General features: G+C 62.2%; 40 protein-coding genes (2 of these 40 cut by a window edge). 15 read left to right on the top strand and 25 right to left on the bottom strand.

Annotated elements, in window-relative coordinates:
* Positions 1 to 1683, bottom strand: the 5' portion of a protein-coding gene (locus tag JXQ94_RS00440; protein WP_421921863.1) for an alkyl/aryl-sulfatase. Its footprint begins 297 nt before the window's first position; 1683 of the gene's 1980 nt are visible here — the first part of the coding sequence; it begins with the start codon at positions 1681 to 1683; its stop codon lies beyond the left edge, outside the window.
* A gap of 136 nt (positions 1684 to 1819) precedes the next feature.
* Between JXQ94_RS00440 and JXQ94_RS00435 the strand changes: the two genes are divergently transcribed.
* Entirely contained in the window at positions 1820 to 2551 is a 732-nt protein-coding gene (locus JXQ94_RS00435) for a Crp/Fnr family transcriptional regulator (protein ID WP_421921862.1), read from the top strand.
* Here the strand turns inward: JXQ94_RS00435 and JXQ94_RS00430 are convergent.
* The 7 genes from JXQ94_RS00430 to zwf all read right to left on the bottom strand — a co-directional run bounded on the left by JXQ94_RS00430 (position 2525) and on the right by zwf (position 12442).
* Positions 2525 to 4360 (bottom strand): adenylate/guanylate cyclase domain-containing protein, encoded by a 1836-nt coding sequence (locus JXQ94_RS00430; RefSeq protein WP_421921861.1) that lies wholly within the window; start codon positions 4358 to 4360, stop codon positions 2525 to 2527. The two genes, JXQ94_RS00435 and JXQ94_RS00430, sit on opposite strands and share 27 nt — an antisense overlap.
* Before the next feature lie 47 nt (positions 4361 to 4407).
* A complete protein-coding gene (locus tag JXQ94_RS00425) occupies positions 4408 to 5016 on the bottom strand; it encodes a hypothetical protein (protein WP_421921860.1) in 609 nt (202 codons plus the stop codon).
* Between the two features lie 56 nt (positions 5017 to 5072).
* Positions 5073 to 7118 (bottom strand): toll/interleukin-1 receptor domain-containing protein, encoded by a 2046-nt coding sequence (locus JXQ94_RS00420; RefSeq protein ID WP_421921859.1) that lies wholly within the window; start codon positions 7116 to 7118, stop codon positions 5073 to 5075.
* Between the two features lie 357 nt (positions 7119 to 7475).
* Positions 7476 to 8306 carry a DUF3108 domain-containing protein gene (locus JXQ94_RS00415; RefSeq protein ID WP_421921858.1) on the bottom strand — a complete coding sequence of 277 codons (831 nt, stop codon included), beginning with the start codon at positions 8304 to 8306 and terminating at the stop codon, positions 7476 to 7478.
* A gap of 63 nt (positions 8307 to 8369) precedes the next feature.
* Positions 8370 to 10226 carry a phosphogluconate dehydratase gene (gene edd, locus JXQ94_RS00410; RefSeq protein ID WP_421922664.1) on the bottom strand — a complete coding sequence of 619 codons (1857 nt, stop codon included), beginning with the start codon at positions 10224 to 10226 and terminating at the stop codon, positions 8370 to 8372.
* 28 nt (positions 10227 to 10254) lie between these two features.
* Positions 10255 to 10983 (bottom strand): 6-phosphogluconolactonase, encoded by a 729-nt coding sequence (pgl, locus tag JXQ94_RS00405; protein WP_421921857.1) that lies wholly within the window; start codon positions 10981 to 10983, stop codon positions 10255 to 10257.
* A complete protein-coding gene (zwf, locus tag JXQ94_RS00400; RefSeq protein WP_421921856.1) occupies positions 10967 to 12442 on the bottom strand; it encodes a glucose-6-phosphate dehydrogenase in 1476 nt (491 codons plus the stop codon). The genes pgl and zwf overlap by 17 nt, the downstream gene beginning before the upstream one ends.
* A 203-nt stretch (positions 12443 to 12645) precedes the next feature.
* Between zwf and hemN the strand changes: the two genes are divergently transcribed.
* The 5 genes from hemN to JXQ94_RS00375 all read left to right on the top strand — a co-directional run bounded on the left by hemN (position 12646) and on the right by JXQ94_RS00375 (position 21892).
* Complete coding sequence (gene hemN / locus JXQ94_RS00395; RefSeq protein ID WP_421921855.1) at positions 12646 to 13971, top strand: oxygen-independent coproporphyrinogen III oxidase; 1326 nt, start codon at positions 12646 to 12648, stop codon at positions 13969 to 13971.
* 70 nt (positions 13972 to 14041) lie between these two features.
* Positions 14042 to 15760, top strand: coding sequence for an autotransporter assembly complex protein TamA (locus JXQ94_RS00390; protein WP_421921854.1), 1719 nt, complete (start codon positions 14042 to 14044; stop codon positions 15758 to 15760).
* 47 nt (positions 15761 to 15807) lie between these two features.
* A complete protein-coding gene (locus JXQ94_RS00385; RefSeq protein WP_421921853.1) occupies positions 15808 to 19848 on the top strand; it encodes a translocation/assembly module TamB domain-containing protein in 4041 nt (1346 codons plus the stop codon).
* A gap of 96 nt (positions 19849 to 19944) precedes the next feature.
* On the top strand, positions 19945 to 20913 hold the full coding sequence (locus JXQ94_RS00380; protein ID WP_421921852.1) for a mechanosensitive ion channel family protein: 969 nt from the start codon (positions 19945 to 19947) through the stop codon (positions 20911 to 20913).
* A 1-nt stretch (position 20914) separates the two neighbouring features.
* Positions 20915 to 21892, top strand: coding sequence for a zinc transporter ZntB (locus JXQ94_RS00375; protein ID WP_421921851.1), 978 nt, complete (start codon positions 20915 to 20917; stop codon positions 21890 to 21892).
* A 168-nt stretch (positions 21893 to 22060) separates the two neighbouring features.
* Here the strand turns inward: JXQ94_RS00375 and JXQ94_RS00370 are convergent, their stop codons facing one another.
* From JXQ94_RS00370 to JXQ94_RS00360, 3 genes are all read right to left on the bottom strand, one after another.
* Positions 22061 to 23674, bottom strand: coding sequence for a BCCT family transporter (locus JXQ94_RS00370; protein WP_421921850.1), 1614 nt, complete (start codon positions 23672 to 23674; stop codon positions 22061 to 22063).
* A gap of 8 nt (positions 23675 to 23682) precedes the next feature.
* Positions 23683 to 25641 (bottom strand): tetratricopeptide repeat-containing sulfotransferase family protein, encoded by a 1959-nt coding sequence (locus JXQ94_RS00365; protein ID WP_421922662.1) that lies wholly within the window; start codon positions 25639 to 25641, stop codon positions 23683 to 23685.
* A 146-nt stretch (positions 25642 to 25787) separates the two neighbouring features.
* Positions 25788 to 28325 carry a TonB-dependent receptor gene (locus JXQ94_RS00360; protein WP_421921849.1) on the bottom strand — a complete coding sequence of 846 codons (2538 nt, stop codon included), beginning with the start codon at positions 28323 to 28325 and terminating at the stop codon, positions 25788 to 25790.
* A gap of 342 nt (positions 28326 to 28667) precedes the next feature.
* Between JXQ94_RS00360 and JXQ94_RS00355 the strand changes: the two genes are divergently transcribed.
* Together JXQ94_RS00355 and JXQ94_RS00350 are read left to right on the top strand one after the other, a co-directional pair.
* The gene (locus JXQ94_RS00355; RefSeq protein ID WP_421921848.1) at positions 28668 to 29138 is read left to right on the top strand and encodes a MarR family winged helix-turn-helix transcriptional regulator; all 471 of its coding nucleotides are present in this window, start codon (positions 28668 to 28670) and stop codon (positions 29136 to 29138) included.
* Positions 29135 to 30310: a CaiB/BaiF CoA transferase family protein gene (locus tag JXQ94_RS00350; protein ID WP_421921847.1), complete on the top strand. Its 1176-nt coding sequence runs from the start codon at positions 29135 to 29137 to the stop codon at positions 30308 to 30310. Before JXQ94_RS00355 ends, JXQ94_RS00350 begins: the two co-directional genes overlap by 4 nt.
* A 35-nt stretch (positions 30311 to 30345) precedes the next feature.
* Here JXQ94_RS00350 and JXQ94_RS00345 read toward each other — a convergent pair whose 3' ends face one another.
* Positions 30346 to 32385: a 3-hydroxyacyl-CoA dehydrogenase NAD-binding domain-containing protein gene (locus JXQ94_RS00345; RefSeq protein WP_421921846.1), complete on the bottom strand. Its 2040-nt coding sequence runs from the start codon at positions 32383 to 32385 to the stop codon at positions 30346 to 30348.
* Positions 32386 to 32611: 226 nt separating this feature from the next.
* On the opposite strand from JXQ94_RS00345, the gene JXQ94_RS00340 reads away from it, so the two are divergent.
* Positions 32612 to 34375 (top strand): class I adenylate-forming enzyme family protein, encoded by a 1764-nt coding sequence (locus tag JXQ94_RS00340; protein ID WP_421921845.1) that lies wholly within the window; start codon positions 32612 to 32614, stop codon positions 34373 to 34375.
* A gap of 40 nt (positions 34376 to 34415) precedes the next feature.
* Here JXQ94_RS00340 and JXQ94_RS00335 read toward each other — a convergent pair whose 3' ends face one another.
* Genes JXQ94_RS00335 through JXQ94_RS00325 form a run of 3 tightly spaced genes read right to left on the bottom strand, consistent with a single transcriptional unit; the run spans position 34416 to position 37110 of the window.
* Positions 34416 to 35192, bottom strand: a complete 777-nt coding sequence (locus JXQ94_RS00335; protein ID WP_421921844.1) for a thioesterase family protein — start codon at positions 35190 to 35192, stop codon at positions 34416 to 34418.
* Positions 35192 to 36016 carry an SDR family NAD(P)-dependent oxidoreductase gene (locus tag JXQ94_RS00330; protein WP_421922661.1) on the bottom strand — a complete coding sequence of 275 codons (825 nt, stop codon included), beginning with the start codon at positions 36014 to 36016 and terminating at the stop codon, positions 35192 to 35194. The genes JXQ94_RS00335 and JXQ94_RS00330 overlap by 1 nt, the downstream gene beginning before the upstream one ends.
* 47 nt (positions 36017 to 36063) lie before the next feature.
* Positions 36064 to 37110 (bottom strand): phosphotransferase family protein, encoded by a 1047-nt coding sequence (locus tag JXQ94_RS00325; RefSeq protein WP_421921843.1) that lies wholly within the window; start codon positions 37108 to 37110, stop codon positions 36064 to 36066.
* Positions 37111 to 37374: 264 nt separating this feature from the next.
* Here JXQ94_RS00325 and JXQ94_RS00320 point away from each other — a divergent pair, with 264 nt between their 5' ends.
* Positions 37375 to 38631 (top strand): TetR/AcrR family transcriptional regulator, encoded by a 1257-nt coding sequence (locus tag JXQ94_RS00320; RefSeq protein ID WP_421921842.1) that lies wholly within the window; start codon positions 37375 to 37377, stop codon positions 38629 to 38631.
* Between the two features lie 64 nt (positions 38632 to 38695).
* Here the strand turns inward: JXQ94_RS00320 and JXQ94_RS00315 are convergent, their stop codons facing one another.
* From JXQ94_RS00315 to JXQ94_RS00285, 7 genes are all read right to left on the bottom strand, one after another.
* Complete coding sequence (locus tag JXQ94_RS00315) at positions 38696 to 41632, bottom strand: TonB-dependent receptor plug domain-containing protein (RefSeq protein WP_421921841.1); 2937 nt, start codon at positions 41630 to 41632, stop codon at positions 38696 to 38698.
* Between the two features lie 121 nt (positions 41633 to 41753).
* On the bottom strand, positions 41754 to 43046 hold the full coding sequence (locus JXQ94_RS00310; RefSeq protein ID WP_421921840.1) for an MFS transporter: 1293 nt from the start codon (positions 43044 to 43046) through the stop codon (positions 41754 to 41756).
* Between the two features lie 59 nt (positions 43047 to 43105).
* A complete protein-coding gene (locus JXQ94_RS00305) occupies positions 43106 to 44218 on the bottom strand; it encodes an acyl-CoA dehydrogenase family protein (protein WP_421921839.1) in 1113 nt (370 codons plus the stop codon).
* Positions 44219 to 44235: 17 nt separating this feature from the next.
* Entirely contained in the window at positions 44236 to 45444 is a 1209-nt protein-coding gene (locus JXQ94_RS00300) for an acyl-CoA dehydrogenase family protein (protein WP_421921838.1), read from the bottom strand.
* Between the two features lie 2 nt (positions 45445 to 45446).
* Positions 45447 to 45857, bottom strand: a complete 411-nt coding sequence (locus JXQ94_RS00295; protein WP_421921837.1) for a Zn-ribbon domain-containing OB-fold protein — start codon at positions 45855 to 45857, stop codon at positions 45447 to 45449.
* Complete coding sequence (locus JXQ94_RS00290; RefSeq protein WP_421921836.1) at positions 45854 to 47011, bottom strand: thiolase domain-containing protein; 1158 nt, start codon at positions 47009 to 47011, stop codon at positions 45854 to 45856. Before JXQ94_RS00290 ends, JXQ94_RS00295 begins: the two co-directional genes overlap by 4 nt.
* A 25-nt stretch (positions 47012 to 47036) precedes the next feature.
* Complete coding sequence (locus JXQ94_RS00285; protein WP_421921835.1) at positions 47037 to 48497, bottom strand: MFS transporter; 1461 nt, start codon at positions 48495 to 48497, stop codon at positions 47037 to 47039.
* A 423-nt stretch (positions 48498 to 48920) separates the two neighbouring features.
* On the opposite strand from JXQ94_RS00285, the gene JXQ94_RS00280 reads away from it, so the two are divergent.
* A complete protein-coding gene (locus JXQ94_RS00280; protein WP_421921834.1) occupies positions 48921 to 50093 on the top strand; it encodes an acetyl-CoA C-acyltransferase in 1173 nt (390 codons plus the stop codon).
* Positions 50094 to 50097: 4 nt separating this feature from the next.
* Positions 50098 to 50667 carry a carboxymuconolactone decarboxylase family protein gene (locus JXQ94_RS00275; RefSeq protein WP_421921833.1) on the top strand — a complete coding sequence of 190 codons (570 nt, stop codon included), beginning with the start codon at positions 50098 to 50100 and terminating at the stop codon, positions 50665 to 50667.
* 3 nt (positions 50668 to 50670) lie between these two features.
* Here the strand turns inward: JXQ94_RS00275 and JXQ94_RS00270 are convergent, their stop codons facing one another.
* A complete protein-coding gene (locus tag JXQ94_RS00270) occupies positions 50671 to 51588 on the bottom strand; it encodes an acyl-CoA thioesterase (RefSeq protein WP_421921832.1) in 918 nt (305 codons plus the stop codon).
* 152 nt (positions 51589 to 51740) lie between these two features.
* Positions 51741 to 52898 carry a glutamate 5-kinase gene (proB, locus tag JXQ94_RS00265; protein WP_421921831.1) on the bottom strand — a complete coding sequence of 386 codons (1158 nt, stop codon included), beginning with the start codon at positions 52896 to 52898 and terminating at the stop codon, positions 51741 to 51743.
* Positions 52899 to 53215: 317 nt separating this feature from the next.
* On the opposite strand from proB, the gene proC reads away from it, so the two are divergent.
* From proC to JXQ94_RS00250, 3 genes are all read left to right on the top strand, one after another.
* The gene (gene proC / locus JXQ94_RS00260) at positions 53216 to 53995 is read left to right on the top strand and encodes a pyrroline-5-carboxylate reductase (RefSeq protein WP_421921830.1); all 780 of its coding nucleotides are present in this window, start codon (positions 53216 to 53218) and stop codon (positions 53993 to 53995) included.
* 46 nt (positions 53996 to 54041) lie between these two features.
* Positions 54042 to 55298 carry a glutamate-5-semialdehyde dehydrogenase gene (locus tag JXQ94_RS00255; RefSeq protein ID WP_421921829.1) on the top strand — a complete coding sequence of 419 codons (1257 nt, stop codon included), beginning with the start codon at positions 54042 to 54044 and terminating at the stop codon, positions 55296 to 55298.
* Positions 55299 to 55433: 135 nt separating this feature from the next.
* Positions 55434 to 57059 (top strand): sodium:solute symporter family transporter, encoded by a 1626-nt coding sequence (locus JXQ94_RS00250; RefSeq protein WP_421921828.1) that lies wholly within the window; start codon positions 55434 to 55436, stop codon positions 57057 to 57059.
* 95 nt (positions 57060 to 57154) lie between these two features.
* On the opposite strand, the gene eda is transcribed toward JXQ94_RS00250, so the two are convergent.
* Positions 57155 to 57671, bottom strand: partial view of a bifunctional 4-hydroxy-2-oxoglutarate aldolase/2-dehydro-3-deoxy-phosphogluconate aldolase gene (eda, locus tag JXQ94_RS00245; protein WP_421921827.1) — the 3' portion only. It continues 116 nt past the right edge of the window; the window shows 517 of its 633 coding nt (coding positions 117-633); its start codon lies beyond the right edge, outside the window; its stop codon occupies positions 57155 to 57157.

The raw sequence follows: 57671 nt of genomic DNA, 5'->3' as shown, positions 1-57671 counted from the left end.
CTCGCCATCGAGCCGGGTCGCCATGGCGGCGAAGAACATGTCGAGCGGAATGGATTGCAGGATGGCCGAACCCGCGGCTGTTGCGTCCAGCGCCTCGATGCCATGACGCAATTCATAGGCGCCGGTCAGATAGACATCCCGCCAGGGCGCACTTTCGGCGCGATAGCCCAATTGCTCATAGGCTCGCGCCAGGAGTGACCGTGCTGCCGGCGAATCCGGGGCCGCGAAGACTGCATGCTGACCCAGCTCGGCAGCCCAGCGAAACTCGCCCGACGCCAGGGCCTCATCGCCCAGTGCGAGTACGGCGTCCAAGCCGCCCATGGCCTCGACATAGCGTTCAGCGGCCTCGCCTCGCGGCACGGGGTCGAGATGGGCCGGGACGCCGTCATACCAGCCGAAATAGCGCTGATAGACAGCGCGGGAATTGTGCTTGAGCGTTCCGTAATAGCCTTGCACGGCGAAAACCGGCTGCAAGCTGGCAGGCAGAGTGAGGGTTTCGGCGATCTCGTCCGGGCGCATGCCCTGTGCGGCGAGACGCAGGGTCTGATCGTGGATGTATTTGTAGACATCGCGCTGAGCCGTCAGGAAATCGGCACTCTCCGCAGCGCCCCAGACTGGCCAGTGATGGCTGTTGAAGATCACCTCTGTGCGCGGGGCGAATCGGGTGAGCGCCTCGTCGATTGCCGCCGACCAGGCGAGAGCATCCCGCACCTGGGCGCCGCGCAGCGTGTAGAGATTGTGCATGGTGCGCGAGACCAGCTCGGCCCCGCACCAGGCCTGAAGGTCCGGGAAATAGACGGTCAACTCGGCGGGCGCCTCGGTCTCCGGCGCGTACTGGAATTCCATACGCACACCATCGATCTCCAGCGTCTGCCCGGTCTGATCAATAATGTGGGTGGGTGCCGCGATTGTGTGGGTCCCAAGTGCCGGGTGCTTGCCAAGTCCCGAGCCGACATGGCCGCGTTCGGACCGGGGCAGCCGCGTGCCATACATGTAGCCGGCCCGTCGACCCATCACGATACCGGCCATGACATTCTCGCTGACAGACGCCTGGAGGAAACCGGCCGGCGCAATGACAGGCGTGTCCGGTCCGACAACGGCGCCTGCGCCCCCGAAATGGTCGATATGGGAGTGGGTGAGAATGACGGCGCTCACAGGCCGTTCGCCGAGTTCGCGATTGACAAGGTCCAGCGCCGCCTGCGCTGTCTCGACTGATGTCAGCGGATCGATGATGATCCACCCGGTCCGGCCTTCAATAATCGACATATTGGCCAGGTCATAGCCGCGGACCTGATGAATACCCGGGGCGACCTCGAACAGGCCATGTGCCTGATTCAGAGCCGCCTGCCGCCACAAGCCGGGATGCACGCTGTCCGTCGGCGTGGCGTCCAGAAAGGCATAATCGGCGGGGCGCCAGATAATCTCACCATCGGGATTGCGGATCTCCAGATCCTCGTCGCGACCGACAAAACCACGACGGGCCAACGCCTCGTCTTCCGACGGGTAAGCAGACAGGCGTGCAGAAGTCTCGGCATTCTCGCGCGCCACATCCGTCGACGCCGGATGAAAGCCGGCTGCATCCGGCCCGTCCGGCCCGCTGCGCGCCACCGGCGCAGGGTCGCCGCCACCACAGCCCGCCAGAACGCAACACAGTCCCGCCAGTATGAGTGTTGCCTTGCGCATGCCAGCCTCCCGAGAAAACACTGTTCACTTGACCCTAGCGATCTTCCGCCGGAATGGCGATGAAAAACCGGTCGAGCCACAGGTCAACCGATAGAATTCGCTGGCGTTTTTCACGAAGCTCACTAGGCTTGCCCCGATGTTTCGCCATGAATTCGCGGCCTCTGGCCCGGCGGGAGGCCTCATGCAGCTCGACACGTCCTGGAATGCCGCCCTGCACGATCTGGGTATTGATGGCGTGACAGCTCGCCGGGAGATGGTGGAGCGCGCGGAACAAAACCACGTCGCGGCGGGCACGGTCATCATCGCTCAGGACGAGGCCGATGATCGCGTATTCATTCTGCTCGGCGGGCGCGCCCGCGTCGTACTTCTGTCGGAGAATGGACAGGAAATCTGGCTCGATGCCTTCGAGGCAGGGGCTGTTTTCGGTGAGCTCGCAGCCTTGACCGGAGCCCCGCGAACGTCGGGCATCATTGCCGAAACCGACTGTGATCTCGCGATCTATCACGGCAAGACCTTCTTCGAGTTGATGCATCGGCATGGCGAGATAGGCATCGCCCTCTCGCGCGTCCTGGCGAAGCGAGTTCAGCACACAACCCAGCGCATGTTCGAGCTTTCTGCCCTCTCGGCGCCGGGCCGCATCTATGCCGAGCTGCTGCGCATGTCCCGGCCCGTTGGCTCGGATGGCACGGCGCGGGTGATCGAACCGGCCCCGTCGATGAAGGAGCTGGCCTTGCGCGTAAATTCGACCCGGGAAACGGCCTCGCGCACCATCAATGATCTGCAGCGCAAAGGGCTTCTGGAAAAGTTGAAAGGCCGGATTGAACTGGTCGATCCCGATCAGCTAGACCGGCTTCGCGGGTCGAGCTGATCGGACACGCCGCAACCTGGCGGCGGCCTTTACCGGCAAAGCCCGCAGTGCATAGAGCCTGTGCTCGGGCATGTGGGCGTCGATTCTGATTTGCCCGACATACTCACTGCGAAAGTCGGATGACGACATGGTCAGCGCCGCCGCAAAGGCCTCACTGACGAAAATGGAGCCCGGCACTGTGGCGGCCTCGATCCGGGCAGCAACCGCCACCTGACCGCCAAAGAGTGAGGGACGCTTCTGTAACGGGTCCTCGCCCTCATGAACCGGGCCGAAATGGCCGGCGATGCGAAGCCCCAGCGAAGTCGGCAGGTCCTCGGCGCGCATGTCGATCCCGGCAAAGGCCAACCGAAGGGATTCGGCCGCGCGCGCGGCCTGCTCCACGGTCGTGAAAGCCAGGAACATGCCATCCCCCCAGCTGTCGGCATGAAGAGGCGGATCGGCGAGGGCGTCGCAACACGCCGCCAGCGATTTCAGCACCGACTGGACAAAATGCGGGACGCGATCATCCGGAACCGCCGATGAGCCAGCGATGTCCAGGAAGAGCATGGCCCGCATGGCCGGCTTGAAGCCGGGCTCCAGGCCTGAGGCCTGGGTCTTCGCCGCCATCGCCCGACGCTGACCGGGATAGGCCAGACGCACCTGATCCAGGCCACAACCGGACCAGACCGCGCCATCATGCAGCGTCCCGCAATCGGCGCGAGACCCCTCGGAGTTGGCCTCCTCCGCGATCAGAATTTGCAGCGGACGCGTCGCCAGAACCTGCGCTCGCATACGCGACATGCCCATGGCGACGAGACTCGCGTAATTGATGGTCGCCGGTGACAGGATGCGTCGGTCGCTGGTCAGCTCGGTAATCTTCTCGGCTCGTTCCAGGCAGGCATCGAAGCGGGTCCGCCAGGCGTCACCGAAGGGACGCACGGACGCGTCGACGAAAACCGATACCGGGACGGGCAGGACGAGGTTGAGTTCGCAGCCGCGGGCCAGAGCGGATTCGGCGATGACAATGTCCGATCCGGCAGCCAGGGCGCCATAGACGGCCCCGACATTGTGACGCGCCAGGGTCATGTCGACGAGATCACGCAGCCGGGCCTCCGACCCGAGCGCCAGCTGCCGCTCGCCCTCACCCAGGCCGAAGATATGGCCCGCGAAATGCGCCGGACGTGGCGGCTCCAACGCCTGCAGCCAGCCGGCGTCGAGCCCGAGAACAGACACCAGCAGACGGAGTTGGCGCAAGGTCGTGGCATGGGCCAGATGATTGTCGGGGTCCTGGCGGAACGCCTCTTTAAGCGTGGATCGGGCCGCTGGCAGATCCCCGAGCAGCAAATAGGCCTCGGCCTGGGAGGCATGCCGATAATACGCCTCCTCCGGCGTGGCGGGCGTATTTGCGAAAGTGCCATAGAGAACCTCGCGCGCAAAATTCTCCGCCTGCCCGGGCTCGCCAGCCAGCATGAACATGCTGGCTGCGTTGATCGCCGGGTAATGGCCTCCCGTCCTTGCATGGACATCCGCATATTTGCGGGCGCTCTCGGCAGCCTGGCGCGCAAAGTCCCGACCATGGGCTTCGAGGGCGAGCGCCTTGAGCAGGCGGGCTCCAACCGCCAGGCAATCCTCGTCATGACGGATCTCGGCCAGGCGGTATTCATGATAGGCGGCGAAAGCGCGTTCGAGAGCGCCGGACCGTATCAGGCAAAGAACCGCCCGATGCTTCAGCCAGAAATCGTCAGGGCGGTCCAGGAGACCGTCCTGACACAGGTCATACGCCCGGGCGAGATCGCCCGAATTGAACCGATTGATGATCTGCTCACGCACAGCCGGTCCCCGCTCGCATGCGGCGGCGCAGCGCGTGCAACTGCAGATCAGGGCGGGGTGAGTTCAAGGGCCGGATCGATAATGATCCCCGTTGCCTGGTCACCCGCATCCTGTGACGACTTGATGAAGAGCGCGAACTCATAGGTTTCAGGCTCCTCGACAGGCTTGGTTTGAATCTGGAAGCTGTATGGCTTGCAGTTTTCCCCGTTCAGCATCAGCCAGTCCAGCCCGCAAAACGAGCCTGACGGATCCTTCCCCTTGAATTTGATGCGGGCCGGCTCGAAACCCCAGCCGGGCACATGGACATGAAATATCATGCGCGTGCGTCCATGCGCCGCCTGATCAAACGGACAGGGCATATCGCCAGAGCAAGGCGTCCACATTCCCGCCAATGCAGCGGACACAGCGGTGCGCAAAGTCGACGCATCTGCATTCGAAAAGTCATTCACCGTTTCGGCGAAGATGACGAAGATTTGCGAAATCTCCGCATCGTCAAACATTTCCCGGCCGACATCACTGCCATTCATGACCACGAATCCATTCGTGGCCTGGGCAATGAGGCTGAGTTGGGTCTGCGTCGGAGTCAGACCGCACACACCCTCCAACTCTTCCTGGATTTTCGTCCCGTCAAAAGCGTCCCGGTCGATCACTGCCATATGGATATCCCCCTCTGGCGATTGCCGCATCCGGCCCGCGCGCAGGGCCGGCGATACTATTCTGCGCGAATGAGCGCGTGATCGAGCGACTCACGAGCATAGGCAAGCTCGGCGGCCGAATCGGTTCGAATGCGGTCACGGATGGGCTCGAGTCGGCGAACGATGTCCTCGCGAATACGGTGCGCTTCAGCCGCCTGCCCCTGTGCCTCCAGTGAGTCCGCGAGCGTGTTGGCACCCGCCGCGTAGTAATAGGGCGCGCGTTCCAACGCGCCGTCCCAGTCATCGACCTGACCGAGGGTCGCCAACATGTGTTCGACGGAGGTTTGTGCCGCTTCGAAATCGCCCCGCGCGGCAAATATCCGCCCCTCGATGAGGCTGGCATGCAAACGGCTGACGGCAAATCGCGCGCCCTCCGCGCCGCCCCAGGCGGGATGCGCCATGAAGCCTGTTGCCGCAACATAGGCATCGCGGGCGCCGGTCACATCGCCGCTATAAAGCTCCGCCTGCGCCTGCCAGAGGCGCTGCCTGACAGCGATCAATCGCCATTCCAGATTATCCGGTTCATGCGCGACCAGCGCAGACGCCTCGAGTGCGGCAGATTCGAGAATGGCCAATGCCATGTCGAGATCGTCTTCGGTGGTGGTTTCGCTGGGCGTGATCAACAGGCGCGCCAGGGCGTATTCCGCGGCGATCACATTGCGCCGGACCCGCCAGTCATCAGTGGAGTCGATCCGCCCGCTTTCATAGAGTTCCAACTGCTCATGCAGCACAGCAATCGACGCATCACGACCATCGGTGATCTCCGAAATCGACGCCACCCAGGCGAGACCCTGCGCCAATTCGGTCCAAGCCGCATGCGCGTCGGGCCGGCCGGCGGCGAGAACGCGGAACTGCCTGACCGCTGAGCGCGCCTCGATCAAGGCGTCCGCCCACCGACGCTGGCCAACATAAAGTGATCCGATATTCGAGTGGGCGTAAGCGACCTCGGTCTGCCATTCGAGATTGTCCGGGTCGGCGTCGACAAGTTGATAGGCGAGGTCTCGATATTCAACAAAGCGGCGCTCTGCGCTATCCAGATCACCCCTGCGCCAAGCGAAATATCCAACCCAGTAGGTACTCTGCGCGTGCTCATAGATGCGCTCGGGCATGCTCGGCTCGACCGCAAGGATGCGACTGGTGGATTCATAGGCGATGCGGAAGTGCTGGTAGGCATTGTCCAGATCGCCCTGAGCACTGTCTATCTCACCAAGAAGGTGGAAGGCTCGCGCGCGGCGGCCAAGTTCGTCCGAGGTCATGGTGGCAGCACCCTGGTTGTCGTAATACTCGATCACTTTGGCCCCCACGGCATCGAGCGCATCAAGCCGCCCGACCGGTTCCAGATTATCTCTTAGATCATTCAGCATGAACTCAATAAGGTCCTCGGCCTCGGCCTTGCGCCTCTCCGCCTCGGAACGAGCCGAGAGAGCCAGCAGCGTCAATGCGGCCATGATAGCGGAAAGCAAGACGGACGCGCCTGTGATGGCGGTCACGCGCCTTTGCCGACGCTGGAGGTCGCGCTGGATCAGCTGGTCCAGACTGACACCGACAAGACCGGCGACAAGCTTCAACAGCGCCATGCGCCGCCCGTCAGCTTCGCGCCGCATGTCGGCAGCGACGGGCTCGCTAGCGACGCCATCAGCGCCCGGTTCCAGAAGGGCCGGCGGGAAGCAGGCGAATTGAGGTTCAGCCTCGGGGTCCGCGTCCGGGTCACCCGCCAGAACAGCCGCGAGAATCGTGCCGCCTGGATTGAGCTGACGGTAGGCGCGAATTTCTTCATTCACCCAGCGCGACGCCACCGCATCGGGTGAGCAGACCACGATCAGCGTGCCGGAATTGGCCAGGGCATCACGAACGGAGGCTGTCAGATCACCGGTTGCGGCGAGATCCTCGCGATCGCGAAAAATGGGCGTCAATCGTCGTGGCACCGCCCCGAGCGCTGTCTCGCGGCCGACCAGGTGCGAAGGGACGCGATAGGTCTCGAGCTGCCGGTGCAACGCGCGTGCAAACGCCTGATCTCGATGGCTATAACTGATAAACGCCCGATAGCGCGTGCCCACACTCATCACCTGTTCCCAAATCGCGGACGGCCATCATTGTTGCTTCGCTCGTGTCGTGCAACCGGGAGCGGTGACGGAAGGGCATGGCAAACTCAACTTTCAACACGTTTTCCTTGTCAAACGCGCTGATGCGTAGCGTCCATCGCGCGTTGATCAGGCGATCATGCGACCGCAGGGCGGCCCAATGGCGGCGGGGCGCAAGGCGAAGTTGGGGCTTCGCATGGGCAAGGACTTGCACCCCGCCCCTCCCGGCACAGCAAGCTGATCCCGGGAGTTTGGGGCCGCTCGGTGAGCGGTCCCGTGATTCTACCGGCGAGCGGCCTTGCAACATGTGATCACGATCACGCTATCGAGCTTTTTGAGCTAACCGCCCGGCGCCGGTTCGACACGGAGACCGGTCAGTTCGATCGTCACACCACCAAAGCCCGCCCGGGTGTGCAGACGCACAGGCAGATAGGCTGCGTCTCCGGCAATCGGTGCCAGCCACAGGACCAGCGGGTGGCGCAACTCGGACGCGCTTGGATAGTCTTCCGGATCATAGCCGGAAATCGGTTCATACCAGGCGTGGCAGAGGAGCGCGTCGCCACGCCAGGCGCGCGTCCGGACCCGGTCCGTTCCAACGGTTTCCAGACGAAGGTCATAGCGCGCCTTGCCATCGAAAACGGCGAGACGGCCTTGGCAACCCTCTCCGCCCTCCAGCCGGCGCGACAACTCGAAAAATGCTGTCATCGGGTCAATCACATCCGTCCGGTCGCTATCGCTGGCCGGTGGCACGCCCCAGGAGCCGAAAGGCGGCTCCGCCTCGGAGCGAGCGACAACATCCGAGAACTCTATCCGGACAGAACGGACTTTTGATCCGGTCCGCTCCACGTGTTCATAGACCTGCGGCTCACGCGCCCCATTGCCGCCCTGTCCGGAGACTTCGGCGCGGATATCGAAATCCGTGAAGAGCGCCGCGAGCCCGGCCGCCTCGATATAGCTCTCGGCGGCGTATCCGGCCTCACCGAAACGCGCATCCAGCGTTATCTCGCCGACCTTGAAGAAGAGCACAGACGACGCATATCGGGCCGAAACCCGCACGGCGTCTTGGGCGTTCCCGGGCGCGGGGACGGCCTCATCACTCCCCGCCGCCCCAGGCGCCATACAAAGGCCCAGGCACGTCGCGACAACAAGCCAGACATTACGCGTCGACATCGCAGTCCCCGACACCGGCCAAGCGACCAATTTCGCCTGATCCTGCGGCAGGATGATGGCAGGTCAGGCCGGAATCAATGCGTCATCGCGCTGCGAGGCGACAGCGAGGTCGGGAATAGCGAGCGCGCCCTCCTCTGCAGGGCCAGCGAGTTGACGAAAGCCGGAGAAGAGCTCACGGCCCATGCCGATCTGCACGGCAGAGGGCGGGGTCGCCAGTGCGCGCGCGTCAAACCCGTCCGCCTCGATCCCAAGCGTCCCGGCGACCGCATCAAGCCGAACGATATCGCCGTCGCGAACCCGCGCCAGCGGGCCACCCAATGCCGCTTCCGGGCTGACATGTATCGCCGCCGGCACCTTGCCGGAGGCGCCCGACATGCGGCCGTCGGTGACCAGTGCCACCTTGAAGCCCCTATCCTGCAATGACCCCAAGGCCGGGGTCAGCTTGTGCAGCTCCGGCATGCCATTGGCGCGCGGCCCCTGGAAGCGCAGGACCGCAATGAAGTCCCGATCCAGATCGCCCGCCTTGAAGCGATCGAGGAAACTTTCCTGACTCTCAAAGACAAGGGCGGGGGCCTCGACGATGCGATGTTCCAGCTTCACGGCCGAGACCTTGATCACCGCGCGACCAAGGGCCCCATCGAGCAGTTTGAGGCCGCCGTCGGCAGAAAAGGGCTCGGACACGGGCCGCACAATTTCGAGATCGCCGGACTCAGCCGCGGCGGGTTGCCATTTCAACCCGTCTCCATCGGGGAAAGCGTCGCTGGCATAGGCGCGCAGCCCGTCGCCCATCACGGTCTTCACATCCTCATGCAACAGGCCGGAATCGAGCAATTCGCGGATGACGTAGCCGAGCCCGCCAGCGGCATGGAAATGGTTCACATCGGCCGGACCATTCGGATAAACACGGCAAAGGAGCGGGGTGACATCGGCCAGAGAATCGAAATCGGTCCAGTCGACCAGGATGCCGGCCGCCCGCGCAATGGCGATCAGGTGGATGGTGTGATTGGTCGAGCCGCCCGTGGCGTGCAGGCCGACAATCGCATTGACGATGGCCTTCTCGTCGACGATCTCGCCCATCGGCGCGTAAGCGTCCTGGTCAGCCGTAATCGCAGCAGCACGCTGGGCCGCAGCGCGCGTGAACGCCTCGCGCATCGGGTCAGCGGGATTGACGAAAGCGGCGCCGGGAATGTGCAGCCCCATGATTTCCATCAGCATCTGATTGGAATTGGCCGTTCCGTAGAAAGTACACGTGCCCGGCGAGTGGTAGGACTTGCTTTCGGCTTCCAGCAAGGCGTCACGCCCCACCTTGCCCTCGGCAAAGAGCTGACGGACCTTTGCCTTTTCCGGATTGGGCAGACCCGACCGCATGGGGCCGGCCGGCACGAAAATCACCGGCAGATGGCCGAAGCGCAATGCGCCGATCATCAGGCCCGGCACGATCTTGTCGCACACGCCGAGGCAGAGAGCGGCATCGAACATGTTGTGGGACAGCGCAACGGCGGTCGACATGGCGATCACATCGCGGCTGAACAACGAGAGTTCCATACCCGGCTGACCCTGGGTGACGCCGTCACACATGGCCGGCACGCCCCCGGCGATCTGGCCGACCGCGCCGACCTGGTTCAGCGCCTTCTTGATGATATCCGGATAGGGTCCGAAGGGCTGGTGAGCGGAGAGCATGTCATTATAGGCGGTGACGATGCCGACATTGGCCCAGCCACCATCCTTGAGTGCCCGCTTGTCGGCGCCGCCACAGGCAGCAAAACCGTGCGCGAGATTCCCGCAGGACAAAGTCGACCGGTTGCGGCCGTTTTCGCGGGCGGCAGCAATCTGGGCGAGATAGGCCGACCGGGTCGGGGCACTGCGCTCGCGAATGCGGTCGGTGACGGCGCGAAGGGTCGCGTTGATGGTCTGGGTCATCATCAGTCTTCCGTTCAGGCGAACGCGCTCAGCGCGTCCAGTGAATTTCGGGTCGATCGTCCGGCGAGCGCAGGAGCGCGCGGATCGGCATGTCGGCGACGGACCCCGCTTCAAGCGCGGCGTCGAGGGCGCGTTTCTTGCCGTCACCAGCGATCAGGAGAAGGCTGAGTCCGGCGCCGGCCAGAGCCGATCGGGTCAGCGTAATGCGATCCGTATGAGCCCCCGTCACGGTCGTCTGCTTGGCCCGAATGGCAGCAATCGGCGACCCGGTTTCGGCAAGGGCTTCATCCAGCCCATCGGCACGCGGGAACCAGGACGCCGTGTGACCATCCTCACCCATGCCCAGGATCAGGACGTCCGGCGGAAAGTTCAGCCCGGCCAGGCGGGTGTGTAGTTCCGGAAGTCCGTCCAGTGGCGTCTCGCCGGGCGCTTTCAACCCGACGAGGCGCGCTTGCGCGGCTGGGCCGGTCATCAAGGTGGACTGAAGGAATGTCTCGTTGGAACCGGGCTCGCCCAGCTCCACCCAGCGCTCATCGACCAGGACCACCGTCACCTTCGACCAGTCGATCGCCACACCGGACAGCCGACGATAGAGCCCCTCGGGTGTCGAGCCGCCAGAGACAGCAAGAACCGCCTCTCCACGTTCAGCGATCGCCGCGGCAAGCCGATCCGCAACCGGCTTGGCCAGCGCTTCTGCCATGGCGGCCTTGTCGGCATGTTCGGTGAGGTCAGGGCGCGGCTTATCGGTCAAGGCCATCAAACCATTCCCTTTCCTCGCGAGCCAGCAGCAGCGCGGACTGGGTCGGACCATCAGTCCCGGCCTGGTAGCCATACAGCTTGGATTGACTGTCCTCCCAGGACTGGATGATACCGTCGACCCAACGCCAAGCCGCCTCGACCTCGTCGCGGCGCATGAAGAGGCTGAGATTGCCGCGCACGACCGCCATCAGGAGGCGCTCATAGGCGTCCGGATAATCCTGCTCGAAGTGCTCGGCATAGGCCAGGTTGAGCGGGACATAGCGCAAGCGCAGGCCACCCGGACCCGGGTCCTTGGTCATCAGCATCAGCCTGACGCCCTCATCGGGCTGCAGGCGGATGACCAGTCGGTTGGGATGCATGGCCCCTTCGGCCGCGCCGACGACATCATGCGGAATGGGTTTGAACTGGACAATGATTTCAGATCGCCGCGATGCCATCCGTTTTCCGGTACGCAAATAGAAGGGCACGCCTGCCCAGCGCCAGTTATCGACATGCGCGCGCATGCCAACGAAAGTCTCTGTCTGCGTGGCCTGACCGACTTCGTCGGCATAGCCGGGGACACTCTCCCCCTCGACAGCGCCAGCCTGATACTGACCGCGAACCACGTCCTGATTGACGTTGGACGCGGTTACCGGCCGCAGAGCCTTGAGCACTTTGAGCTTTTCCGTACGCACGGCATCCGGATCGAGCGAGGCAGGGGGCTCCATCGCCACGAGACAGGCGAGCTGAAGGAGGTGGTTCTGGACCATGTCCCGCAAAGCACCGGAGCGATCATAATAGCTCGCCCGTTTGCCCGCGCCGAGGGATTCCGCGACCGTGATCTGGACATGATCGATCCCGTTCGCATTCCAGATCGGTTCGAAAAGGTAATTGGCGAAGCGCAGGATGAGCAGATTCTGGACGGTTTCCTTGCCCAGATAATGATCGATCCGGAAGATATTGTTTTCCTTGAAAACCTCACCAACCTTGTCATTGATCGCGCGGGCGGTGTGGTAGTTTGACCCGATCGGTTTTTCCAGAACGATGCGCGCATTGGGCGTGTTCAGCTTGTGAGCCGCCAATCCGGCGCAGATCGGCCCGTAGATCGAGGGCGGCAGAGCCAGATAATAGAGTCGGATCTTGCTCTCATCCGGATCGAGCGCTGCGGCCAGGTTTTCCCAGCCCGCCGTCTCACTGGTCGCATCGACGGATACATAGGTCAGGCGGGCGGAGAACTTGCCCCAGGACGCCCGGCGCTCGGCCGATGTCTTTGCGGTTATCACATGGGTTGCCGCCATCTCCTGGAAGGCGGCCGATTCCATGGAGTCGCGCGACGCACAGATGATGCGACTGTCATCGGTGATCTGCCCGTCGCACCAGCGATGGAAGAGCGCCGGGATCAATTTGCGCAAGGCCAGATCCCCAGTGGCACCGAAAACAACAATATCAAAGGGTTCGACGGGAACGAGTTCGGCCATATCCGGCTTCCTGCTTGACGCGCCGTATCGTAGGAGCGTCGCGTTCTACAATGATGTTACCCCTAACATGAGGCAGGCGAACGGTCGACCTCGATCTCCATATTATCGCCTGTCAGGGCAATTATCGCATGCGCGCTTTGGGCGCATCCACCAAAAGAGCGCGGGTGGATAATCTCCCAGCAAATTTGTGGAGATTGACGACGATGATCGAGAACGCTCCGCGCTTCCTGGTCCAGTATGCGCTGGAAACGGTGCCGCGCTACACCTCTTATCCGCCAGCGACCGGCTTTCATGACGGTGTGGGCTTTCAGAACTGGTCGGACTGGATGCTCCGACAACCGACAGGCTCAAACCTGTCGCTCTACATCCACATCCCGTTCTGCAAATCCATGTGCTGGTATTGCGGTTGTCATACGACCATCCCCAATCGTCATGACCGTATTGCCCGCTACCTCGAAGCGCTCGACGCCGACATTCGGCGTCGGGCCGGTTATGCACCGGTCGGCAGCCGCGTCACGTGCATCCACTTTGGCGGCGGCTCGCCGGACATGCTGGAACCGGCTGAATTTGCGCGCATCATGGCCCGCCTGCGCGAGCGCTTCACGATCACCAGCGATGCTGAGATAGCGGTCGAGCTCGACCCGCGGGGTGTCACGACGGAGTTGTGCACGACCATGGCCGACCATGGCGTGAACCGGGCCAGCCTCGGCGTGCAGGATCTGTCCAGCGAAGTCCAGCTTCTGATCAACCGAATCCAGCCCCGCGCCATGGTCCAGGCTGCCGCCCACATGCTGCGCTCTGCCGGGATCCGGGCCATCAATATGGACATGATGTATGGTCTGCCCGCGCAGTCCCGCGAACGCGTTGTCACCACGGCCACAGCGCTGGCGGAGATGGGGGCGGACCGTATTTCCGTCTTCGGATATGCCCATGTGCCCTGGTTCAAGAAACATCAGCGGGCCATCCCTGACTCCCGCCTGCCCGGAGCGTCGGAACGTTTCGAGCAGATGCTGGCGGCCGCCGCGACCCTTGGTGACGCCGGATATGACGCGATCGGCTTTGACCACTACGCACGCCCCGACGACCCGCTCGCTATCGCCGCCGCCAAAGGCACATTGCGGCGCAACTTCCAGGGCTACACGACAGATTCCTGCGACCTCCTCATCGGACTCGGCGCCTCGGCCATCAGCGAGACGCCGCAGGGTTATGTCCAGACCATCGCCGATCCGGTGCGATATGCAGAGGCCGTCATGTCAGGCGCCGACATGCTGGCGCGCGGGGTGGAACGATCGCCGGCCGAATTTGCCACCGCAACACGCCTTGCGGATCTGTTGTGCCGCTTCGAAACCGAGCTGGCCCCGACCGACAATGTGGACGCCCTCGCGCCCCTTGTCGCGGAGGGACTCGTACAGATCGAATCCGGGCGCCTCGTCGTCACGGCGCTCGGCAGGCCCTATGTGCGCAATATCGCGGCCCGTCTCGACCCGGCGCTCCAACTCGCCGAAAATCGCCACAGCACCGCAGTCTGACGCCAAAAAAGAGGGGACAGCGCGTTTCACGGGCCTTATAAAACGGGATTACTTTCCAAGGTGACCCGGTTTGAAAGCCGCCCTCCTCCCAGCCCTCGTCCTTTTGACCTGTTCGGTGGCGCACGCCGAGCCGCTGGCCCGTGTCCAGGGCGTCCGCGATCCGAACCTCCTGGCAGCGCTCGAGCTCGCCATCGGTGAGCGCGACACGGCGCCGGACACGCCCGCGACCAGCGCCATGCGCGATGCCCGGACCGCCGCGGACCGGGCACGTCGCCTGCTGCGCTCGCGCGGCTATTACGCGGCCCGGGTAGATACTTTCGTCGATGATTCCGGCAACGCCCGGCTGCGTGTCCTGCCGGGTCCCCAATTCACGATCGGCCAGCTAGATGCCCAGACCGGTGGCGATATGGACGCCAGAACGCACGCGCTCGCGGCGATGGGTCTGGCAAACGGAAGCCCATTGCTGGCCCAGAGCGTCATTGATGCCGAGGCACGCGGACTTCGCGCTCTGCAGAATGAAGGCTGGCCGGACGCGAGCCTCCTCGAGCGCGAAGTGGTGATTGACCACGCCGGTTCCGACGGTTTGATCACCTTCAGGTTCGAGCCCGGCCCGTTCTCACGCTACGGCGACATCAGCCGAGAAACCGCTGGCTGGAACCCGCAATTCATCGCTCGCATCTCTCCACTCGAGCGCGGTGGAACCGCCTCACGCGAAGACATGCTGGGCTATCAGCGGCGACTCGACAGTCTGGCCAGCGTACGCGCGGCCCGGGTCACGCTCGGCACGCCGGTCGCGGGTAGCGATGCGCGCACTGTCGAGGTCGAGCTGACCGCCGCCGATCGCCATACGGTCGAAACCGGCTTGCGTTATTCGACCAGCGAAGGCGCTGGCGCGGATCTGCGCTGGATCCGGCGCAACGTCTTTGGCAGCGATGAAACCCTGACCTTGTCGAGCACACTCGCGACGCTGAACCAGTCCGCGACTGCCCGCCTGGAACGCCCGCACTGGCGCCGTTATGCCCAGACACTTTTCCTGCATTCTGGCCTCACCCGCGAAACCACCGATGCTTACGATCAGGATGAAATCGAAGCGGGAATCGAGATCACCCGCCGGTCCGGCGAGCGCCGAGTCTACGGCGCGGGCCTGTCGCTCGACAGCTCGCGGATCACCGATGCCGTGGGCGAGCGTGATATCGTCACCGCCGCCCTCGATCTGAGTGGCGGATATGACAGCCGCAATGATGCGCTCGACCCGACGAGCGGCCTTCGGGCCAGTTTGCGCGTCACCCCCGCCATCACTTTCGGCGATGAGGACGGACGGTATGTCCGCGTCGAAGGCCGCGCCTCGGGCTATTACCAACTGAACGACGGGCTGGTAGCAGCCGTCCGCGCCCGGGTCGGCTCGATCCTGGGGACATCGGCGACGACGCTTGCCGCCGATGACCGCTTTTTTGCCGGTGGCGGAGGATCAGCCCGCGGATTCGAGTATCAATCGCTGAGCCCTACCGGATCGGATGGCGAGCCCTTTGGTGGCCTGTCCGTTGTCGAACTGAGCACGGAATTGCGGTGGCGGGTGACGCCGGAATGGGGGGCAGTCGCCTTCATCGACAATGCCATCGCCTCTGACCTGAACGCACCAGAATTCGGCGGCATGCGCAGTGCAGTCGGGATTGGCGCCCGCTATTATTTCGACTTCGCGCCGGTCCGCATCGATCTCGCCACGCCGCTGGATCGCCGCACGGGCGAGCCCGGCTTCCAGATATATCTCAGCCTTGGGCAGGCCTTCTGAACATGGCACTGCCCGCCCTGATACGCCGCATAGCGCCCCTCGCCGGCATGACACTGCTCATCCTCGCCCTGATGGCGGTCGGGTTGCGCCTTGCAGCCGGGAGTTCGCCGGGACGATGGCTGGCCCACAGCCAGCTCGATGGGCGTGATATTCCCGGCCTCGGTCGCGTCAGTGTGTCCGGATTGAGCGGGGATCCGCTCGCCCGCCTGCATATCGACACGCTGACCCTGCATGATGATGAGGGCATCTGGCTGACGGCGGAAGACATCACGCTGGACTGGCAGGCCCGCAGCCTGATCTCACGGCCGATCCGGATCAATGAACTGACCATTGCGCAGGTCTCGGTGGACCGCCGGCCGGTTCTGGCGCCGTCGGAATCAGAGAGCCCGCCCGGCTCCGGCGGAGACGTCCCCACGCCACCGGCAATCGATCTCGGCGCCCTCGCCCTTTCCCGCCTGATCCTGGTCGAAGGTCTCGCCGGACCAGCCGCCGAGTTATCGCTCCAGGCCTCGGCACGCCTGCGGCCGGAAACCAGCCGGATCACGCTCGACGCAATCAGGCTTGATGCACCGGGCGACCAACTGAGCGCCGCGTTCATGCTGTCGGCCGACCAGGTCTCCGGAACGCTGAGTGCCACTGGCGAGGCCGACGGCACGCTGGCCGCGCTCTTGCGCATGTCAGGCCGCCCGGTGCGACTGGACGGTCGTGTTGAGGGCGCTGCCGATGGCGGACGCGGTTCGATCGAGTTGCTGGCGGACGATCAGGTCTGGGCTCAGGCTGATCTCGCGTGGGATGCGGCCAGTTGGACCACAAGCTCGCAGGTCCAACTCGCCAATTGGGGTCTGGTTCCTGATCCGCTTGCTGCAGAAATCGAGACCGTCACGGCAATGGCATCAGGCCGCCGGGCAGAAACCCTCACCATCGATACGGTATCGCTTGAAAGTCGCGGCAGCCGCGTCACCCTGCGCGAGGTCACCGCTCCGGAAATCCTCGCCGACTATACGATCAGCCCCGCTCTCCTCGAGCGGGTGTCAGCGGGTCGAGTCACGGTGGACTCACTGACGGGACAAGCTGCCATCCGTCGCGGAGAGGCCCCCAGCATCGTTTTCTCACCCGATCTTCAGGGCCTCGCTTTCGACCCGCTCGGCGCGGAGCAGCTCAGTGGACGGGTCGAGATCAGCCTCCCCGGCGGCAACCCGCAGCTGGACATCGACATCGAGATCGCGGGGCTGATGACAGGCCAGGCGGATGCAGACCGTCTGCTCGGCGAGACCCTTCGGATCAACGGACGCCTCCTTGATCGCGGTCGCGAAACCGGATGGCAGGCCCAGCCCGGCTTCTCGCTGAGCACGCCGTCCCTCACGCTCACCGCAAACGGCCATTTGCCGCCCGGCGAGAGCTGGCCGATCGGCGCAGCCCAGATCGCGGTTACAGAGACCCGGCATTTGCACGACATGCTGGGCGGCCCGGTCGCAGCGCGCCTCACATTCTCCGCGAACCGGAGGCTGACCGCCGAAATCGACGCCGGCGCCATCTCCTGGCCGGAGAGCACACAGGGTCTTCTCGACGGTTTGCAAGCGGAGTTTGACTTGTCGGGAAGCGATGATGGGTGGACGGTTTCACGTTTGAATGCCCACAGCCCGGCGATCGACCTCACCCTGACTGGCGATGCGCGCGACGCACAGAACTGGCAGGTTGGCGGCGACCTTGCCCTGGTCGGCGCGCTTCCCGTTTCGGCCACCGAGATCGAGGGTGGCCTTGCCACAGCTTTCCGCCTGGTCCGCGACCCCGATGCGCTTCGGATCCGGGCGGTGACCACTGCCCGCCGTTTGCAGGCGGGACCGTTGGATCTGCGGACGCCCCGCCTTGGGGTACGCGGTCAGCTGGGCGAACGCTCCGAACCGACACGCCTGGAATGGGTGTTCTCCGCAGAAGACCAGGCCGGAACGGCACTGGCAATGAACGGGCAGGTGGAGTCCATGGCGGAGCGGTTGGCACTGACCGTGGCCAGCGGTCAATTCGGGGATGCCCGGTTTGAAGGATCCGCTGGCATCGAGGATGACGACCTGGTGGTTACCCTCAACGCCGTGCGGGACGAATTGATGGCGCTCAATGCCAGCTATTCTGGTCGGACAGATGATCTGCTGGCGGGCCGGGTTGACGCCGAACTGACTCTGGAATCCCAGCGACTTGGTGCGGCTGACCTCAATGCCGCCAGCCTGACCCTCGCAGGTCCGCTGTCCGGCATGGCACTTGCGGCCAGCGCCGATGGCCGCATGCGGTCGAATGTCGATCTCAGCGCGACCGGGACTGCCGCAGTGGATGCGAACGGAATCGCCATCAGCCTCTCCCCATCCGGCAAGTGGGCCGCCCATAACTGGACGACGCTCGAACCCATTCGCTTTGCCACCGGCGCCGACGGTGTCATTGCATTCGCTTCTTTCACACTGGGCGGCGGACGTCTCGATCTCGATCTGCAGACGGCCGGCATCAACCCGATTGCGAGCCTCACAATCGACAGCCTGCCTGTCAGTGTGCTGTCTGACATTGCCGCCATGCCGGCCACCCAGGGCATGCTCTCCGGCGCCGCTGATCTGCGCCAACGCGACGGAGTCTGGCGCGGGTCGGCGCAATTGGTCGCCAGCGATCTGCTCGCGGGGGATTTGCCTGACATGCCCGCAATGAACATGGTCATGACCGCATCGCTGCAGGACGAAGCCAGCGCCAGCCTTCGCCTGACCGGCGGAGGCCTGGAGGCCGGTGGGGACCTCAATCGCGCCGGTCCGACCATCAACATTGCCAGGCCGCAGGGCGAAACGGATGCGCCCCTGTCCGGCCAGATCACCGCCAATGGGGAGTTGATTGCCCTGGCAGCACTGTTTCTGCCGTCGGACATCCTGATGGACAGCGGCCGCATCGACAGCGCCTTCGTCGTCTCCGGCACTGTCGGCGAGCCGCGGCTGAACGGCACCGCGTCCCTGCGCGACGGCCAGATCAATGCCACCACGGCCGGCAGCCTCGTAACCGCGGTCGAGCTGGATCTCACCCTTACCGAGAACAGCGCCGAGCTAACCCGCTTTTCAGCCTCCGACAATCGCGAGGGCCGGCTTTCCGGCAGCGGGCGCCTGGCACTGGACCCGCAAGGGGAGGCGCGCGGAAGCGGTCTCTTCACCTTCGATCGCTTCGTGGCCGTCCGACGCCCTGAGCTGACCTTGCAGGCAAGTGGAGATCTCACGCTGACACTCGACGAAGCAGGCTTGCTCGTCAGCGGCGAAAGCCGGATCGACCAGCTCCGCACCCAGCCGACACTCAATGGAGCGGGCTCCATTCCGCAATTGCATGTGGTCGAGATCAATCTGCCCAAGGACAGGCGCGTCGCCAGCGAAACACGCCTCCCGATCCGACTTGATTACCGGGTCCGGGCAGAGAATGGACTCTATGTCTCCTCGCGCGCCTTTTCGTCGGAATGGGGCGTTGATCTGCATGTCACCGGCCCGGAGTCCAAACCGTCGCTGAACGGCACGGCCAATCTGGTTGGCGGAACGGCCTTTGTCTTCAACCGCCGTTTCAGTCTTGCAAGCGGTGTCGTCACCTTCGACGGCGCGCCGAGCGATGCCCGGGTCGACCTGACCGCCGTGCACAGCCGCACCGGTTTCCGCGCCTCGGCCCGGGTTGAGGGCTCGGTGCAGGCTCCAACCATTACGCTGTCCAGCGACCCGGCCCTACCCGAAGACGAGATCCTCGCCCGCCTCCTCTTCGATCAGTCGGTCAGTGAGCTGGGTGCCTTCGAGGCCGCTCAGCTCGCGGCGCAACTGTCCGGCCAGAACCTGCTCGACATCGTCGGGCAATTGCGTGACCTGGCCGGCATAGACCGCCTCGACATCTCGACCAATGAAGACGGCAATCTCTCGGTCGTGGGCGGGCGGCGCTTCGGTGACAATGTCTATGTCGAGGTCGGCAGCAATGGGGCCGCCGCGATCAATGAGGCTCTCATTGAGTGGTCGTTGACGGCCGATTTGTCTGTGCTGTCGCGCGTCTCGGCCGATACCGACGCCTCTGTCGCCATACGCTGGCGCCGCGATTACTGAGGCCTCGCACGCGCTTGCCTCACGCAGTCACGCAGAGTACGGATTGAGACAGACCAGCGAACCATTGACCGCTGCTCCCATCGGAAAGACGCGCGCATGAAGACTTTCTTGCTGTCCCTCATCAAGCCGAGCGGCGCGTGGGCGGGCATCTTGCTGTTCATCACTCTGGCTGCGACGGTTTATGCCAGCACGACAGGGCATCTCGACATCGCGCGCGAATATCTCGGGGCGCCCATGCTGACCTTCTCTGTCGGCAGCCTCTCGATCAACGCCTATGACGCGTTGCGCGGAATGCTGGTGCTTGTCCTGGTCTTCTGGACCACCGCCATCATCTCGGCTCTGGTGGAAGGCCGGTTGAAAAAATTGACCCGGATGCGGACCACGACGCGCATCCTGATCACCAAAATCTTTCAGATCGCGCTCTACGTCATAGCCTTCCTCGTGACGATGGACCTGATCGGCCTGGACCTGACCACCCTGACCATCTTCTCCGGCGCGCTCGGTATCGGACTCGGCTTTGGCCTGCAAAAGATCGCCTCGAACTTCATTTCAGGCCTCATCCTTCTGCTGGAACGGTCAGTCGAGCAGGACGATCTGATCGAATTGCCGGACGGCGTAACCGGCTTCGTGCGCAAGTCGAGTGCGCGCTACACGCTCATCGAGACCGTCGATGGCAAGGAAATTCTGGTTCCCAACGAGGACCTGATCACCAATCGCGTCACCAATTGGACGCTGACCAATACGCGCGGCCGGATCGAAGTCGCCGTCGGTGTATCCTACGGCGCCGACCTGGAGCAGGCCCAGGCGCTGATCCTCGAAGCCGCGCGTGAACATCCATCGACGATCGATGACCCGGCGCCACAATGCTTCCTGCGCAATTTCGGCGACAGCTCGGTCGACTTCACCCTCCTTTTCTGGATCGAAGATGTTGTAAAAGGGCGATGGGCGCCCCAGAGCGAGGTCATGTTCACGATCTGGCGCAAATTCCGTGATGCCGGAATTGAGATTCCATTTCCGCAGCGCGATGTGCATCTCAAGTCATCATCATCTCCGACGGAGGCCTGAGATGACGGATGGCGCCGAAATTCTTTACGCCGCCTCGATCACGGGCGATGGCAACGCCCATCAATTGCGCGGCGACGCCGTCGCTCACGAGATTCAGGGTGAAGCCCTCGCCTGGGTGCATCTGGATGCCGGTCATGACACGTCGCGCAAATGGATCGAGCGCGAGCTCCACTATCTCGACCCGCTGATCATTGATGCCCTGCTGGCCGAAGAAACGCGGCCGCGCCTGCTCGAGTTCGAGCAGGGTGCCATGATGATCCTGCGCGGGGTCAATCTGAATGCCGACGCCCAGCCGGAAGACATGGTCTCGATCCGGCTCTGGGTTGATCCGCATCGCGTCGTCTCCGTGCAACGACGCCCGCTCAAGGCGGTGAAGGATATCCAGGACCGGCTCGCCTCGGGCAATGGCCCCAAGGATTCCGGCGATTTCATAGGTCTCCTCTCGGCCCGCCTTTTCGAGCGTATGGAGCCGGTGATGACCGAGCTGCATGAGCGTCTCGACGAGATCGAGGAGCGAGTGATGGAAGACCCGTCCACCTCTGAAAGACAAGCCATCACGGCACTGCGCAAGCAAGCCATCATCTTCCGTCGCTATTTCGCACCCCAGCGTGATGTGATCGCCTATCTGAGGACATCAGAGCTCGGCTGGCTGTCCACGGCCCACCGACGGCGCCTGCAGGAAAACCTGGATCGCATTACCCGCTATCTGGAAGATCTCGACGCCATTCGGGAACGGGCCCAGATCGTCAAGGACGAGCTGGCCAATGCGCTGGCCGACCGGATGAACAAGAATCTGTACGTCCTGTCGCTGATCGCGGCGATCTTCCTGCCGCTCGGCTTTCTGACCGGCCTTCTGGGGATCAATGTCGGCGGGATACCCGGTGCGGACCTGCCCAGCGCTTTCTGGATCTTCCTCGCCATTTTGACCGCGATAAGCGCGGTCCAGATCTGGGTTTTCCGCCTGTTGAAATGGCTCTGAACCAGACGTTTGCCCGACTGTCACAGCGACGGGTGGCGGACCGAACCCGAAAACCGGCCCACTGAACGGCGCCAAACTCGCAAACGAAAGCCTTGTCAGGCGCTCACTCCTCCACCTCCCGCCGCCTCGATCATGCCGACGCGGCGGGCGAAAGGCCTGCTGCCAGCCTCAGGCCTCGGCCTCGCTGGTTTTTGCTGATGTGGCCGCGGCGGACTCGATCGACCGGAGGGCACGCAGATCGGACCAAAGTCCTTTCCACAAACTGAAGCAGCACACGAGCAGAACCACGGTAAAGGGCAAGCCTGCGGTGATCGCACCGGCCTGCAACCCCTGCAGCGCCTGGGCTCCGCCGCCATAGAGCAATACGGCCGCCACCAGACCCTCGATCAGCGCCCAGAAAATGCGTTGCGGGACTGGAGCATGCAGCTTGCCGCCCGCGGTTATGGAGTCGATCACCAGGGAACCCGAGTCCGAAGAGGTCACGAAGAACACGAAAACCAGGACGATCGCGATACCTGATGTGATCGCGGCAAACGGCATTTGATCCAGCATCTGGAACAGGACCAGCGAAACATCATCGACGCCGTTGGCCAACTCCCCGATGCCGTTCTCGAACTGGAAGATCGCTGTCTCACCGAAGGTCGAAAACCAGCCGATGGTAATCAGGAAGGGAACGAAAATCACTGCGACCAGGAATTCCCGGACCGTTCGCCCCTTGGACACGCGGGCGATGAACATGCCGACAAAAGGCGACCAGGAAATCCACCAGGCCCAGTAAAAGATCGTCCAGCCGTGGAACCATTCGGTATCCTCGCGACCGACCCAATTGGACAAGGGCAGGAAGTCACTGACATAGGCCACCGTATTGTCCCAGAAGCCGGTCACGATCAGCATGGTCGGCCCGACAATGAAGACGAAGAGCAAGAACACGCCGGCCAGGATCATGTTGATGTTGGACAGGACCTTCACACCGCCATCGAGTCCGCGCACCACCGAGATGATCGCGACCGAAGTAATACAGGCGATAACAACGATTTGAGTCATGATGCCCGGATCGATGCCGAACAGGAAATCCAGCCCGCTCGCCACCTGTTGCGCACCCAGGCCGAGTGATGTGGCCAGGCCGAACAGGGTCGCGATCACCGCCAGAAAATCGATCAGGTGTCCCGGCCACCCCCAAATTCGGTCGCCGAGGAGCGGATAGAAAGCGGACCGGACGGTGAGCGGCAAACCTTTTGAGAAGGTAAAGTAAGCCAGCGCCAGTCCCAGCACTGCATATATGGACCAGGCGTTGAGACCCCAATGGAACATGGTGGCACTGAGCGCCAAGCGGGCAGATTCCTCTGACCCGGCCTCGACCCCGAGCGGCGTGCCGAACCAGTTCGTATGATAGGCTAACGGCTCCGCAGCCCCCCAGAACATCAGACCGATTCCAATCCCCGCCGAAAACAACATGGCAAGCCAGGATTTCGTCGAGAAGTCAGGCTTGGCGTCGGTCCCGCCGATGCGCAAACGGCCGAGGGGCGATACCATCACGACCAGGCAGAAGAGGAAGACGAAATTCACGCCGAGCACGAAGAACCAGTCAAAGGTCGCCAGAACCCAGTCGCGCGAAGCAATCATCGCCGCGGACATCATCTCGGGTAGGAGAACCGCGCACGCGACGAATGCGATCATGGCGACCGCAGAGACAAAGAAGACTGGATTGTGCACATCAAGCCCGAGCAGGGACACATTGTCCTGTCCGGTCTCGTAATCGGTCTTGTAATGGCGTCGGGGCATGATCTTCCTTACACGGCCGGCATGGGGTTGGCCTTGGCCAGTATCTCGTCACCCAAAGCCTTTTTGAGCGGGTCGAGATGGGGTTCGAATTTCTTCCATTGCGCGACGCCGCTGTCGAAGATCGGCTGACGCACCTGCTCCGAACTTGCGGTTCGCACCGCGCGCTCGGTGGCATGGAAGTCGAGACAAGCCTGCTCGAACGGCAGGTCACAGAAATCGAGAAGTCGCCGCACCTGTCCGTCAAGATCGGCAACAACCTCTTCGTAGTTCACACGCAGGACCTGACCGGGCAGGACCCGATCCCAATGATCCATCAGCGCGACATAATTTCGATAGTAATGCCCGATCTCTTCAAGGCCATAGGTGAACTCCTGGCCTTCCGCGAATAATTGCTTGAAGCCAGAGAAACAGCAGGCCATCGGGTTACGGCGGGCATCAATGATCCGGGCATTGGGCAGGATCAATTTGATCAGGCCGATATGCCGGAAATTATTGGGCATCTTGTCGGTGAAACGCGGCGCGCCGGCGCGGTGGATGCGGGTATTGTCGAGATAGTCCCGGCCCAGCGCCGCAAGCTGGTCTTCGCTCAGTTCGTGGAGGATGCGTGGATACCGGGTCTTGTCGCTCAGCCGCTGTCGACCCCGAAGGCGATGCGAGAGGGCAAGGATATTCGGCAATTCCAGCGTGCCGTCGACCTGACTGTGAGAGGCCAGAATTTGCTCCAGCAGGGTAGAGCCGGCGCGCGGCAGGCCAACGATGAAGATCGGGTCCGGATCTTCGCAGCCCTTCCCGGCCTGGGCTTCGAACAGGGCTGCATCACAGATCTCCGCCTGGGCTCGCAACTCCTCTTCCATCTGCTCGGTCGTGTAGCGGGTCTGAACGCGCTTCAGCGTATTGCCCTTGTCGTAGAAGGCGAAAGCATCAGCGATCTTGTTGCGATCCTCAGAGGCCTTGGCGAGCGCAAAACTGAGATGAACCCGGTCCTGGAAAGCCAGCTCGGTGCCCGCCTCGAGTCCCTGCATGCGGGCGATCTCATCATCCGTGAAGCGGTAGGTCTTGAGGTTGGCCAGCCCGTACCAGGCATCACCATGGTCAGGTTTGGCGGCAAAGGCGGCCCGGTAGCTGGCAATCGCCTCGTCCTGGCGTCCGAGTGTCTTGAGCGCATGACCACGCGAGGTCAAAGTCGCCGGATCCTCAGGCAAGACCGATAGAATTTCATCGAACAAGGCCAGCGCTTCGTCATAGCTGCCGGTCTGCATGCATTCGATCGCATAGTGCGATTTGAAAATCGGATTATCGGGATCAGCCTCGAAGAGGTAGCGAGCCTGATCCAGCGCGGCAGTGAATTTCTGGCGCTTGCGCAGGACCTGGATATGGTCCAACCGCAATTGCGTATTGTCCGGCTCGAATTCGATCGCGCTCTCAAGCAGGAAATCGGCGTCCTCGAGGATGCCGAAACGATTGCCCAGCTCGGCAAGGAGCCGCATGGCTTCGACATGGTGCGGGTTTTTCTGAAGGAAAGCCCGGCAGAGCTTCTCCGCCTTGAGCAGTTTGCCTTCATGCAGGAGGTGCGTGACCGAAACCAGCTCACGCGGCAAGGCGCTGATCCGCTCGGCCTGGGCCGTCGCGTTGCGGGCTTCTGCCGGACGACCCGCCGCCTGGTGAAGCTCGGCCTGCGCCTGCCAACTGGCGACCAGGGCCGGATTGAATCGACACGCGCGCTGGAAGGCGATCAGGGCCCGGTCCGTCTCGCCGAGCACCCGCAGGAGATGACCCTCCTCCTGGAAAGCGCGGCCAAAATCCGGCGCGGTGCGCTTGATCCGGTCGAGGGCCGCACGGGCCTCATCATGACGTTTGAGATAACGGGCGCAGACCGCCAGCATGTACAGGGCATCAGTATGGTCCGGCGACGCATCCAGAACCGGCTGCAAGGTCTCCAGAGCCGCATCGAAACGGCTTTCATACATTTGCTTTTGCGCTGTGGTCAGCGCCTGGACATGGATGTCCGTCTCTTCCGACACGCAGGGGTCTCCACCGGTCTTGCAAAAAACAGAAAGCGTCCCTCGAGGGGGACGCTTTCCATTGTGGCCTCAGGCCAGCGGCATGTCAGGGCCTAGTACTGCACCCCGACGCGCACGCCGATCGTACGCGGGCGGATAATCGTCACGCGCTCGCGGTCATTGACAAAGTTGTTCGAGATTTCACCGCGCTCATTAGTGAGATTGTTGGCAAACAATTCAACCGACCAGCTCTCACCTGTCAGACCCGTGGTGAAGTTCATCGAGGCATAGCCTTCGACGTCCGCCTTGTTGATCTCGATGACGTCGGAAACGCTGTCATCGGTGATCGTCACCTGCGGCATCACATGGGCCATCAAGCCATTGTCCAAAGACCACTCGTAGCGGGCGCGGACATTGGCCTGGTAGCTCGGTGCGAATGCAAGCTCGGAGCCGACCAACACATCAGTGGTCGGGGTCAGGACTTCCGTGATTTCGGTGTCGAGCAACGAGAACGCACCGACAACGGTCAGGCCCTGAATATCGGCCGGAGCCCAGGTCACTTCACCCTCAAGACCGCGAATTTCCGCATTGGCAGCATTATCCGAGAAGAAGAGGTTGGTGATGGACGGGTCGAAAATCGTCGTTTGCAGATTCTCGATCTCGACCATGAAGGCGTTACCGTTGAAACGGACCTGATTGTCAAAGAGGTCGGTTTTCCAGCCGAACTCGTAATTGACCACCTCATCCGTATCGAGGGCAAACGGCACGGTGTAGCCACCGGGGCCGGCAGCGCCGCCCGGACGGTTCAGGAGACCCGGGCGGAAACCTTCCGAAACGGTCGCGTAGAAGAGCGCGCCGTCGGTCGGGCGCCATTCCAGCGTACCCTTGAAAATGAAACCATCCGTTGCCGCAACATCGGGATTGCCGAATGGATTGTTCGGCGCGTAGAGAGTCGAGATATTGGTCCCGAAGACCTGAGCATCATCGGTCTGACCGAAGTTGAAGAAGGAGCCGTTCGCGCTGCCCACAAGATCAACTTCGATGTCGTAGTAGCGAGCGCCCAGCGTGATCGAGAACTGGTCGGTCAGATCAAAGGTCGTCTCACCAAAGAGGCCATACTGCTCGTCGGTGCGCAGGACATCATTCCGGAAGATGACGCCGGCCGGGAAAGGACCCGCGTCGGAGAAATAGCCCGGCGAGGCCGCACCGACTTGACCCGTCACCGCGGTATTGGTCAGCGGGTAGTTCGGAGCGAAGCCAGTGGTCACACCGTCAAAGGAGATCGCATTGACCGAACCCGGATAGGTGAAGTCATTGCGCTCGGCCACTTCCATATCGGAGTAGAAACCGCCGAAGGTGGCGCGGATGCGGCGATCTTCCGGCGTATTGAAACGCAATTCCTGGGTGAACACCTTGGTGCGCGTGTCCGACTGGACGAACAGGTTCGGCGCCTGACACGTTCCGGTCGGGGCCCCGCCCGGATAGGACACCGAGCCATCACAGATATAGTAAGGCAGATACTGGCCGACGAAGAGATAATCGGAATAATCGACGCGCTGATCGGTATTCCGATCCGTATAGGCGCCGGTATAGACCATTTCCAGGGCGCCGAGGCGGCCTTCCAGCGTCCAGCTGGTATTGTGGAAATAGTCGTCCAGCTCATCTTCCTCGAAGCGCTGGATTTCCAGATCATCGAGGGTCGGGTCCATGAAGAACACGCCTTCGGAGTCCAGCTGCTGCTGCATGTGCATGACGGTCAGGGACCAGTCCGCATTGAAGTCATACAGGGCGCTGAGACGGAAACCGGAATAGGTCGTGTCGTTGAAATCCTTTTCCAACAGGTCGGAATTGTTGGCGTCGAGGAAAGTGACACCGGTCAGATCCGCCGTGGACTGGAAGCCGGCGCGCGTTGCGCTGACCGGAACGCCATTGTCACGCATCGTGCCGGCAGGACGGAAACGTGCTGATTCTCTCGCACTCCGGGTACCCGGCACATTGTCGATATAGCCGCCCTGCTGGTCGACATAGACCACGCCACGGATGGCGAAATTGTCGGCCACCGGCATGTTGACGACAGCTTCAACCTTGTTGGACATCTCGCCGCCTTCGGTGAAGGAGACCGCGAAATTCGACGAAGCGGAGAAGCCGGACGGGTCCGGACGGTTGGTGATCAGGCGGACCGTGCCGGCCTGCGAGGACGCCCCGTAGAGCGTGCCCTGAGGCCCGGGAAGAACTTCGACGCGCGCCAGGTCGGCGGCATAGACATCCAGGTTACGACCCGGCTGGGATACCGGCTGCTCATCGAGATAGAGCGCGACGTTCGGCGCCAGACCAGCCACACCGGCCGTGGTCAGGTTCGGAGTCGTGGAGGCGAGGCCGCGGATATAGATCGTGGCCTGACCCGGGCCGGAGCCACCGGCGGTGACGCCTGGCAGCTGCTGCAGGTAGTCGGTGAACACATCGACGCCGAGCTCGTCCAGCGTTTCCTCATTCATCGCGTTGACGGCGAGAGGAATGTCCTGGGTGCTCTGTTCGCGCTTGGTGGCGGTCACAGTAACGACGTCGACCTGAGCGGCGGCGAGGCCAGCTCCGGCAATCGACAAGGTCGCGGCGGTTAGAATGGTTGTAGAAAGTGCCCGTTGCTTCAGCATGACGTGGTGACAGTCCCTTGTGGCGTTACGGTTGAAGGGCTGTGTAGAGATTCCGGTACGCGCTGGCCAGCATGCTTTGAGTTGAAACTTTCAGCTCGAAAGACCGATCAGCACGGGACTCGCTTCTGGAAAATTTTAAATCTCTGAATAAACAAGGAAAAACATCTACCGTTACAAGAATGCGACAGGACACATCGAAATCCGGTTTCATTTTGCTCTCAACGTGGCCGGCTTTGCTTCTTCGAGATCGAAACAGATGAATTGCACGCGACCCGCGCAAACCTGTTGGAATGCGGCAAGGCTAGCGATAAATCAAAAGGCAGAACGAAACAGGCGACGCACATGAGCGATCACGACGAAATCCTTGTGGCCCTCCGGCGCATTACCCGCGCCATTGATCTGCAATCCAAACGGCTGGTCAAAGCAACCGGGCTTACCGCCCCGCAGCTGGTCGTGATCCATACACTCAGTAAACAGGGGGATTTATCGCCCAGCGCCATTGCGCGAGCCGTGTCGCTCAGCCAGGCGACCATCACCTCGATCCTTGATCGTTTGACCCAGGCCGGACTGGTGGAACGCGTGAAGAGCGACACAGACAAGCGCGTGGTTATGGCCCGATTGACCGACACTGGTCGCGCGGCCGGTGAGAATGCCCCGGAGCTTCTCCAGGCAGGCTTCCTGCGCTCCTTTCGCGAATTGCAGCCCTGGGAACAGAATATGCTGATTGCCTCACTGCAAAGAATTGCCGAGCTGATGGACGCCGAAGGGCTCGATGCTGCGCCCTTCCTCGATACCGGCGAAATCACGCAATGAGGTCCGCGCCGGATCGCGCGCTGGCCGGCCTGAAAGTGGTCGAGCTCGCCCGCATCCTGGCCGGCCCCTGGGTTGGACAGACCCTCGCTGATCTCGGCGCCGACGTGATCAAGGTGGAAAGCCCGGCCGGCGACGACACCCGCAGCTGGGGCCCGCCCTGGATCGATCATGAAAGCGGGCGATCGGCGGCCTATTACCATTCCTGCAATCGCGGCAAACGCTCGGTCACCGCAGACTTCCGAAAGGCGGAGGATCTCGACTTCGTTCGCGCGCTCATCGCCGACGCCGATGTCGTGGTCGAGAATTTCAAGGTTGGCGGGCTGGAGAAATTCGGGCTCGACCATGCCAGTCTCGTCGCCGAGCACCCGCGTCTGGTTTATTGCTCGGTTACAGGATTTGGCCAGACCGGTCCCTATGCTCATCGGGCCGGTTATGACCTCGCCATCCAGGCCATGAGCGGCGTAATGGACATCACCGGCGAGGCCGATGGCCCGCCCCAGCGCCTCGGCGTCGCCTTCGCCGATGTCTTCACCGGCCTGTATGCCACGATCGCCATTCAGGCTGCGCTCGCGCAGCGGGAGCGCACAGGGCGCGGGCAATTCATCGACATGGCGTTGCTCGATTCGATGATCGGCGTGTTGGGCAATCAGGCAATGAACTATTTTGCCACGGGCACGCCGCCCCGCCGTATCGGCAATGCCCACCCCTCCATCGTACCCTACCAGGAGTTTGCCTGTTCGAACGGGCACATCATCATCGCCTGCGGCAATGACAGCCAGTTCGACCGGTTGAGCCGGGCCCTGGAGCTTGACGCGGCCATTCGCGAGACCAACAAGACCAATGCCCAGCGCGTCGGCAACCGGGCAGACCTCGCCGCCGTGATGGCGGACAAGCTCATCCTCATGTCACGCGAGGACGCGCTGGCGATGCTTGAAACCAATGGTGTCCCTGCCGGCCCGATCAATACAATCGGCGAGGCCTTCCAGGATCCACAAGTCCAGGCCCGTGGCCTGAAGATCCAGTCGGAAGGCATCCCCGGTCTGCGCTCGCCGATCCGCATGTCAGACAGCGAGACAGGCGCGACAACGCGCGCGCCCGGCCTCGGCGAACACACTGAGGCCGTGAAGGCCGAATTGCGCCGGAAAGGATGGAGCGGTCCCGGAAAGGAATAGGGCCCGCCCCTGTCAGCGTGTTGGTGCTGCCGGTCCTAGCCGTTGAACCGATCACCCTTGGCCGCTTTGTCAGCGAGATAGGGCGAAACCTCGTACCCAAAGCTTTTCAGTCCTTCGACGACAACGTCGAGACCAATCATATCCGCCCAGAACATCGGCCCGCCTGTATAGGCTGGCCAACCATAGCCATTGATCCAGACGGTATCGATGTCCGAAGCACGCTGGGCCATGCCTTCCGCGAGTATTTTCGCGCCTTCATTCACCATCGGGAAGAGCAGACGATTGCGAATTTCCTCGGCTGAATGGGATTGCGGCGTTTCGCCGGCCTTGGCGACAAAGCCGGCTATGATTTCCTCGACCTCGGCGGACGGCGTCCGGCGACGGTTTTCATCATAGTCATAGAAGCCCTTGCCCGTCTTCTGACCACGACGATCACGCTCGCACAGGACATCGCGAATGGTTTCGCTGTTGGAGGTCTCCCGGCTCCAGCCGAGATCCAGGCCAGCCAGGTCGGCCATCTGGAACGGCCCCATCGGCATGCCGAAATCGGTCAGCGAATTGTCGACGTCCCAGGGCTTGATGCCCTGCATCAGCATGGCATTGGCCGCCTGCTGACGCGGGGACAGCATACGGTTGCCGATAAAGCCGTGACAGACTCCGGAAACCACTGCGACCTTGCCGATCTTCTTGGACAATGCCATCGCCGTTTTCAGCACCGCCGGGGCAGTCTTCGCGGCGCGCACAATCTCCAGCAAGCGCATGACATTGGCGGGGGAGAAGAAGTGCAGGCCCAGCACATGGTCAGGCCGGGTGGTGACTGCCGCCATCTCGTCGACATTCAGATAGGAAGTATTGGAAGCGAGAATAGCGCCCGACTTCACGATCGCGTCCAGCTTGGTGAAGACCTCTTTCTTCACATCCATATTCTCGAACACCGCCTCGATCACCAGATCGCTATTCGCCAGATCCTCCATCTCGAGCGTCGGGGTCAGGCGACCCATACATTGCTCGACCTGTTCGGCTGTGAACTTGCCGCGTGCGGCGGAGCGCTCATAATTCTTGCGAATAATGGACACACCACGATCGAGCGCTTCCTGTTCGCGCTCGAGAAGGGTCACCGGAATACCGGCCGACAGGAAATTCATGGCGATGCCGCCGCCCATCGTGCCCGCGCCCAGAATGCCGACGCGATTGATCGGTAAAACCGGCGTCTCGGCCGGAATGTCATCGATCTTGCTAGCCGCGCGCTCGGCAAAGAAGACATGGCGCAAGGCCCGGGACTGGGTCCCGGTCACCAGCTTGCCAAAGAGCTCACGCTCTTTTTTGACGCCGTCCGCGAACGGCATCTCGGCTGCCGCCCGGACAGCCTGGATACAGGCTTCCGGCGCTTCAAATCCCTTGAGACGGCGCATCTCGGTCTTGCGGAAATTGTCGAAGAACTCGTCGCCCAAACCCGACTCGATCTTGTCGGCGCGCGCGCTGGAGACCGGATGGCTGTCCGACCCGGTCACACGCTTCGCGAAAGCCACACCGCTCTCTGCCAGTTGATCATCGGCCACAAGCTTGTCGACAAGACCGATACGCTCAGCCGCAGCGGCGGGAATTGGGTCACCCTTGACGATCATGGGCAGGGCCGCCTCGACGCCGACCACTCGCGGAAGGCGCTGCGTTCCGCCGGCGCCCGGCAAAAGACCAAGTTTCACTTCGGGCAGGCCGAGCTTGGCGGATGCGACCGCGATCCGGTAATGGCAGCCCAGCGCGACTTCGAGACCACCACCCAGTGCGGTGCCGTGAATGGCCGCGACCACCGGCTTCTTGCTCGCCTCGATCGTATCGATCACCTCGGGAAGGGACGGACCGACCGGCGGCTTGCCGAACTCGGTGATATCAGCGCCGGCGAAGAAAGTCCGACCCTCACACGTAATCACCACCGCCTTGATCGAGTCATCCGCGGCAGCCTTCTCCATTGCCTCGGCAAGCCCGGCTCGGACGGCCTGACCCAGTGCATTGACCGGCGGATTGTTCGCGGTGACGACGAGAACGTCCCCGTCCTGGCGCGTTGTGACAACCGACATCCCGTTCTCCTGTTTTACCGCCCACTTCGGGGCGTTCCAGTGGCGTGTTTCACGGTATGAAACCAGTCCGCAACGCGCTGACAACGCTACATACCCTGCCTTCGATATAGTCGACAAGCACAGACCGCGCTAGGGCGGGATGGGCAGCTCTTGTGATAAATATCGTTCGACACTATCGTCGATCTAGCAAATATGGCAGCAAACCCGAAACAGGATTTTGTTGGGGATGGAAAATCAGGACACAGCGGCCCCAGGGGCGGACGATCTGCCTGCGCCAGCCGACTGGCCGGCCTGCACGCTGGAACAGGCGAATGCGCTTCTGTGTGCACCTGACGCCAAGTTCGCGATGGACACCGTCACCATTCGCGGCGTCGAAACGCGGACCTGGAAACATGCCCTCGGCAGTCTTGCCGAACTGGCCCGCCACGCGCGAGGCCACGGCGACCAGACCTTCACGATCCACAACGACGAGCGCGTCAGCTATGAGGCCTGGTTCCGGGCCACGCGCGCCCTCGCTGCCGAGCTCGCCGCCATGGGCATTGGCAAGGGCGACCGGGTCGGCCTCGCCATGCGAAACCTGCCGGAATGGCCGATCGCTTTCTTTGCCGTCACGAGTCTGGGAGCGATCATCGTTCCCCTCAATGCCTGGTGGACGGGGGCGGAACTCGGCTATGGCCTCACCAACTCCGGTGCCAAGGCCCTGATCTGCGACGCCGAGCGCTGGGCCCGCATCGCTCCGGAGGTCGATATGCTGCCGGACCTCGCGCACATTCTGGTCAGCCGCGGCGACAGCGCACCGGAAAACCCGGCGCGTCGGCTCGAAGACCTGATCGGCACACCGGATCGATATGCCGGTCTTCCCGATGGCGACCTCCCAATCGTCAGGATCGAGCCGGACGATCCCGCCACAATTTTCTACACCAGTGGCACGACCGGCAATCCCAAGGGGGCACTGGGCACCCATCGCAATATCCTGACCAATATCCTGTCGTCCGCTTATGCAGCAGCACGGGCCTGCCTCAGGCGTGGAGAGGCTCCTCCGGCGCCGACACCGAAAGTCATGCTGACCGTGATCCCGCTTTTCCATGTCACTGCCTGCAATGCCGGCCTGATGGGAGCGATCTTCGCCGGCCACAGCATGGTCTTCATGCCCAGATGGGATGTCGTCCAGGCCTTCCAGATCATCGAACGGGAGAAGGTCAATACGACAGGCGGCGTGCCAACCATCGCCTGGCAGCTGATCGAACATCCCGATCGCGAGAAATACGACCTCTCCTCTCTCGAGGCGATCGCCTATGGTGGCGCGCCCTCGGCCCCGGACCTGGTCCGCAAGATCAAGACGGTTTTCGGCGCCCTGCCGGGCAATGGCTGGGGCATGACCGAGACCTCTGCCACCGTGACGAGCCACTCGTCGGAGGACTATCTCAACCGACCGGACAGTTGCGGTCCGCCCGTGGCCGTATCGGATATCAAGATCATGTCGCCTGATGGCAGCTGCGAATTACCGGTCGGCGAGGTCGGTGAATTATGGGCCCGCGGCCCTCAGATCGTTGCCGGCTACTGGAATAATCCGGAGGCAACGGCCGAGACCTTCATCAACGGGTGGATCCGCACCGGCGATCTGGCCCGCATGGACGAAGAGGGCTTCTGCTTCATCGTCGATCGCGCCAAGGACATGATCATTCGGGGCGGAGAGAACATCTATTCGACCGAGGTCGAGAATATCCTCTATGAGCACCCCGCCGTCACCGATGCTGCCCTGATCGGCTTGCCACACCGCACACTTGGCGAGGAGCCGGCCGCCGTCATTCATCTCGCCCCCGGGGAGAATGCCAGTGAAGACGAGCTCAAAGCCTGGGTTCGCGAACGCCTCGCCATCTTCAAGACACCGGTCCGCATCCTGTTCGTGGAAGGGACGCTGCCGCGCAACGCCAATGGAAAGATCGTGAAAACCGACCTGAAAGCCCTGTTCGAGGCAGACAAGACCTGAATAGCGGGCGCGGCGGGACTTGCCCCGTTCGTCGATTGGCTCAGACGAAGATCGCCACGCTCTGCATGCCGGTGATGACGAGCTCGCGGTCGGCATTCCAGACCTGCATGATCTGACTCGACGAGCCATGCCGCGCCAGATCCGCCGTCGAACGGCTGAGCCACCAGCCATCCGTGGTGACCGGCTCGGCATTGAGCAGATTGATCTGCCAGCTCATCGAGCTGATTGGGCCCGGTTTTTCAAACAGCGCCATGGCTGCCGGTGGCAGCGCGTCGCCGATTGCCATCAATTCCACCATCGGGTGGAGCCCGTCGCGCTCCTTCAGGCGAACCCACCGCAAGAAGTCAGGCGTGTGGCGGTGCTCGATTGGCAGGCCGTGACGATAGATCAGGTTATTGGTGAAGAATTTCGGATCGGGATTGGCCCTGGCCGGTGCAGCCTCGGCAAAGTCCGGGACCTCAGGTCTCGTCGTCTCCGCGTAATCGATGCTGGACTCCAGCCCGATCATGAAGACGAAGAGCGCCTTTAGCCCGAGCTTGCCATCACCATAGACATTCGCCTCGATGAAGGCTGCGGTCCGACCGCGACGCAACAACTCGGTCTTGACCGTGACTTCTCCGGACAGGGGCCCAACAAAGGCAATCTGCGTCGACCGCAGGGGCGGCAAATCCGGCTGGGAGCGAAGCGCCGCCTCGAGGGCTATCGCCGCGGTCAGCCCGCCATAAGCGGTTCGACCCTGCATCCAGGTGTCAGGGATTTGCGCCGTCAATTCGCCGCCTCCGGCGCGGGCATTGGCGAGGATTTGCGGAAGGGACATCAATCATCCTTGAGGGCGTCGAGGGCGGCATGAGCCGCCAACTGGGTCGAGGGCGCGACCGGGTGTGAAGCCGACAATCCGCCATCAACCGCGATTGCCTGTCCATCGACATAGCTGGATGCCGGCGATGCGAGGAAGAGTGCCGTCGCCGCAATCTCCTCCGGCAAGCCGCCACGCTGGAGCGGATTGAGCTGACCGATCCGGCCCTCCTTCCCCGCGGCACGGGCATGGTCATAAAGTGGCTTCGTCATTCCGGTTTCGGTCAGACCCGGGCAGATCGCGTTCACGCGTATGCCTGACCCGACCAGGCTCTGGCAGGCGTGCTGAACCAGATTGATCACCCCGGCCTTGGACGCGGAGTAGGCGACCGGACCGGCGCCATAGCGCAACCCGGCGACTGATGCGGTACAGATGATTGAACCGCCACCGGACTTCATCAGCGCCGGCGCGCCATGCTTGATTGCGAGAAATGGTCCGATCAGATTGACACGGAGCACCTCCGCCCAGGTTTCGACAGTTGTGTCGAAAAACCCGGGCAACCCGCCCGTAATCCCGGCATTGGCGTAGATGACGTCAAGCCTGCCAAAAGCCTCAACAGCCTCGGCAATGGCGTCGATTACATCAGCCTCGACACCGGCATCCATCACACGTGCGCGCGCCTCGCCGCCAGCCGCGACAATCGCCTCGACAGTCTCGCCCACGGCCTCGGATTTGTCACAGGCCAGGACCCGGGCACCCGCTTCGGCGAAGAGGAGGGCTGACGCACGCCCAATGCCGGAACCTGCTCCGGTAACAAGGGCGGTCTTGCCCGCCAGGCTGAACATGGACATGTCTGCCCCCCTGATTGGTTTGTTTGCGGCTTGACCGATGGTCACGCGCCGGCCCTGCGGGCGAAGTCCCAGGCTGCCGTCGCCAGCGGGACCAGCCGGGCGACAGTCGCCTCGGCCTTGTCACTCGAGGCATTGCCGTCACTCATCCGCTTCTTGATACCCTGAACAATGCCGACCAGGCGGAAGAGATTGTAAGCAAAATACCAGTCCATGGTCGGGACAGTGTCGCGACCGGTTCGTTCGCAATAAAGCGCTACAGTGTCCTCCAGCGTCGGGATTCCGGTCGCAGCGAAGTCAAGTCCAGCCAGACCCGCCCCGCCATCGCCGGCCGGCATGGCCCATTGCATGGCGTAGTAGGTAAAATCGGCGAGCGGGTCGCCCAGCGTCGAGAGCTCCCAGTCGAGCACAGCCTTGATGCGGGTGCCCTCGGGCTCGAACAGCGCATTGTCGATACGAAAATCACCATGAATGATCGATGTGCGCGTCTGCTCCGGTACGGTACGTGGCAGATATTCAATCAGGCCCTCGACTTCCGGAATGTCATCGGTCTGCGAGGCCCGGTATTGCTTGGTCCACCGCCCGATCTGGCGCTCGAAATAATTCCCCGGGCGACCGTAATCGGCCAGACCGACGGCTTCATGATCGACCGCGTGCAGATCGGCCAGCGCGCTTGTCAGGGCCCGATACATTTCACCGCGCGCGGACGGCGTCTCGTCGGGCAATGATCCATCCGCCAGTGAACGGCCATCAACCAGCTCCATAACGTAGAATTTGGCGCCGATCACGGCGTCGTCCTCGCACAGGGCGTAGGGCTGCGCGACCGGGAAGCCGGTCGGGTGAAGGGCGGCGATCAAGCGATGCTCACGATCAACAGCGTGCGCCGATGGCAAGGTCGGGCCGAAAGGTTTTCGGCGCAAGACATAGGATTGGCTGGCCGCGTCGAGGCGGTAGGTCGGATTGGATTGCCCGCCCGGGAATTTGCTCAGCTTCACCGGCCCCGAAAAGCCGGGAATCGCAGCCTCAAGCCAGAGCGCGAGGCGCTCCAGATCGATCTTTTCACGCGTCACGGCGTCCGGCGCAGCAGTCATGGTCCATCCTGATTGTGCAATAGCGGGCGCGGCGATTCCGCGCTGCAGCAAAGTTAGACCATACCGTTTACTCGGTAAATGGTTAGGATGCTGTCAGGCAAGGCAGAGAAGATCGATAGAAACGATTTAATCGCAACGCCTTCTACACCAGACGGCAGCTCGGACGAATACATACCGATTTTGCTATCCGGGCAGAGAGGAGTGATTGGCAGAACTGTCGGGCGACTGCGTGACGATATCATCAAACTCTGCTAAGCGAATGATATGAATACGACTCCGAAAACCGAGGACCCGGCGAAGACCCGCCGCTTCCACCAGAAGCGCGAGCGGATTCTCGACGCAGCGGCAACACTGATCAACCGACACGGTGTGCGCGGCATGACATTCGTTGATGTCGCCCAACTGGTCGAGCTCAACACGACCAGCATCACCTACTATTTCAAACGCAAGGAATTGCTCGCCGCGGCGGTTCTTGAGCGGGCCCTCGAACGGATCGAAGCGCTCGTTGAAGAGGCCGCCGCCGAGCCGACCCCGCAAGCGCGGGTCGAGCGCTATATTCGCCTCAATTTTGATCTCCAGGCTCGCATCAATGCGGAGATCGAACGCCCGATTGCGGTGATTTCTGACATACGAGCCCTGAACGAGCCCTTCGGCAGCGAACTGACGACCCGCTATGTCCAGGTGTTCCGGAAGCTGCGCACCTTTTTCGAGACGCCAAGAACATCGGAAGAGAAGATTCTCGGCACGATCCGCGCCCACGTACTGGTCCAGAACATGTTCTGGCTTCCTGCCTGGTTGTCACAATACTCGACCGGCGATTATGACCGCATTATCCACCGGATGATCGAGATTTTCGAGCACGGCATCGCTCGTGAAGGCGCTGGCTGGACCCCGGAACTCCTGCCGATAGACGAGTCGGAACTGAAGGTCGGAATTGAAGGCATGCCGGGCAATTTCGCGCGTGCCGCTACCTTCCTGATCAATGAGCGCGGCTATCGCGGCGCCTCGGTCGAACAGATTGCCTCGGAACTCAACGTCACCAAGGGCAGCTTCTACCACCACCTGGAAGCCAAGGATGAATTGGTGCTGGAATGCTTCCGTCGCTCCTATGGACGGGTCTCACTGGTGCAGCGCGCAGCCACCAAGGCCGGCGGCAATCAATGGCAGCAATTGTCATCCTCCATGGCCACTCTGCTGAATGTCCAGCTTTTCAGCGAGTTCCCGCTTCTTCGCACGACAGCACTCCAGGCCCTGCCGACCGATTTGCGCAATGATGTGCTGGATCGCTCAAACCGCATGGCACGCCGCTTCGCCGGCATGATGATTGACGGCATTACGGAGGGCTCGGTGCGCTCCGTTGACCCGCTGGTCGCCAGCCAGGCCATTATGGGTGCGCTGAACTCGGCCTATGACCTGCGTGACTGGATCAAGGGCATCGATCCGGATGCCGCCTTCGCCTATTACGCATCGACCCTGGCCTACGGCCTGTTCTCGCCGCCGCCCAAGCCCTTCAAGGGCTAGGCGGAGACACGAAAAAGGGCCCCGACCTCTCGGTCGGGGCCCTCTTCTTGTTGGTCCGTCCCGATCAGAATTCGGTATTGAAACCAACCCGGATGATCCGGCCGACAGGATTGCCGGTGAAGGGATCATAATTGTAGTCTTGGCGGGCGAAGCTCGGATCTTCATCGGTCAGGTTGATGGCCGTGAACGAGAAGGTCGATGCGTCTCCGACATGATAGAGAAGGTTGAAATCGGTCGTCAGCTGACTGTCGATCGTGGCCCCCTGCATCAGCACCGGATTGCCCGCAATGTACGGATTCGGAGCGAACGGCCCCGTACCCAGATCGGCACGCTGGTCACGATAGCTGTCCGAATAGGTAAAGGTCAGGCGGGTATCGATATTCCCGACCGTATACTCCAGGAATCCACGGCCCTTCCAGGCCGGCACCGGATAAGCGGTGGTCTGGAAGTTCATGAAGCCAACGCCGTCGAAGCCCTCCTGGACGACGACACCCTCGACAACTTCGTCGCCAAGCTCATTGCCGAGCATGTAGGTGGCCGTGAGGCCGGCATTGAGCGATCCGCCCAGAACATCGCCAAAATCATAGTTCATGATGAAGTCGATACCGGAGCTGGTAAGATCACCGCCATTGACGACCTGGGTCCGGACACGAGCGATATTCGCCGCCGCGCAGGTCCCGGCGCCGGCAACGCCGCCACCATCATTGAACTGGAACCGCTCCCGGAGACCATCGAAGGCCGGGTTGGTACAGTTCGTCGGATCCGCAAACAGGGTTGCGACCATGCCCGAGAGAGGCTCCGTGCTGATCGTGTCCTGAATATCGTATCGGAAATAGTCGACACTGGCCGTGAAGTTATCGGTCGCGAACAAGGCGCCGATTGAGTAGTTCGTCGCCGATTCCGGCGCCAGGGCCGGATTGCCGAACACGTCCACAGGGCGGAAACTTGAGGCGATCACCTGCAGCGAGGTCACATTGCTGTTGACCGTTTGCTGTGGCGGTGGGCCGCGGAAGGTGGTGCCGACAGATCCGCGCAAGGCGAAACCATCGGAAATCTGCCAGCGCGCCGTAACCTTCGGGTCGAAAGTTGAGCCCGTCTGGCCACCATAATCCTCAAACCGAGCCGCAAGCTGGACATTGAAGTCATCCGTAACCGGCAGCTGCAACTCACCGAACAGGGCATAGACATCCCCGTCAGCATCGCCATTGGCATTCGAGCCGAGGAAGGCCCAGGCACCAGTTTGCGGATCACACGTTGTGTTTCCGGTTACAGGCGTATCGCGGCAGGGATTGACGGCAATATTGTTATTGTCGCCATACACGGCCGAGTAGGTTTCCCGGCGATACTGACCACCGAAGCCATACAGGACTTGCCCACCGGCCAACTCCCATCCGGTCTCACCGCTGATCGTACCCTCGGCAACGAAGAGTTCGGTCTCGAGCGTGGTCGAACCCCGCACGAAGAACCAGTTGATCAGCTCTGCGCTGTTCTGGTTGGGCTCGGATCCGGGTCGCTCCACACCGGTGACGGCGTTGGCCGTCGCCTGGTTGCCGAACGGATTGTAGAACTGACACCCGCCAACGCCGGCAGTCCCGGTCGCCAGGTTACAATTCGGGCCACCCAGACCGTTCAGCGCCAGCTGAACGCGGTCCCCAAAGCTGTCGTAACCGTCGTAATAGCGCTCATACCGGTGATAGGTGACATTGAAGTCAAAGGACGTCGTGTCATTCAGCTCACCATTGAGCCCGGTCGAGATCCGGAAGCTTTCATTTTCGCGAATACCCGTGGCCGAGCCCAGATTGTCGGGGCTTCCGGCGAAGGCCGGATTACCGCCTGCGAGGAGCGGTCGGAACAACAGGGTCGGGAAGAGCACGGCAAGCGTACCGGCAGGAACGATCCCGGGGTTCTCGGCAACCATTTGCTGGAAGCCGGGGTTCGCAGCCGACACAACAAAGCCGCTGGGAGATCCACCCACGCCTGCTGTCGGTGCCTGGGTCAGGAGATAGGTCGGCGAGGTCCGGTAGTGCGGTACCTCGTCATGCCCGTAGAGAAGGCTCATCTCCCACTCGACAGTGTCGGTGAGATCCACAGCCAGCTCCGTCCAGATCTGGTAGCGGTCCTCTTCTTCGACGAGGGCGTCGAAGCCGGTATATTGGGTCCGGCACCATCCGATCGCCGTGACATAACCACCGAGCGCGGCGCAATCAGGGTCGGCGCGCAGGCCGCCGATCGGACCGAAACCGGACGGCGTTATGCCGAGCGGCAGGAAGGTCGCCGGGTTACCGCCGCCCGTCCAGCCACCTTCCGGGTTCGATTCAAAGTCCTGAACCGCGAAGTCACGATCCCGGGCAAGAAGCTCCGAACGGTGCTGATAGCCAGCGGCGACAACAAGGCTGAAATTGTCGCCCTGATGTCCAAAACTGCCTTGCAGGGTATAATCGCCGTCCGTGTCGGAAATGAAGGAGTAGTCTCCCCCGAAGCGGAATCCATCCTGGTCAGACCGGGTGATGAAGTTGACCACCCCCCCGATCGCGTCAGATCCATAGATCGCCGCGGCGCCATCCTTGAGAATCTCGATCCGGCCAATTGCCGCAGCGGGCAGAAGGTTGAGATCGACGAATGGGACCCCCGTCCCGGCCGGCACAAGGCGACGATTGTTCAGCAAGACCAGTGTCCGTTGCGGGCTCAAGCCACGCAGGTTGACGGACGCCATGCCTTCGGTGGCTTGCGACCGGCTGTCGAACTGGTTGGTATCGCCAATAACACCACTGGAAACCGGAAGAGCCTTGATCAGCTCAACCGGCGACGGATTGCCCAGACGGGCAAGTTCTTCGGCAGACAGGACGTCGACAGGTAGCGCCGCATCCTCCGGAGTGCCGCGGATCGCGGAACCTGTAACGATGATCACATCGTCTTGCGCCTGCACCGTCGCAGACAGACCTGCCATCATCGCAAGTGCCGTCAACGCGCTGCTCGTACGCATGAGACCTTTAACAGTCATAATCTCCTCCCAGACTGGTGCGGTTGCCGTATTTTTTTGCATACCGCACATTCGATTAGAGCAATCGCATTTTTACAAGTCAAGGATATAGAGAACGTTTCACGAGCTATATTAGGCGAATTCAACGCTGCACTGCATCATGAGTCTCGGCGCCCAGATGACGCGGCTCACGTACTGCGGCAACTAGAACGAACAAGCTGGCAATCAGACTGACCAGCGAAATCACGAAAACCGGAAGCAGGCCGGCGACGCTGGCTATCACCCCGCCGAGAACCGGGCCGACCGTCGCCATGCTCGTTTCAACCGTCGTCGAAAGCGCCAGTCGCATCGGGATGTCGTCCCGATTGCCGAACTCCAGCACCAGAGTGGTGGAACTCATCATATAGCCGGATGCCGCCGCCCCAAGCCCGAAGAAGGCCAGCAGGAAATGCCAGGTTTCCTGGGCGAAAATCATGCCGAAAAGGGACAGCGCCCAGGTCGCGACCGTGAGGATGAAGACGAGCCGGAATCCATAACGATCCCCCAACGTGCCCCAGAGCAGGTTGGTAACCGTATCGGCACCGAGAAAGGCCAGCGAGAGCAGGCCGATTATTGCTCCGTCAATTTCCAACTTGCGGCCCGCATAGATGATGCAGAAGGGGATGACGATCCGCCCGGCGGTGGCCAGCATCTGGGCGATCAGGAAATTGCGGTAGTCGCGGTCGACCAGCAATTGCGGGAATTCGCGCACGCGCGCCATCACGCCCATCTGGAGTTTCACCGTCGGACTCTCCGGCTCTCGCAGGAAAAGCCAAAGCGCGCCCAGACCCAGACTCGTCAGAACAAAGGCGACCATGAAGGTCGTCGCATATCCATTGCCCAACGCATTGGTCTCGATGAGATGCACTCCCGCCCACCAGGACAGCGCCGCGGCGATCGCACCACCGGCGATATTTCGCCAGGCCTGCAATCGCCCGCGCATGCGGATCGGGATCACCTTCGACAAGAGCACCTGGAAGGCGACCCGTTGCGAGCCCAGGAAGAAGCCAAAGAAGAGCAGAAAGGCAAAGGTTGCGGCGATCAGGACCGATCCGGTCAGGAACCAGCCAGCTACAGCCAGCCCCAGCAGCTGCAGCCGCATCAGAATGCCGATCGTCATGGCCGCCGGCATCACGCGGCGTCGGTGCTCGATATGGGCAGCCCCCATTACCGGAGAGGCAATCGCGCCGAGTTGAATCAACGCCTGACCAAGACCGACAAAAATGGGTGAGCCTGTCAGCATGTGCAGGTAGGCGGGCACAAAGGTCGGGGCAAAGATCAGGCGAAACCCGGTCATGCCAAGCATGCCGTGGGTAAAGTGGGCGATGTAATTGCGACGCAGATTGCCTTCGACGTAATCGCTATAGGCTTGCTCGCGCCCCTCGGGCGTCGTCACATCCCCCACCGCGCCGGTCACGGCTGGACCAGCGGGCGAAGGCGGTGAGGGCGTTTCCTTCAATAGTCGTTCAATCGGGCAAAGCGCTCGCGATGAAAGGCCCCGTTTCCATACTGGGCCTCGAGAATGCGGGCCCGTTTGAGATAGAAACCGGAACTATGCTCGTCCGTCATCCCGATCCCGCCATGCAGCTGGATCAGCTCACGCGAAACGAGGTTCAGGGTCTGACAGGCGGTCGCCTTTGCCAGGGAGACACGGGTCGGGATGTCATCCCGCCCGGCATCGATCGCTTCCAGCGCCCCCTCAACGACGGACCGCATCAACTCGATCTCGGTGAAGAGACTGGCCATGCGGTGCTGCAGAGCCTGGAAGCGCGACAGGATTTCACCGAATTGGGAGCGGGTCTTGAGATAGTCCAGCGTGTCCTCGAATGACTGCACGGCAAGACCCAGCATTTCCGCTGCAACGCCGGCCCGGGCCCGGTCGAGCACAGCGTCGAGCAGCGCCTCGCCACCGGATTCAAGCCGGGCACTCGCGGGCAGGGCAACCTGATCCAGCGTGATCGCCGCGTGGGAGCGAAAATCGACCAGCTTGCGGGTCGAGACCGTGACACCGGAGGCATTGGCCGGCACCAGGAAGAGACCGACACCGCCTTCATAGTGCGCTGCCACGATCAGCAGGTTGGCCGCATCGCCCTCGGCGACGAAACACTTCTCCCCGCTCAGCATCCAGCCATCACCGGCCTGCTCGGCGCGGGCCCTGATCTGGTCCGGCGCGTGTCGGGGACCTTCATCCACGGCCAGGGCGGCGATCGTCTCACCGCTGGCCATCCCGGGCAGCCAGGCTGCTTTCTGATCGTCGGAGCCACCCAGAAGCAGCGCACTCGTTGCCGCGAGTGAGGAGGCATTGAGCGGGCTAGCCGTCAGCGTGCGCGCACATTCCTCGAGTACAAGGCCGAGGCTGAGATAACCGAAATCCGAGCCACCATAGGCTTCCGGGATGATCACTCCGGTCCAGCCCATTTCCGCCATCTTGGCAAATGCCTGCGGGTCAAAACCGATCGCATCGGCGGTGTCGCGAACCTTCCGGTAGGCCTTGACCGGCGACTCCTTGCGAGCCCAGTCTCGTGCCATGTCGCGCAGCATTGTCTGTTCTTCGTTCAAAACGGCCATAGCGTTTGCTCCCGGTCCTACTGATGGTCCAGCATCCCGAGGATGCGCTTGGCGATGACATTGTTCTGGATTTCCGTCGTGCCGCCATAAATCGACACCGCCTTGCCGAAGAGCCAGCCACGAGTGGAGCCCAGCTCGAGCGGGTGGAAACCATCGCCCTCCCAGCCCAATCCCTGCATGCCCATGATTTCCAGCGTCAGCTCAGCGCGCTCCTGGGTGATGCGGGCGCCGACATTCTTCAGAATGGATGACGCCAGCGAAACCTCTCCGCTCTTGGCTTCCGCCGTCACCCGGCGCGCGGTCGCCTGGAAAGCCCGCGCCTCCATGTCGTGCTTGATGATGCGGCTGCGCAGATCGCTGTCAGCGATCCGGCCCTGATCGTCCACACCGACATACTTCTTGGCAATATCGGCCAATGAGGGACCCGCGCCGCGGCCCATCCGGCCACCGCCGGAGAGATTGGTGCGTTCGTGCTGGAGCAATCGCTTGCCGATCGTCCAGCCATTGCCGATCTCGCCGACGATCTGGTCCTTGGGCACTTTCACATCAGTGAAGAAGGTCTCGCAAAAGGGCGAGGCGCCGGAAATCATCTGGATCGGCTTCACCTCGACACCCGGCGACTTCATGTCGAGAAGGATGAAGGAGATGCCCTCATGCTTCTTGGTGCTGTCGGTACGCACCAGGGCAAAGCACCAGTCGGCCCACTGCCCACCCGACGTCCAGGTCTTCTGGCCATTGATCAGCCAGTGATCACCCTTGTCCTCACACTTGGTCTGCAAGCTGGCGAGGTCGGAGCCGGCGCCCGGCTCGGAATAGCCCTGACACCAGCGGATCTCGCCGCGGCAGATCGGCGGGATGTAACGCTGCTTTTGTTCCTCGGAGGCGAATTCCAGAAGGGTCGGCCCGAGCATCATCACGCCCAAGCCACCGATGGGGTTCCAGGCATTGACCTTGGCCATCTCGTCCTGGAGGATTCGCGCCTGCTTGGAATCGAGACCGCCCCCACCATAGGCTTTCGGCCATGTCGGCGTGCCCCACCCCTTCTCTCCCATGGCCTTCTTCCAGGCCGCGACTTCCGGGTCCGGATCCGAATCCCCCTCAATGACGGCAAGGAGGTTTTCCTTGCCGACCAGGGACTGAGCGAAATTGTCCGCGAGCCAGGCCGCGGCCTCGGCGCGGAACTCTTCCGCCTTGGCCTCCGGCGCCGTGATATCGGTTGTCGCCATGATCAATCTCCACTTGGGGTGAAAAAGGGCAGGGATGGACCGTCCCCAACGGTATCGGCATCGCTGGCTTGGGGCGCCAGGCGCACACGCTGGCCAATAGCCAGGGCATCCAGATCATCCGCGACCAAATTGGTCATCAGGGCGGGCCCCTCGTCGAGCGTCACATAAGCCACGGCGAAGGGCGCCCCCTCGCCGCGCCGCATGATCGACAGGCTGTAGATTTCGCCGCAACCGGCACTCTCCAGCCAGCGCGTTTTCTCCGACCCGCAGTGCGGACACATGTGACGCGGATAGTAGTGAGGCTTGCCACAGGATTCACACGTCTTGATGCGAAGCACGCCCTCGCCGAGACCAGCCCAGAAGGCTTCCGTCTCCGGATTGGGCTGTGGGGCCAGAAGCTTGCGGGGACTCATGACTGACGCTCCAGGATAATGGTGGCGGCGCCGTGGCGCGCTCCGAGGGAACCGCCAATCCCCGTTGCGACAGCCAGATCGCAATTGGGCACCTGAACCGCCGGCGCCGCCTCACCGCGCAATTGGCGGACAGCCTCGATCACCTTGGTGATGCCGCCGCGAAACATCGGGTGATTGTTGCACAGACCGCCACCATCCGTGTTGAAGGGCAGCTTGCCGACACCCGAGATCAGATTGCCATCGGCGACAAACTTGCCGCCTTCGCCCTTGGCGCAGAAGCCCAAATCTTCAAGCTGAAGCAGAACGGTGATGGTGAAACTGTCATAGATCGAGGCGTATTTGATATCGGCCGGCGTTACGCCTGCCTCTTCAAAAGCGCGCGGGCCGGATTGCGCCGCCGCCGAAGTGGTCAGATCGAGCGCCAGGCCACCGGATGGTCCCTTGGTCGCCTCACCGGCCCCCAGAAGCGAGATCACCGGCCGATCGAGCGTCCTCGCGATCTCCGGAGAGACGACGACCAGAGCGCCGCCGCCATCCGTCGTCACACAGCAATCGAGCCGGTGCAGAGGGTCAGCGATCATCGGGCTGTTCACGACATCCTCGACCGTCACCACTTTGGGCAGCATGGCGTGGGGATTGTGCTGGGCATGGTGCGAGGCCGCGACCTTGATCCAGGCGAGCTGCTCCGACGTGGTGCCAAACTCATGCATGTGACGGGCCGCACACATGCCGTAACTGGTGTGGTTGGTCAGGCCGACCCATTGTTCGAACGCACTCTCCGGCGCACCGGGGCGGAAGCGTTGCACGGCCTCGGAGCGCGGCCGGCCGGCCAAGGTGATCAGGGCGACGGAACACTTGCCCATGGCGATCGCCTGGGCGGCATGCGCGACGTGCTGGATATAGGTGCAGCCTCCCATCTCGGTCGAGTCCGTGTGGCGCACGGTCAGGCCGAGATAGTCGATCATCGAGATCGGCCCGAAGCCGGGCGCATCGGTTGCACAGAAATACCCATCAACGTCGGTCACCGAGAGGCCGGCATCAGCCAACGCCCCGGCGGCGCATTCCGCATGTAGCTGCGGCGTGGTCATGTCCGGCGCAAGTCGGGTGGGATGTTCGAATGCACCGGCAATGCAGGCGGCGTTACGCAGGCTCATACGACCTCCAGCCATTTTCGACAGCTCATGGGGCCGGCCTCTTGGCATCATCACGCGCCTTGAGCGCTGCAAGATTGGCCTCATGACTGGCGCGATCAATCCGGTAGAAATGGAGGAAGAGCGCGCCGGCGATATACAGGACGGCGATGCTGGGAATATAGAGCGTCGCCAGCAAGTCGACCGAAGCCGGGTCGACCTCACCCGGTTGGGCGCGCTCTGGAAGATCAACGATCGTCAACAGGACGCCCGCGGCCATCAGGCCGAAGCCGGTAACGCACTTCTGCATGAAGCTGTTGGCCGCATAAAACAGCCCCTCGGCCCGCCGCCCGGTCTTGAGCGCGCTCGCATCGATCACGTCGCCGATCATGGCATGAACCAGAATGGCGGAGGAAATTGCGCACGCCGAGTACAAGGCGAGAATGCCGAACAAGGTGGGAAGAACACGCGGATCATCGTCGGCATAGAACAGGCCGTTCAGCCTCAGGATGAACGGTAACGTCCCCAGAAAGATGGCAGCAATCGCCAGCCAGAACGCCGCATTCCGCTTGCCCAGTCGCTTGGCGATGATCGGGGCGAAGATCAACGCCAGGACAGCCCCCACCAATGGCTCGGCGGACATGATCGCCATCTCGATATTGTCGAAACCCCAGAACAGGGTCCCGAAATAGAGACTTAGAGCTGCCGCCATGCCGATCGCGGTATATTTGAGAAGCCCAAACCCGAGAATTGCGAGAAACGCCTTGTTGCTGAAAGTCCGCCGCATCAGCATGAATGTTTCCAGTGGATTCCGGCGCTGGGGTGGCGGAAGCTTCCGGAGATATTTGATGCGGTGATGGGTCCCTGCGGTCGAGATCATGACCGTGCCAAACATCAACAGCGAGCCGACAAGTCCAAACGTCCAGTACCCCACCGGATTGAGCTGACCGATTGGGTATTCGGCGGTTGGCGCCAGAAAGACCGCGAGGGCCAGGATCGACATCCCGTATCCACCGAGATAGCCGAAGAAATAGCGATAGCTTGCGATCGAGGTGCGGTCGTCATAGTCACTCGACAGTTCAGGCGCGAGCGCTGAGCTGGGGATTTCGTAGAATGTGATGCAGGTCCGGACGGCCGAAGACAGGATAGCCAGATAGGCGAACAGGCCCCAACCGCCCAGCGCCTCGGGCGGATGCCAGAGGAAGAAAAACGACGCCGCTGCGGGAATTGCCGACAAGTACATGAGCGGGTGCCGACGGCCCCATTTCGTTCTCAAACTGTCCGAAAACTGCCCGACGAGCGGGTCGGAAACAGCGTCGAAAACGAGCGCGACCAAGATGGCGAGCGACACCATCGCCGCGTCAGCGCCGATGACGTAATTATAATACCACAGCAGATAGGCGCGAAAGGCGACGTCCTTGACGCCGTAGGCCATCGACCCCACGCCGTACAGCAACTTGGTGATGTACTTTATCGGTGGCGCCGAAATGGGCGTCGCAACTTCGGTCATTCATCCTCCCTCCGGGCGCGTCGTTTCGACGTCTGCCCCATGCCACCCATAATGCCAGAACTGTCTCGCCCTGCAGCGGAGGCAGTTCGTTTTTCATGCGCGCGGTATGAGCATACTTATTTTTTGAAAAGCAACAAGCATCAGAAATAATAGACGCTTAGTGGGGCCTGACATGGTGAAAGTCGGCGAGACTGACCAAATTTGAGAACCTGGTCCGGTTTTCTCTTGCCCTGCACCAGTGCAGGCGACTAGAACTCCATCACAATCCGTTGGCGCAGAGGAGACAATGGGCGCAGACAAGCCGTCATTTGCAGGCAGGGACCCCAACAAGCCGGGTCTTCGAAGCTGACAAGGCCGCGCGCCCAAATCTCATCGCCACACCCTCTCCGAACGCTCCATTTCCGCAATGAAAGAGATCCCATCATGCGTGATGCTGTCATCGTTTCCACCGCCCGCACCCCGATCGGCAAGGCCTATCGCGGCGCTTTCAATGCCACGCCCTCGCCGACACTGTGCGGCCACGCAATCCAGTCGGCCGTCGAGCGCTCCAAGGTTGACCCGGCCGAAATCCAGGACGTGATCGTCGGCGCCGCCCTGCAGCAGGGCGTGCAGCACACGATCGGCCGCACAGCCGCCCTGCGCGCCGGGCTTCCGGTCACCGTCGCCGGCCAGTCGATGGATCGCCAGTGCTCTTCCGGCCTGATGACGATCGCCACGGCCGCCAAACAGGTCATCGTTGACCGTATGGATGTGGTCGTTGCCGGTGGCGTCGAGTCGATCTCCATGGTCCAGACCAAGGAGATGCGCGTCCAGCCAGACCCGGAACTCCTGGCCATGCACAAGGACATCTACATGCCCATGCTGCAGACTGCCGAGATCGTGGCCACGCGCTACGGCATCTCGCGTGAGCGCATGGACGAGTACGGCCTGCAATCCCAGCAGCGCACCGCCGCCGCCCAGGCTGCCGGCAAGTTCGACGATGAGATCGTGCCGATGAAGTCGACCAAGATCGTCGTCGACAAGGCCACCGGCGAAACCTCCCAGCAGGACGTCTTCCTCGAAAAGGATGAAGGCAATCGGCCGGGGACCGAGCTGGCCGGCCTTCAGGGCCTTAATGCGGTCATCGAAGGCGGCACCATCACCGCCGGCAATGCTTCACAGCTCTCCGATGGGGCCTCAGCCTGCGTTGTCATGGAAGCCGAACTGGCGGCGAAGCGCGGTCTCGATCCGCTCGGCCGCTACATGGGCATGGCCGTTGGCGGCACCGAGCCGGACGAAATGGGCATCGGCCCGGTCGTGGCCGTGCCGAAACTGCTCGAGCGCTTCGGTCTCAAGGTCGATGATATCGGCCTGTGGGAACTGAATGAGGCCTTCGCCGTCCAGGTTCTCTACTGCGCTGACAAGCTGGGCATCCCCGCCGACAAGTTGAACGTCAATGGCGGCGCCATTTCGATCGGCCACCCCTATGGCATGTCCGGTGCCCGCATGGTTGGGCACGCCCTGATCGAAGGCAAGCGCCAGGGCGCCAAATACGTCGTCGTCACCATGTGCGTTGGCGGTGGCATGGGTGCCGCCGGCCTGTTCGAGGTTCTGTAGCCCGATGCGATTGAGCGCCCCGCGCATCACCCCGGTCGATCTTGATGATCTGACCGAGGATCAGCGCGAGGCGCTCGCGCCATTTATGAAGTCGGGTTGGGTCATAAACATCTTCAAGACCCTTGCCCGGGCCCCCAGGGCCTTGAAGCGATTCAATGTCTGGGCTGGCTATGTAATGTCCGACAGGAATGCCCTCACGCCGCGTGATCGCGAGCTGGTCATTCTGCGCACCGGCTATCTGTGCCGTTCAGGCTATGAGTGGAGCCAGCACGTCACGATCGGCCTGCGCGCAGGCCTCACCGAAGACGAGGTCGAGCGCATCAAGGTGGGCCCTGAAGCCGCGGCCTGGTCAGCACGCGACGTCGCCCTCCTGCAAGCGACAGACGAATTGGTCCGCGATCATTTCATCAGCAACGGCAGTTGGGCAGCGCTCGACTTTCTGAACGAAAAGCAGCGCATGGATATGGTTTTCACCGCGGCCCAATACACGCAGGTCTCGATGATGCTGAACAGTTTCGGCGTCCAGCTCGACAAGGGCCAGACGCTGGACCCGGATCTCGACTGGCGCGACTGATCCCTATTCGTCGCGAACTCGGATCAGGCCTTCCTGGGCGGTTGACGCCACCAGCTTGCCATCGCGGGTGAAGAGCTGGCCACGATTGAAACCGCGACCACCACCCGACCACGGGCTGTCCGTGTCGTAGAGCAGCCAGTCACCCATATCGACATCCTCGTGGAACCAGACTGCGTGATCGAGGCTGGCCGATTGCATCTTGCGGGTCATCCAGCTGATGCCGTGGGGCTGCATACAGGTACTCAGCAGCGCCATGTCCGACGCGAAGGCAAGGATGGCGCGATGCATCACCTGGTTGTCGCTGGCCAGATCGGTGGCGCGGATCCAGATCTGCCGCCGCGGCTCCCGTTTTCGCGGATCAACCGGCGACCAGGGGTCGACCGGACGCATCTCGATCGGCCGCGGCCGGGTCATGAAGCGATAGAAGGGCTCCGGGATCTGATCCTTCATCTTGCGCAGCAGCTCGACCTCCGTCGGGAGTTCGTCCGGCATGGCGACATCGCCCAGATCAACCTGATGGGTCAGGCCCGCTTCCGGGCGCTGGAATGAGGCCGTCATGTTGAGGATGGGCTTTCCGCGCTGCATGGCGATCACGCGGCGATTGGAGAAGCTGCCTCCGTCATAGTCGCGCTCGACGCGATAGATGATGGGAAAGTCCTCATCGCCAGGGCGCATGAAATAGGCGTGAAGCGAGTGGACCTGGCGTCCATCATCGATCGATCCAACGGCCGCGTTGAGTGCCTGGCCGATCACCTGACCACCGAACACCCGGCCCCTGCCGCCCGGATTGCGTCTCCCGCGATAGAGATCAACATCGATCTCCTCCACATCGAGCAGGTGAACCAGGCCCGAGGCCAATTCGGCCGACGTGTAATCCCGGCGCGTCTTCTTTTCGCTTTGCGACGTGTCAGCCCCATCCATGGCGGCATCCTCAGCTCGATCTTCGTGCGTGCAGACAAGTCTGGACCGCGACCGCACAAAATTCCAGCTTCCGGTACGGTGGCAAGCAGAGAAACGCGACGCCCCGGGCCGAGCCAACCCGGCTTCAGCCAGCGATGCCGGTTGGCGACAAGCTAGGACGAGACCAGTCGCAAGGATTTGGTCGGCGCATCCCAGGGCAAGTGCTGCTCATCGAGGATGACCATATTGGCCCGGTTCACGATCTCCGGGCGGGCGTGATAGCCGAGCAACTCCTTGACGTCCTGATCGATGTGGCGGGCCAGCATCATGGTTTCATCCGAGGAGAAATTGGTCAGTCCGCGCGCAACTTCGTCACCGCTCTCGGAATAGATGTGAAGCACATCGCCCTTGGTGAAGGCGCCGTGGATTTTAACGATATCCTCGTGACTGACCCCGCTTGCGCTGGTCGCGAGAGCTTCGGCAGCGAGATCGTTGAGCACAAGACTACCGGCACGCTGCAGCCGGTTGGTGAGCCAGACGGCCCAGGACGAGGCGGGCGTACCCTTTGCCACACATTTTGTGTGTCGGCGCTCACCGGACAGGACGGCCGAGACCGGGCGGTCAATCGTCCCCTTGGCGATCAGAGTCGTGCACCCGGCATTCTGGGCCAGATTGGCAGCCTGGATCTTGGTCAACATGCCGCCCGAGCCGAGCGAGCTCGCGCCGGAGCTGACCTCCAGATATTCAGTGGCATCTTCGATTGTGTCGACGAACTCGGCTTCGGGGTCCGACGGGTCGCGATCATACAGGCCATCAATACTTGTCAGGATGACAAGGTGATCGGCCTGGATCATCTGCGCCACCTTGGCAGCGAGGCGATCATTGTCACCGACGCGGATTTCTTCGGTGGTGACGGTGTCATTCTCGTTCACGATCGGCATGACGTCGCGCTCGAAAAGACGCTGGATCGTATTCTTTGTATTGAGAAAACGGCGACGCTCCTCAAGATCATCGAGCGTGACCAGGATCTGGGCAATGTCGAAACCATGCTCGTGTGCGACTTGTTTGTAGGCGTTGAGCAAGAGTGGTTGACCGCAGGCCGCCGCGGCCTGCTTGTCGAGAACACCCGCCTCTTCCGGCGATGTATTGATGGCATTCAGGCCGAGCGCGACCGCGCCGGACGAGGCCAGGACAACGTCATGCCCGTCGTCCCGCAGACGGGCGATATCCGCCAGCAGCTCATTCATGAAGGCATAGCGGAGGGTCAGCCGGCGATCATTGGCCAGCAGGCTGGACCCGATCTTCACGACGATGCGTTTACGCTGGCTCACACTTATCTCCTGATCGAAACGCCGGGATGGTGCGGCGCAAACTGAGGGGCAAAGTATTTAGTATTCAAAATTTATCAACCCCGAATAGCGCAGCAAGCCGCTTCGGGACACCGCAATGCTGGCCTAGAATGCTTAATCTACTATGCGCAGAAGCCGGCACCGATCCGTTCTTGCGACCGCATATATAATTTGAATTCGAAATTGTTTTTGCTATACACCGCTCCGACAGAGCTCGACCCGCTCAGGCGGATCGGGCATTTTCATGTGTGGACGGCACCAAACAGATGCCAAGCCAACATTCATCGGAGGAGCCGGGCATGGACATATTGCTGATCGGATGCGGGAAAATGGGCGGTGCCATGCTGCGTCGCTGGCTCGACGCCGTGCCAGCCCGGTTTGCCGCCGTGAACCGCAGCGGTCGCGCCCTGCCGCCGGGAACCGAGCATGCAACCGGCGCGGATGCGCTGAATGGTCGGCGCTTCGACGCCATCATCATCGCCGTCAAACCCCAGCAGATCCCGGACGCCCTGCCCGACTATACCGGCCTGTTGGCCGAGGATGGCTGTTATGTCTCCATCGCAGCTGGCTTTTCAGCCGCCTCGATCGGAAAGATCGTCGGCGACAAGCCCGTCGTGCGAATCATGCCCAACCTGCCGGCTCTGATCGGACGCAGTGTGAACGGGCTCTACGCCAACACCGCGTGTGGTGAGACGCACCGCGAGCTCGCCAACCAACTCGCCAGGGCCACAGGCGCCGCCGTATGGCTGGACAGCGAAGACGAGCTCGATCGCCTGACCGCCGTCGCCGGTAGCGGCCCGGGCTATGTCTTCGAGATAACGCGCAGCTATATCGCGGCCGCCGAAGCGATGGGTTTCTCGCGCGAGACCGCGCGGGCCCTGGTTCTGGAAACCATGGGCGGAGCGGTCGAGATGGCAACGCGCTCCCAGGACGATGTCACCGAATTGCGCAATTCGGTCATGAGCAAGAATGGTACGACGGAAGCAGGCATCAATGTCTTGCGGCGCGATGGACTTCTGGACACGCTTCTGGAGGACACCATCCGCGCTGCCTATGACCGGGCTGTCGCGCTTCGCTGATTTGTCGCAGCCCGCTAGACAACAACCATCCGACCCCAAGGAAACCATGTCAGATCGTATGCAAGCCTATATCGACCAACTCGGCCGCCAGGCCCGTGAGGCCTCCCGCGTACTCGCGACCGCGTCCACGGAACGCAAGAATGCCGCGCTTATTGCTGCGGCATCCGCCTTGCGGTCACGGGCGAGTGGCTTGCTCGAGGCCAACCGCATTGATGTCGACGGCGTCAAGGCAGCCGGCAAGCCGGCTGCCTTTGTCGACCGCCTGATGCTGGACAAGGAACGCATCGAAGGCGTTGCCTCCGCGATCGAGTCCATCGCCACCCTGCCCGACCCGGTCGGACGCATCCTGGCCCGGATCGATCGTCCGAACGGACTGCGCATCGAACGCGTCGCGGTTCCACTTGGCGTGATCGGGATGATCTATGAATCGCGCCCCAATGTTGGCGCCGACGCCGGTTCGCTCTGCCTGAAGTCCGGCAATGCGGTCATCCTGCGCGGCGGCTCTGAAAGCCTGAACTCCACCCGCATCATTGTCGACTGCATGAAGGAAGGCCTGCGCGAAGCGGGTCTGCCGGAAAACGCGATCCAGATGATCGACACCCCGGACCGTTCCGCGGTTCAGCACCTTCTGCAATGCACGGAGCATGTTGACCTGGTCATCCCGCGCGGCGGCAAGGGTCTCGTCTCGCTGGTTCGGGACCAGGCGCGCGTGCCGACGCTTCTCCACCTGGACGGCAATTGTCACACCTATGTCCACGCAGCGGCTGATCTCGACAAGGCCGCCGCCATTGTGGAGAACGCAAAATTGCGCCGGACCGGTATTTGCGGAGCGACAGAGAGCCTGGTCGTCGACGAAGCTGTCGCGGCCGATCTCCTGCCAATTCTGGTTGATCGCATGTCCGATTGCGAATTTCGCGGCGATGGCGCTGCCATCAGGATCGACCCGCGCATCAAGCCGGCGGATGACAGCGACTGGGATACCGAATATCTCGACGCCTGCCTGTCTGTGAAGGTCGTGAAGGGGCTCGAAGAGGGCATCAATCACGTGGCCGCGCATTCCTCGGCCCATACCGATGCGATTGTCACGGAAGACATGGACGCAGCCGGCTGCTTCCTGTCGATGATCGACAGCGCCGTCGTCATGCACAATGCCTCGACCCAGTTCTCCGATGGCGGCGAATTCGGGATGGGGGCCGAGATCGGAATTGCCACCGGGAAGATGCATGCGCGTGGCCCGGTCGGCCTCGAACAGCTCACCTCGTTCAAATACCTGGTGCACGGCGAGGGTCAGACGCGGCCCTGAGCATTCGCCCGGTCACTGGCCCAAACACTGGCCGGGTCACTGACCTGCAGCAGGGGGCCAAGCGACGCCCCCTTGAGCCGCACACCGAATACCCCGACTTTCCACCTTTCATTTCGCTGAACCCAAGGCAAGTCCATGGATATTGAAGCTCTAATCTCGCTAGCGCTCTACTTCGTCCTGATGATGGCGATCGGCCTCTACGCCTATCGCAAGTCAACGGATAGCGTGTCCGGCTACATGCTGGGCGGGCGCCAGCTTCACCCGGCCGTTGCCGCGCTCTCCGCGGGCGCGTCCGACATGTCAGGCTGGATGCTGATGGGCTTGCCAGGAGCGATCCTGCTGACAGGCATCTCGGAATCCTGGATTGCGATCGGCCTGATGATCGGTGCCTATTTCAACTACAAGCTCGTGGCACCGCGGTTGCGCGTCTATACCGAGATTGCCGACGACGCGATCACCATTCCGGACTATTTCGAGAAGCGTTTCGCCGACAGGTCGCGTCTTCTTCGTGTCATCTCCGCCATCGTGATCGTGGTCTTCTTCACGATCTACACCTCGGCCGGCGTGGTTGCCGGAGGCAAGCTCTTCGACGCCTCCTTCGGCCTCAACTACCAGCTTGGTCTCTTCCTGACCGCAGGCGTCGTGGTGGCCTATACCCTGTTCGGCGGCTTCCTGGCGGTCAGCCTGACCGACTTCGTGCAGGGCGTGATCATGTTCATCGCGCTGATCCTGGTCCCGGTCGTGACCATCATGCAACTGGGCGGCTTCGGTCCGACCGTTGACGCGTTGAGCACGCTCAGCGTCGACGTCAATGGATGGGACAAGGACTATCTGTCGATGATCCCGCAAGAGAGTATGGGCCTGGCTGTCATCGGCATCATCTCGACCATGGCCTGGGGCCTCGGCTATTTTGGTCAGCCACATATCATTGTTCGCTTCATGGCTGTGAGGTCCCTGAAGGACGTCAAGATCATGCGCCGTATCGGCATGAGCTGGATGTTGATCACGGTGATTGGGGCCGTGCTGACCGGTGCCGCCGGGCTTGCCTATGTCAAAAGCCAGGGAATCCAGACAGCTGAAGGACTGAATGTGGCCCGCGTCGTCGAAGCGCCGACGGATGCGACGACCACGATGGGGGAGCTGGACGCGCTCGACACCACCGGCGCCTTCGCCGATGGCGATGTGGTTCTGGGTGATCAGGAGACGATCTTTATCCTGCTCTCCCAAGTCATCTTCCACCCCTATATTGCAGGCTTCCTGCTCGCCGCCATCCTGGCAGCGATCATGAGTACGATCTCGTCCCAATTGCTGGTGTCGTCGAGTTCGCTGACGGAGGATTTCTACAAGGTTTTCCTGCGCCGAAATGCCAGCCAGAAGGAATTGGTTCTGGTGGGCCGGCTCTCGGTTCTGGCCGTCTCGCTGGTTGCGATCGGGCTGGCCTTCAATCCGAACTCCAACATTCTCGGCCTGGTGTCGAATGCGTGGGCCGGCTTCGGCGCCGCCTTCGGGCCCGTCATCCTGGCCAGCCTGTTCTGGCGAGGCATGACCCGTGTCGGCGCGATAAGCGGCATGGTCGCCGGCGCCGTGACGGTACTGGTCTGGATCTACGGCCTGCAGCTCTCGGGCGTCATGTACGAGATTGTTCCAGGCTTCATCGCCTGCCTGGTGACGCTGTTTGTCGTGTCCAAGGCAACAGCCAAGCCGGGGCCGGAAGTCACCGATTATTTCGACGAGATGCGCCAGCGCGTCAAAGCCGGCTAGTCGCGAACGACACTCCGCCAACAAGAAAGCGGCGACCTGTCGGGTCGCCGCTTTTTTCTTCTCTGGAATGCCCGGAGCCGCCGGAAACGGGGCAGTCAGGTCTTCATCGCAGCCGCGGCGGCGGCATTTGCTGTAATCGTCTCCCAGTCGCCCGCCTCGATCATCGCTCCGGTTGCAATCCAGGACCCTCCGACACAGACGACATTGGGCAGCGCCAGATAGTCCGGTGCCATCTCACGTGTGATGGAGCCCGTTGGGCAGAAGCGGATATCGGGCAGCGGCCCGGCAATGGATTTGAGATAGGGACGCCCGCCAGCCTGTTCGGCAGGGAAGAATTTGAGCACTTCGAAACCGGCCTCGACCGCGCTCATGGCTTCACCGGCCGTGGCCACGCCCGGAAGAACCGGCAGGCCCGAGCCCAACAAGGCAGGAATGAGTTCCGGCGACAGACCGGGTGAAACGAGAAAGTCGGCGCCGGCAGCCATGGCATCGGCGACCTGCTCGGGAGTCCGGATGGTGCCCATGCCGATAATCATGTCCGGCTCTGCGCGCTTCATCTCCGCGAGCACCTCAAGTGCCGCAGGGGTCCGCATGGTCATTTCGAGCACGCTC

Source organism: Maricaulis maris (assembly GCF_049116555.1).
GTDB classification, from domain to species: domain Bacteria; phylum Pseudomonadota; class Alphaproteobacteria; order Caulobacterales; family Maricaulaceae; genus Maricaulis; species Maricaulis maris_C.
This window is presented reverse-complemented; position numbering and strand designations above follow the sequence as displayed.

Bases quoted from the DNA above. Each gene is read 5' to 3' on its own strand.
- JXQ94_RS00435 (WP_421921862.1), top strand. From the start codon at position 1,820: ATGTTTCGCCATGAATTCGCGGCCTCTGGCCCGGCGGGAGGCCTCATG.
- JXQ94_RS00425 (WP_421921860.1), bottom strand. From the start codon at position 5,016: ATGGCAGTGATCGACCGGGACGCTTTTGACGGGACGAAAATCCAGGAA.
- JXQ94_RS00420 (WP_421921859.1), bottom strand. From the start codon at position 7,118: ATGAGTGTGGGCACGCGCTATCGGGCGTTTATCAGTTATAGCCATCGA.
- JXQ94_RS00415 (WP_421921858.1), bottom strand. From the start codon at position 8,306: ATGTCGACGCGTAATGTCTGGCTTGTTGTCGCGACGTGCCTGGGCCTT.
- edd (WP_421922664.1), bottom strand. From the start codon at position 10,226: ATGACCCAGACCATCAACGCGACCCTTCGCGCCGTCACCGACCGCATT.
- pgl (WP_421921857.1), bottom strand. From the start codon at position 10,983: ATGGCCTTGACCGATAAGCCGCGCCCTGACCTCACCGAACATGCCGAC.
- zwf (WP_421921856.1), bottom strand. From the start codon at position 12,442: ATGGCCGAACTCGTTCCCGTCGAACCCTTTGATATTGTTGTTTTCGGT.
- hemN (WP_421921855.1), top strand. From the start codon at position 12,646: ATGATCGAGAACGCTCCGCGCTTCCTGGTCCAGTATGCGCTGGAAACG.
- JXQ94_RS00385 (WP_421921853.1), top strand. From the start codon at position 15,808: ATGACACTGCTCATCCTCGCCCTGATGGCGGTCGGGTTGCGCCTTGCA.
- JXQ94_RS00380 (WP_421921852.1), top strand. From the start codon at position 19,945: ATGAAGACTTTCTTGCTGTCCCTCATCAAGCCGAGCGGCGCGTGGGCG.
- JXQ94_RS00375 (WP_421921851.1), top strand. From the start codon at position 20,915: ATGACGGATGGCGCCGAAATTCTTTACGCCGCCTCGATCACGGGCGAT.
- JXQ94_RS00370 (WP_421921850.1), bottom strand. From the start codon at position 23,674: ATGCCCCGACGCCATTACAAGACCGATTACGAGACCGGACAGGACAAT.
- JXQ94_RS00365 (WP_421922662.1), bottom strand. From the start codon at position 25,641: ATGTATGAAAGCCGTTTCGATGCGGCTCTGGAGACCTTGCAGCCGGTT.
- JXQ94_RS00360 (WP_421921849.1), bottom strand. From the start codon at position 28,325: ATGCTGAAGCAACGGGCACTTTCTACAACCATTCTAACCGCCGCGACC.
- JXQ94_RS00355 (WP_421921848.1), top strand. From the start codon at position 28,668: ATGAGCGATCACGACGAAATCCTTGTGGCCCTCCGGCGCATTACCCGC.
- JXQ94_RS00350 (WP_421921847.1), top strand. From the start codon at position 29,135: ATGAGGTCCGCGCCGGATCGCGCGCTGGCCGGCCTGAAAGTGGTCGAG.
- JXQ94_RS00345 (WP_421921846.1), bottom strand. From the start codon at position 32,385: ATGTCGGTTGTCACAACGCGCCAGGACGGGGACGTTCTCGTCGTCACC.
- JXQ94_RS00340 (WP_421921845.1), top strand. From the start codon at position 32,612: ATGGAAAATCAGGACACAGCGGCCCCAGGGGCGGACGATCTGCCTGCG.
- JXQ94_RS00335 (WP_421921844.1), bottom strand. From the start codon at position 35,192: ATGTCCCTTCCGCAAATCCTCGCCAATGCCCGCGCCGGAGGCGGCGAA.
- JXQ94_RS00330 (WP_421922661.1), bottom strand. From the start codon at position 36,016: ATGTTCAGCCTGGCGGGCAAGACCGCCCTTGTTACCGGAGCAGGTTCC.
- JXQ94_RS00325 (WP_421921843.1), bottom strand. From the start codon at position 37,110: ATGACTGCTGCGCCGGACGCCGTGACGCGTGAAAAGATCGATCTGGAG.
- JXQ94_RS00320 (WP_421921842.1), top strand. From the start codon at position 37,375: ATGAATACGACTCCGAAAACCGAGGACCCGGCGAAGACCCGCCGCTTC.
- JXQ94_RS00315 (WP_421921841.1), bottom strand. From the start codon at position 41,632: ATGACTGTTAAAGGTCTCATGCGTACGAGCAGCGCGTTGACGGCACTT.
- JXQ94_RS00305 (WP_421921839.1), bottom strand. From the start codon at position 44,218: ATGGCCGTTTTGAACGAAGAACAGACAATGCTGCGCGACATGGCACGA.
- JXQ94_RS00300 (WP_421921838.1), bottom strand. From the start codon at position 45,444: ATGGCGACAACCGATATCACGGCGCCGGAGGCCAAGGCGGAAGAGTTC.
- JXQ94_RS00295 (WP_421921837.1), bottom strand. From the start codon at position 45,857: ATGAGTCCCCGCAAGCTTCTGGCCCCACAGCCCAATCCGGAGACGGAA.
- JXQ94_RS00290 (WP_421921836.1), bottom strand. From the start codon at position 47,011: ATGAGCCTGCGTAACGCCGCCTGCATTGCCGGTGCATTCGAACATCCC.
- JXQ94_RS00285 (WP_421921835.1), bottom strand. From the start codon at position 48,497: ATGACCGAAGTTGCGACGCCCATTTCGGCGCCACCGATAAAGTACATC.
- JXQ94_RS00280 (WP_421921834.1), top strand. From the start codon at position 48,921: ATGCGTGATGCTGTCATCGTTTCCACCGCCCGCACCCCGATCGGCAAG.
- JXQ94_RS00275 (WP_421921833.1), top strand. From the start codon at position 50,098: ATGCGATTGAGCGCCCCGCGCATCACCCCGGTCGATCTTGATGATCTG.
- JXQ94_RS00270 (WP_421921832.1), bottom strand. From the start codon at position 51,588: ATGGATGGGGCTGACACGTCGCAAAGCGAAAAGAAGACGCGCCGGGAT.
- proC (WP_421921830.1), top strand. From the start codon at position 53,216: ATGGACATATTGCTGATCGGATGCGGGAAAATGGGCGGTGCCATGCTG.
- JXQ94_RS00255 (WP_421921829.1), top strand. From the start codon at position 54,042: ATGTCAGATCGTATGCAAGCCTATATCGACCAACTCGGCCGCCAGGCC.
- JXQ94_RS00250 (WP_421921828.1), top strand. From the start codon at position 55,434: ATGGATATTGAAGCTCTAATCTCGCTAGCGCTCTACTTCGTCCTGATG.